The organism is Salinicola halimionae, assembly GCF_003206065.1.
In the GTDB taxonomy this organism is placed as follows: Bacteria; Pseudomonadota; Gammaproteobacteria; order Pseudomonadales; family Halomonadaceae; genus Salinicola; species Salinicola halimionae.
Genome location: NZ_PZJQ01000004.1, coordinates 57,672 through 115,342, shown reverse-complemented (window position 1 = coordinate 115,342; position 57,671 = coordinate 57,672). Strand labels below are relative to the sequence as shown.

50 protein-coding genes (2 of these 50 cut by a window edge) are annotated in these 57,671 nt (G+C 61.0%); 23 read left to right on the top strand and 27 right to left on the bottom strand.

Annotated features, from left to right (window positions below):
• A protein-coding gene (locus DOM27_RS06485; protein WP_110655256.1) for a TAXI family TRAP transporter solute-binding subunit crosses the window boundary here: on the bottom strand, positions 1–647 show its 5' portion. The gene continues 328 nt to the left of window position 1, outside the view; only the first 647 of its 975 coding nucleotides appear in the window; its start codon is at positions 645–647; the stop codon falls past the left edge of the window.
• 349 nt (positions 648–996) lie between these two features.
• A complete protein-coding gene (locus tag DOM27_RS06480; RefSeq protein ID WP_245392621.1) occupies positions 997–1,530 on the bottom strand; it encodes a DUF192 domain-containing protein in 534 nt (177 codons plus the stop codon).
• Between the two features lie 401 nt (positions 1,531–1,931).
• Between DOM27_RS06480 and DOM27_RS06475 the strand changes: the two genes are divergently transcribed.
• From DOM27_RS06475 to DOM27_RS06445, 7 genes are all read left to right on the top strand, one after another.
• Entirely contained in the window at positions 1,932–2,798 is an 867-nt protein-coding gene (locus DOM27_RS06475; RefSeq protein ID WP_110655254.1) for a DMT family transporter, read from the top strand.
• The gene (locus DOM27_RS06470; protein ID WP_223162300.1) at positions 2,798–3,256 is read left to right on the top strand and encodes a GNAT family N-acetyltransferase; all 459 of its coding nucleotides are present in this window, start codon (positions 2,798–2,800) and stop codon (positions 3,254–3,256) included. The genes DOM27_RS06475 and DOM27_RS06470 overlap by 1 nt, the downstream gene beginning before the upstream one ends.
• An 83-nt stretch (positions 3,257–3,339) precedes the next feature.
• On the top strand, positions 3,340–3,834 hold the full coding sequence (locus tag DOM27_RS06465; protein ID WP_110655253.1) for a putative pterin-binding protein: 495 nt from the start codon (positions 3,340–3,342) through the stop codon (positions 3,832–3,834).
• Positions 3,831–5,438, top strand: coding sequence for a GGDEF domain-containing protein (locus DOM27_RS06460; RefSeq protein ID WP_157956726.1), 1,608 nt, complete (start codon positions 3,831–3,833; stop codon positions 5,436–5,438). The genes DOM27_RS06465 and DOM27_RS06460 overlap by 4 nt, the downstream gene beginning before the upstream one ends.
• 219 nt (positions 5,439–5,657) lie before the next feature.
• Positions 5,658–5,876 carry a DUF1656 domain-containing protein gene (locus tag DOM27_RS06455; protein ID WP_110655251.1) on the top strand — a complete coding sequence of 73 codons (219 nt, stop codon included), beginning with the start codon at positions 5,658–5,660 and terminating at the stop codon, positions 5,874–5,876.
• A complete protein-coding gene (locus tag DOM27_RS06450) occupies positions 5,876–6,859 on the top strand; it encodes an efflux RND transporter periplasmic adaptor subunit (RefSeq protein ID WP_110655250.1) in 984 nt (327 codons plus the stop codon). The genes DOM27_RS06455 and DOM27_RS06450 overlap by 1 nt, the downstream gene beginning before the upstream one ends.
• 5 nt (positions 6,860–6,864) lie before the next feature.
• Complete coding sequence (locus DOM27_RS06445; protein WP_110655249.1) at positions 6,865–8,928, top strand: FUSC family protein; 2,064 nt, start codon at positions 6,865–6,867, stop codon at positions 8,926–8,928.
• Positions 8,929–8,947: 19 nt separating this feature from the next.
• Here DOM27_RS06445 and DOM27_RS06440 read toward each other — a convergent pair whose 3' ends face one another.
• The 9 genes from DOM27_RS06440 to DOM27_RS18095 all read right to left on the bottom strand — a co-directional run bounded on the left by DOM27_RS06440 (position 8,948) and on the right by DOM27_RS18095 (position 16,359).
• On the bottom strand, positions 8,948–9,982 hold the full coding sequence (locus DOM27_RS06440; protein WP_110655248.1) for a trans-3-hydroxy-L-proline dehydratase: 1,035 nt from the start codon (positions 9,980–9,982) through the stop codon (positions 8,948–8,950).
• 18 nt (positions 9,983–10,000) lie between these two features.
• Positions 10,001–10,786, bottom strand: coding sequence for an ABC transporter ATP-binding protein (locus DOM27_RS06435; RefSeq protein WP_110655247.1), 786 nt, complete (start codon positions 10,784–10,786; stop codon positions 10,001–10,003).
• Positions 10,783–11,559 (bottom strand): ABC transporter ATP-binding protein, encoded by a 777-nt coding sequence (locus DOM27_RS06430; protein ID WP_110655246.1) that lies wholly within the window; start codon positions 11,557–11,559, stop codon positions 10,783–10,785. Before DOM27_RS06430 ends, DOM27_RS06435 begins: the two co-directional genes overlap by 4 nt.
• Positions 11,560–11,568: 9 nt before the next feature.
• Positions 11,569–12,618 (bottom strand): branched-chain amino acid ABC transporter permease, encoded by a 1,050-nt coding sequence (locus DOM27_RS06425; RefSeq protein WP_245392620.1) that lies wholly within the window; start codon positions 12,616–12,618, stop codon positions 11,569–11,571.
• Between the two features lies 1 nt (position 12,619).
• Positions 12,620–13,534 carry a branched-chain amino acid ABC transporter permease gene (locus DOM27_RS06420; protein WP_110655245.1) on the bottom strand — a complete coding sequence of 305 codons (915 nt, stop codon included), beginning with the start codon at positions 13,532–13,534 and terminating at the stop codon, positions 12,620–12,622.
• A gap of 125 nt (positions 13,535–13,659) precedes the next feature.
• Positions 13,660–14,784: a branched-chain amino acid ABC transporter substrate-binding protein gene (locus tag DOM27_RS06415; protein ID WP_110655244.1), complete on the bottom strand. Its 1,125-nt coding sequence runs from the start codon at positions 14,782–14,784 to the stop codon at positions 13,660–13,662.
• Positions 14,785–15,081: 297 nt separating this feature from the next.
• Entirely contained in the window at positions 15,082–15,510 is a 429-nt protein-coding gene (locus tag DOM27_RS18105; RefSeq protein ID WP_245392619.1) for a hypothetical protein, read from the bottom strand.
• A 210-nt stretch (positions 15,511–15,720) separates the two neighbouring features.
• Positions 15,721–16,155 carry a hypothetical protein gene (locus tag DOM27_RS18100; RefSeq protein WP_245392618.1) on the bottom strand — a complete coding sequence of 145 codons (435 nt, stop codon included), beginning with the start codon at positions 16,153–16,155 and terminating at the stop codon, positions 15,721–15,723.
• A gap of 27 nt (positions 16,156–16,182) precedes the next feature.
• Positions 16,183–16,359: a hypothetical protein gene (locus tag DOM27_RS18095; protein WP_245392617.1), complete on the bottom strand. Its 177-nt coding sequence runs from the start codon at positions 16,357–16,359 to the stop codon at positions 16,183–16,185.
• A gap of 343 nt (positions 16,360–16,702) precedes the next feature.
• On the opposite strand from DOM27_RS18095, the gene DOM27_RS06405 reads away from it, so the two are divergent.
• The gene (locus tag DOM27_RS06405; RefSeq protein ID WP_223162299.1) at positions 16,703–19,297 is read left to right on the top strand and encodes a membrane-bound PQQ-dependent dehydrogenase, glucose/quinate/shikimate family; all 2,595 of its coding nucleotides are present in this window, start codon (positions 16,703–16,705) and stop codon (positions 19,295–19,297) included.
• Positions 19,298–19,829: 532 nt separating this feature from the next.
• Here DOM27_RS06405 and rpoH read toward each other — a convergent pair.
• The 4 genes from rpoH to ftsY all read right to left on the bottom strand — a co-directional run bounded on the left by rpoH (position 19,830) and on the right by ftsY (position 24,175).
• Entirely contained in the window at positions 19,830–20,696 is an 867-nt protein-coding gene (gene rpoH, locus DOM27_RS06400) for an RNA polymerase sigma factor RpoH (protein ID WP_110655243.1), read from the bottom strand.
• Between the two features lie 271 nt (positions 20,697–20,967).
• Positions 20,968–21,948 carry a permease-like cell division protein FtsX gene (gene ftsX / locus DOM27_RS06395; protein WP_110655242.1) on the bottom strand — a complete coding sequence of 327 codons (981 nt, stop codon included), beginning with the start codon at positions 21,946–21,948 and terminating at the stop codon, positions 20,968–20,970.
• Complete coding sequence (gene ftsE, locus DOM27_RS06390; RefSeq protein ID WP_110655241.1) at positions 21,945–22,613, bottom strand: cell division ATP-binding protein FtsE; 669 nt, start codon at positions 22,611–22,613, stop codon at positions 21,945–21,947. The genes ftsX and ftsE overlap by 4 nt, the downstream gene beginning before the upstream one ends.
• Entirely contained in the window at positions 22,610–24,175 is a 1,566-nt protein-coding gene (gene ftsY, locus DOM27_RS06385) for a signal recognition particle-docking protein FtsY (protein ID WP_110655240.1), read from the bottom strand. Before ftsY ends, ftsE begins: the two co-directional genes overlap by 4 nt.
• A 130-nt stretch (positions 24,176–24,305) precedes the next feature.
• Here ftsY and rsmD point away from each other — a divergent pair, with 130 nt between their 5' ends.
• Together rsmD and DOM27_RS06375 are read left to right on the top strand one after the other, a co-directional pair.
• Entirely contained in the window at positions 24,306–24,938 is a 633-nt protein-coding gene (gene rsmD, locus DOM27_RS06380) for a 16S rRNA (guanine(966)-N(2))-methyltransferase RsmD (protein ID WP_110655239.1), read from the top strand.
• Positions 24,939–25,049: 111 nt separating this feature from the next.
• Positions 25,050–25,259: a cell division protein ZapB gene (locus DOM27_RS06375; RefSeq protein WP_110655238.1), complete on the top strand. Its 210-nt coding sequence runs from the start codon at positions 25,050–25,052 to the stop codon at positions 25,257–25,259.
• 114 nt (positions 25,260–25,373) lie between these two features.
• Here the strand turns inward: DOM27_RS06375 and DOM27_RS06370 are convergent, their stop codons facing one another.
• From DOM27_RS06370 to prfB, 7 genes are all read right to left on the bottom strand, one after another.
• Positions 25,374–25,859, bottom strand: coding sequence for a GNAT family N-acetyltransferase (locus tag DOM27_RS06370; RefSeq protein WP_245392616.1), 486 nt, complete (start codon positions 25,857–25,859; stop codon positions 25,374–25,376).
• Between the two features lie 88 nt (positions 25,860–25,947).
• Entirely contained in the window at positions 25,948–26,790 is an 843-nt protein-coding gene (locus DOM27_RS06365; RefSeq protein WP_110655237.1) for a hypothetical protein, read from the bottom strand.
• Positions 26,787–27,098, bottom strand: a complete 312-nt coding sequence (locus tag DOM27_RS06360; RefSeq protein WP_110655236.1) for a BolA family protein — start codon at positions 27,096–27,098, stop codon at positions 26,787–26,789. The genes DOM27_RS06365 and DOM27_RS06360 overlap by 4 nt, the downstream gene beginning before the upstream one ends.
• 97 nt (positions 27,099–27,195) lie before the next feature.
• The gene (locus DOM27_RS06355) at positions 27,196–28,584 is read right to left on the bottom strand and encodes an MFS transporter (protein ID WP_110655235.1); all 1,389 of its coding nucleotides are present in this window, start codon (positions 28,582–28,584) and stop codon (positions 27,196–27,198) included.
• A gap of 43 nt (positions 28,585–28,627) precedes the next feature.
• Positions 28,628–29,017: a hypothetical protein gene (locus DOM27_RS06350; protein WP_110655234.1), complete on the bottom strand. Its 390-nt coding sequence runs from the start codon at positions 29,015–29,017 to the stop codon at positions 28,628–28,630.
• 319 nt (positions 29,018–29,336) lie between these two features.
• Positions 29,337–30,884: a lysine--tRNA ligase gene (gene lysS / locus DOM27_RS06345; RefSeq protein WP_110655233.1), complete on the bottom strand. Its 1,548-nt coding sequence runs from the start codon at positions 30,882–30,884 to the stop codon at positions 29,337–29,339.
• 53 nt (positions 30,885–30,937) lie between these two features.
• A protein-coding gene (gene prfB, locus DOM27_RS06340) for a peptide chain release factor 2 (protein ID WP_110655232.1) occupies positions 30,938–32,036 on the bottom strand; the annotation gives its coding sequence in 2 pieces (ribosomal slippage) (positions 30,938–31,960 and positions 31,962–32,036; 1,098 coding nt in all).
• A 275-nt stretch (positions 32,037–32,311) separates the two neighbouring features.
• Here prfB and DOM27_RS06335 point away from each other — a divergent pair.
• The 10 genes from DOM27_RS06335 to DOM27_RS06290 all read left to right on the top strand — a co-directional run bounded on the left by DOM27_RS06335 (position 32,312) and on the right by DOM27_RS06290 (position 45,377).
• A complete protein-coding gene (locus DOM27_RS06335; protein ID WP_110655231.1) occupies positions 32,312–33,889 on the top strand; it encodes a peptide ABC transporter substrate-binding protein in 1,578 nt (525 codons plus the stop codon).
• A gap of 283 nt (positions 33,890–34,172) precedes the next feature.
• Positions 34,173–35,771: a peptide ABC transporter substrate-binding protein gene (locus DOM27_RS06330; RefSeq protein WP_075560799.1), complete on the top strand. Its 1,599-nt coding sequence runs from the start codon at positions 34,173–34,175 to the stop codon at positions 35,769–35,771.
• 30 nt (positions 35,772–35,801) lie between these two features.
• Positions 35,802–36,725: a C40 family peptidase gene (locus DOM27_RS06325; RefSeq protein ID WP_110655230.1), complete on the top strand. Its 924-nt coding sequence runs from the start codon at positions 35,802–35,804 to the stop codon at positions 36,723–36,725.
• A 151-nt stretch (positions 36,726–36,876) separates the two neighbouring features.
• Positions 36,877–38,481: a peptide ABC transporter substrate-binding protein gene (locus DOM27_RS06320; RefSeq protein WP_110655229.1), complete on the top strand. Its 1,605-nt coding sequence runs from the start codon at positions 36,877–36,879 to the stop codon at positions 38,479–38,481.
• A gap of 97 nt (positions 38,482–38,578) precedes the next feature.
• The gene (locus DOM27_RS06315) at positions 38,579–40,162 is read left to right on the top strand and encodes a peptide ABC transporter substrate-binding protein (protein WP_110656357.1); all 1,584 of its coding nucleotides are present in this window, start codon (positions 38,579–38,581) and stop codon (positions 40,160–40,162) included.
• 43 nt (positions 40,163–40,205) lie between these two features.
• Positions 40,206–41,132 (top strand): oligopeptide ABC transporter permease OppB, encoded by a 927-nt coding sequence (gene oppB / locus DOM27_RS06310; RefSeq protein WP_110655228.1) that lies wholly within the window; start codon positions 40,206–40,208, stop codon positions 41,130–41,132.
• Positions 41,133–41,175: 43 nt separating this feature from the next.
• On the top strand, positions 41,176–42,135 hold the full coding sequence (locus tag DOM27_RS06305; RefSeq protein ID WP_110655227.1) for an ABC transporter permease: 960 nt from the start codon (positions 41,176–41,178) through the stop codon (positions 42,133–42,135).
• Positions 42,136–42,145: 10 nt separating this feature from the next.
• Positions 42,146–43,747: an ABC transporter ATP-binding protein gene (locus tag DOM27_RS06300; RefSeq protein WP_110655226.1), complete on the top strand. Its 1,602-nt coding sequence runs from the start codon at positions 42,146–42,148 to the stop codon at positions 43,745–43,747.
• A gap of 116 nt (positions 43,748–43,863) precedes the next feature.
• The gene (locus DOM27_RS06295; protein WP_157956725.1) at positions 43,864–44,169 is read left to right on the top strand and encodes an EF-hand domain-containing protein; all 306 of its coding nucleotides are present in this window, start codon (positions 43,864–43,866) and stop codon (positions 44,167–44,169) included.
• A gap of 89 nt (positions 44,170–44,258) precedes the next feature.
• Positions 44,259–45,377, top strand: coding sequence for a porin (locus DOM27_RS06290; protein WP_110655224.1), 1,119 nt, complete (start codon positions 44,259–44,261; stop codon positions 45,375–45,377).
• A 232-nt stretch (positions 45,378–45,609) separates the two neighbouring features.
• On the opposite strand, the gene DOM27_RS06285 is transcribed toward DOM27_RS06290, so the two are convergent.
• Together DOM27_RS06285 and DOM27_RS06280 are read right to left on the bottom strand one after the other, a co-directional pair.
• A complete protein-coding gene (locus DOM27_RS06285) occupies positions 45,610–48,813 on the bottom strand; it encodes a hypothetical protein (protein WP_110655223.1) in 3,204 nt (1,067 codons plus the stop codon).
• Between the two features lie 313 nt (positions 48,814–49,126).
• Positions 49,127–50,374, bottom strand: coding sequence for an OmpP1/FadL family transporter (locus DOM27_RS06280; RefSeq protein ID WP_110655222.1), 1,248 nt, complete (start codon positions 50,372–50,374; stop codon positions 49,127–49,129).
• 317 nt (positions 50,375–50,691) lie between these two features.
• Here DOM27_RS06280 and DOM27_RS06275 point away from each other — a divergent pair, with 317 nt between their 5' ends.
• The 3 genes from DOM27_RS06275 (at position 50,692) to DOM27_RS06265 (ending at position 54,490) form a co-directional block, all read left to right on the top strand.
• Complete coding sequence (locus DOM27_RS06275) at positions 50,692–51,135, top strand: MerR family transcriptional regulator (RefSeq protein WP_110655221.1); 444 nt, start codon at positions 50,692–50,694, stop codon at positions 51,133–51,135.
• On the top strand, positions 51,132–53,945 hold the full coding sequence (locus DOM27_RS06270; protein WP_425353284.1) for a heavy metal translocating P-type ATPase: 2,814 nt from the start codon (positions 51,132–51,134) through the stop codon (positions 53,943–53,945). Before DOM27_RS06275 ends, DOM27_RS06270 begins: the two co-directional genes overlap by 4 nt.
• A 110-nt stretch (positions 53,946–54,055) precedes the next feature.
• The gene (locus DOM27_RS06265) at positions 54,056–54,490 is read left to right on the top strand and encodes a VOC family protein (RefSeq protein ID WP_110655220.1); all 435 of its coding nucleotides are present in this window, start codon (positions 54,056–54,058) and stop codon (positions 54,488–54,490) included.
• Between the two features lie 39 nt (positions 54,491–54,529).
• On the opposite strand, the gene DOM27_RS06260 is transcribed toward DOM27_RS06265, so the two are convergent.
• The 3 genes from DOM27_RS06260 to DOM27_RS06250 form a co-directional block, all read right to left on the bottom strand.
• On the bottom strand, positions 54,530–55,141 hold the full coding sequence (locus DOM27_RS06260) for a YitT family protein (protein ID WP_110655219.1): 612 nt from the start codon (positions 55,139–55,141) through the stop codon (positions 54,530–54,532).
• Positions 55,142–55,322: 181 nt separating this feature from the next.
• A complete protein-coding gene (locus DOM27_RS06255) occupies positions 55,323–57,155 on the bottom strand; it encodes a single-stranded-DNA-specific exonuclease RecJ (protein ID WP_110655218.1) in 1,833 nt (610 codons plus the stop codon).
• A 7-nt stretch (positions 57,156–57,162) separates the two neighbouring features.
• Positions 57,163–57,671: the 3' portion of a glutathione S-transferase family protein gene (locus tag DOM27_RS06250; RefSeq protein ID WP_110655217.1), read on the bottom strand. Its footprint extends 112 nt past the window's final position; only the last 509 of its 621 coding nucleotides appear in the window; its start codon lies beyond the right edge, outside the window; it ends in the stop codon at positions 57,163–57,165.

Below are 57,671 nucleotides of genomic sequence, written 5' to 3'. Positions count from 1 at the left end.
TTGGACGCGACGGTCGTGGTCGCTTCCTGAATGGCACCGTTAGGGTGGCCCACGACATAAGCCATCGCATCGATGTTGTTGTCGGCCAGTGCAGAAGCCATCTCGGCCGCGCCCAGCTCGGAAGCCAGCGAGAACACGCTGGTGTCCCAACCCTCGGCATCCATCAGCACTTCCATGGTGGCACGCTGGCCCGAGCCCGGATTACCGATATTGACCCGCTTGCCCTTCAGATCCTGCACGGAGTGAATATTGGCGTCTTCACGTGCCAGAATAGTGAGCGGTTCGCCATGCAACGAGAACACCGAGCGCAGGTTCTCCATCGGCTGGTCGAACTGCGCCTCGCCGTTGTACGCATTGAACTGAACGTCCGACTGCGCGACGCCCATGTTCAGTTCACCGGACTTGATACCGTTGATGTTGGCCACGGAACCACCGGTCGACGGGGCATTACAGCGAATACCGCTCTCTTCGGCACTGCGGTTGACCATTCGGCAAACGGACTGGCCGACGACGTAGTAGACGCCGGTCTGACCGCCGGTACCAATGGTGATGTATTGCTGATCCTGCGCCATGGCCGGCGTCGAGACCGATGCGACGCCCATCAGGGCAGTAGAAAGTACGGCTGCGGTTAATGCGTGGCGTTTCATGCGCATACCTCGAATTTTCCCAATTATTGTGTTGATCGGCTGTCCGACCGCGAAGACAACAGGCTGACCGGCGTGCATCAGGGTGTGATTTACATCGCACCGTGCCCGTAGACTTATCCATTGCAACACAGGTGTCGCAAGATAGCTTAACCCGACGGCGCGCCATCATATAGCGTGTTCTGAACTGACAAAACCTCCGCCAGCGGCGTCGCATTCTCTCTACACCTGGAATGGCGCCATCGGTAGGCCTTTCATTACCGCTGCCCGGCCCCGGTTCATCAATACGGCTCTCTTTTCCGACGGCCAAGAAGACGTTATCGGCATGTCTCATGCGTGAAACGAATGCCTTTCAGGGCGCCTCCAGCCAGGGCGCGAGCTCGATGCGGTCGCCCACGGCGATGTCGTGGGCGGCAAAATAACCGGCATTCGTCTCCAGCGCCGCCCGGAACGGCGCGCCCGCCGGATATACCGGGCATTCCCGGGAGGACGTCGAGCGGCAAGGCGACATCGTTCTGAGCGAGCGAATGACGCCCTGGCTATCGATGAAGGCGATATCCAGCGGAATCCGTGTCTTGTACATCCAGTACGCGTTGCTTCCCGACTGTTCGCTATCGTAGACAAACAGCATGCCCGCCTCGGCAGGTAGCGCGTCGCGCTCCATCAGCCCCCGGGCACGTTGCGCTGCCGTCCGTGCGATTTCGACATGAAGCTCATGCTGTTGCTGGCCGTCGTCGAGAATCAGCGCCTGACGTACCGGTATTTCTGCCCAAGCTGACATCGTCAGCAATATCGACAGCAGCAACGTGCCTTGGATCACCGCTTTCGCCAACGTGTTCATCGTCGCCTGCCAACTGTTCGGATCGTCAAGTCTGGTTCTCTTCATCGGTTTCACGCGGGCGTTGGACGTTCTGCGCCATCGCCACCTGCCGCCAGACGGATTCATTATGTCCGTGCCGTTGATCGATATGGAAAAGCAGAAACAGCTGGGCAAAGAGAAAACAGGCGCAGAAGAGGATCCCTTTGAGCATGTCCTGGGCTCTCGAATGACAACGGTTTTGAGGTCGGCAAGGTTATGGCGATGTTTTGACGCATGGTAGCGCATTCGTTGCCAGAAGGAATGCCGAGATAGCGTGCCATCGCTATCGCTTCTCGCTCTGCCTTGGGGCGACGATCCGTAACGCCAACTCAAAATAATCTTGCTCTCGTCCGAGGCGCTGAGACAATGGGCTATTGGTGACATTCGGCGACGCCCTGAACGACGCTTTCCCACAACGAGTATCTCGCGTGCCCTTAAAGGATTTACTGATCGGCCTCGGCATCATTGCCATCTGGGCCTTCAATATCATCGTGATCAAAGTCGGGATCGAAGACCTGCCGCCACTGCTGGTGACGGTCCTTCGTTTCATGCTGGTCGCGGTTCTGGTGGTGCCGTTTACGCGGATTTCACGCCGGCAGCTTCCCTGGATTCTGCTGTTGGCCGTCACCTTCGGCGGGCTGCACTTCCCGCTGCTGTTTCTGGGGCTTCAGCAATCGGAAGCCGGTACCGGTGCCCTTCTGGTGCAGATGGGAACGCCGTTCGCGACCCTGCTGGCAGCGATATTTCTCAAGGAAAAACTTGGCTCGCGCCGGATCGTCGGCTTGATCCTCGCTTTTGGCGGGGTCGTCGTGCTGGCCGGCGGCCCGTCGTTGCCGCCACCGGCCTCCACCGCCCTATTGCTCGCCAGCGCCTTTTTCTGGGCCGTGTCGACCATGATCATCAAGCTTGCGCCCCCCATTCCGCCGCTGACGATGACCGGCTGGATATCGATGTTCGCGATTCCGTTGGTCTCGCTGGGCAGCTGGCTATTCGAGGATGATCAGTGGCAGGCAATTCACCAGGCTGGCTGGGCCGGCTGGGGTGCCGTGATCTACACCGCCCTGATGTCATCGATCGCGGCCTACGGGCTATGGTATCGACTGCTCCAGAAGCATCCCGTCAGCCGGGTGGTGCCACTGACTTTGCTGATGCCGGTCTTCGCCGTCATCCTCGGCGTCTGGCTGCTCGGCGACCCGCTGGGCTTCAACAAGGTTGCGGGTGGCGTCATGGTCATTGCCGGGCTGGCCGTCATCAATATTCGCTTCCGCCGTCAACGCAAGCCGAGTCCTGTCTAATGAGTCTCCAAAAGATACCCGATATTCTGCCGATGACCCCCGGCGATCATGCGGATTTCGCCGCGATGATGCGGCGCACGCCGGGTGTAGTCCTCAGAACCGCCGATGGCTACGCCGCCACGCAGCGCTATCTTGAGCGAAACCCGGGGTTGAGCTTCGTGGCACGCCCAGCCGATGGCGAAGGTATCGTGGGCTGTGCCATGGCCGGCCATGATGGCCGGCGCGGCTATCTACAACACGTCATGGTCGATCCGGACTACCGCCACCTGGGTCTCGCGCGGACCATGGTCGATCATTGCCTGGTGGCGTTGCTGGAAGCGGGTATCGAGAAGGTGCATCTCGATACACTGGCGACTAATCACGACGCTCATCGTTTCTGGCAGCATCTGGGGTGGGACGATCGCCGCAACGAGATCGTCAAGTTTTCACGCGTGCTGGTGGAAGATTCTAACGCCTGACACTCGACGCTGGACTCGATAATGCGGATGTCCAGAAAACCGCCGTTTCGCCGATAACATGAAAAAGCCAGGGAATAGACATCATGTTGCGACAACTCATCGTTGGGTTAGTGATCGCGCTGTCTCCTTTATCGGCATTGGCCGATGAACCGCCCTATCCCGAGGATATGGCGCTGCTCAGGATCGTTGATCCCCATGGGCAAGTATTGGCGATATTGACGTTATCGGATCTCGAGGGGTTACCCAAGCGCGAGATCGCGGGCTCGATCCCCGACACCGCGGATCCTGAAGCTCGCTGGTCGGGGGTCTCGATGAAAGTGTTGCTGGAAAGCCGAGCGATCGTGCTACCCGACAGAATGCGCGCCGTGGGCCTCGACGACTATAGCGATGTCATTCCCCGTTCGGATCTGGAGCAATATGATCCCGTGGTCGCCTACCGCCGCAATGGCCGCTATCTCTCGGTCGACGGCTATGGGCCGCTGGTGGTCATGTACCCCTACTCCGAGTACCCCGAGCTCCATGAGCGCACATACTACAGCCGAACCGTATGGCAACTGAGCGAGCTCCAGCTACAGTGACCGAGCAGGAAACGAACGAGGGCGGCACGAGTCGGCGCTGGCCGATCATTTTGCTGATCGCACTCGCCACCGCGATGATCGTCTCCGCGCTTGCCGGCCTCAAGTTGATCTCCGACAAAGGCGATGACTACGCCTCGCCCGGGCTGCATACCGAGGTGTGGCAAGGCTATCAGTTACGCTCGGAGATTCAGCGCCTACTCGCCACCGCCAGTGCCGTCGAGGAAGGACAGGAAGGCGCTACCGCACTGATGATGCGCCTGGGTGTCATGCGTAATACGCTCGACCCCTTCCGCCACACCCGCGTCTTCGACTATTTGCCGGTCCCCAGGCCGGAGGCAAGAGCCACGATCGAGCGCCTCGACTCACTTAGCGCGAACTGGATGCAGAAATTGGATTGGCGGGATGACGCAGGCGCCAGGCGCGTCGCTTCGGACATGCTGACCGTCTTGCCAAGGCAATTGCGCCCAGCACACGACCTGATCGTGATCTCCAACATCGCGGTCGCGGCACAGCTCGACAGCGAGCGGCAATCACTGCAGCTGACGTTCCACTGGTTGACCGGCACATTGATATTGATGGCCTGCGGCTGCCTCATCCTGGCCTTGCGCATCCTGAGCTCGCAACGTCGTTCTCGACGCCTTGCCAGAGAGCTCCAGATGCTCAACAACTCTCTCGAACGACGCGTTCAAAGTCGCACAGTGCTGCTCCATGAACGTGAAGCCTTGCTGCGGACGATTCTCGATTCGACACCGAGCGACGTCACTCTACTCAGTGCCGATCAGCGCCGGGTGTTCTACGTGAGCGACAACCTGCTGGCCCAGACAGGCACCCGACGCGCCGAAGACTTCCATCTCGAGACCCTGTTCGAGAACCAGGACGATTACCGGCTTATCACCGAACGACTGAAGCGCGGGGAAACGCTTCACCAGGTAGAAGCGCGACTTTGCCCGACCTCACCTTATTGGGCCCTGCTGACCGCGAGGCCGTTACGTATCCACGCACAATCCGCATGGCTGATCTGGTGTCTCGACATCACGCATCGCAAAGCGATGGAGCACAAGCTCCAACAATTGGCCGCTACCGACGCCTTGACGGGCCTCTATAATCGACGGGCGTTACTGCGCGCCGCCGTCAAGCAGCTGCGACGAGACCGAAGAGCATCCTTGAGCGTGCTGCTGATTGACATCGACCATTTCAAGCAGATCAACGACGAGTATGGTCATCCGGTGGGCGACCAGGCGCTGCGAGCCTTGGCCCAGCAACTCGGCGGCCTGATACGGGACGACGCCCTGCTGGGTCGTATCGGCGGAGAGGAGTTCGCCGTCGTGCTGCCGGGTAGGTCATGCGAGGCCGCGGGTCTCGTTGCCGAACGACTACGCGCCGCCATCGCCGATACACCGCTGAGAGTGAACGATGCCGTGACGCTGTCGATGACCTTGAGTATCGGCCTGAGTCAGCGCCACGAGGGGGACAGCCTCAAGAGCCTGATGACGCGAGCGGACCGCGCGCTCTATCAGGCCAAGGCGGAGGGCCGCAATCGCTGCTGTCAGATAGCCTTTGAAGCGCCGCCCGAACTCGTGGCCCCGGCTGTCGATGAGGCTTGAGATGCTGGCGGCGGTCCGAACGGGAATGCCACTCGGCTGGATCTGCCCCAAAACGGCCAGCTCTCAGGACGGCAGGAAGCGCCCGGATGGTGCGCCGATATTCCGGTTTCCAGCTAGACTAGGCTGCACTCTTTTGAAGTGACAGGCATCTGACAATAAAATAAATAGCGTGCTAACATTGACCGCTTATCGAATCACCTCACTGCCAACAGGATACGTATGGGTCTACAGGAAATCGCCGTTGGCGGAATCTTTTTCAGCCCACTGCTGCTTTATGCGATTTTCGGGTTCATCGCCACTATCGTCGTGCGTTCGCTGTTGCACTGGATGATCGGTCAGCGCGCGCTGTGGTATGAAGCCTGGTTCGACGTCTCGCTGTTCGTGCTATTCACTGCCGGCATCACCTTTCTGTTTTCCGTCCTGTTCGAGAGTACTTGATGCGCAATTCGCTACGTATCCTCCTGACCCTCGTCGTCGTCGCGATCGCCGTCGCCGCCGGCTTCTGGCTGTGGAACTACTACCTCTTCACCCCCTGGACACGGGACGCACGCGTGCGCGCGGAGGTCGTCACCATTGCGCCGGACGTGTCGGGATGGGTCCGCACCTTGAACGTCCACGATACCGATCTCGTCGCCAAGGGCGATACGCTGTTCGAGATTGACGACGCCCGCTATCAGGCGGCTCTGGAACAGGCACAGGCGACGGTGGAGAACCGTGAAGCCACCTTGCAGCTGCGCCAGACCGAAGCCAAGCGCCGCAGCCAGTTGAGCACCCGGTCGATCAGTGCCGAGGATCGGCAGATCGCACAGATCAACAGCCGTGTCGCCGCGGCCAATCTCAAACAGGCCCAGGCCGATCTGGCCAGCGCCAAGCTCGACCTGGAGCGCACTCAGGTCGTGGCGCCAGTCAGCGGTCATGTGCTCAATTTGCAGCTCGCCGCCGGCAACTACGTGACTCGCGGCACCTCGGTAATGGCGCTGGTGCAGTCGAACTCCTATTACGTCATGGGCTACTTCGAAGAGACCAAGATGCCGTCGATCCGGATCGGCGATCCGGCCGCGGTCACCCTGATGAATGGCGACACGCATCTGCGCGGCCATGTCGCCGGTATCGGCCGGGGCATCGCGGACGCCAACACCAGTCTCAACAATCAGTTGCTGCCGCAGGTCCAGCCCACGTTCAACTGGGTGCGGCTGGCGCAGCGGATCCCGGTACGGATCACTCTGGACGAAGTCCCGAAAGAAACACTGCTCAGCGCCGGCATGACAGCAACGGTAAGAATCGAAACAGCGGACGGAGATCACTCCGACGGCCGAGCGGCGAGGCCCGTGAGCACGACCAAACCTGAAAATGCCCCTGGCGATCGACGACCGACCGAGCAGGCCCAGCAGCCTGCCGATGCCACCGACGCCGCGCGGTGAGTCACATGCCACCGCTCGTCAAGACCTACCTGATGCCCGACGCGACGGCCGTCAAGTTTGCCATCAAGACCACCTTGGCGATGATGATCGCGCTCTATCTGGCACTGTGGTTCAACCTCGACCGTCCTTACTGGGCATTGATCTCGGCCGCCTTCCTGCAGATCCGGCCGATGAGTGGAATGGTCATCGAGAAGGGCATCTGCCAGATCAGCGGCACACTCATTGGGGCGACGGCGGGCATCATTATCATGGCGCTATTCGCCCAGGCGCGAGTGCCGGCGCTGATCACGCTGACACTCTGGATCATGTTGTGTACCTATGTCGGCTCGCTATGGCGCAACAACTACACCTACGGCTGCTTGATGGCCGCGGTCACCGCCATGCTGATCGTGGTGATTTCCAACGGCAGCACGCCGGGTGGGATCTTCGACATCGCGGTGGCACGCCTGTCGGAACTGGGTCTCGGCGCCATCTGCGCCACCCTGGTCAGCTCGCTGCTGTGGCCTTCTCGGGTCGGCAAGCACCTTTCCGACCAGGCCGACATGGTCATCAACGAAGCATTCGAGAATGCCGCGCTGCGCCTCGAAGCCAGCGACGATATTCCCGCCATGCAAAAGGCGCTGAGAGGCAGCCTCGTCCCGTTGACGATGCTGGAGACGGATAGCCAGGCGGCGCGCTTCGAGGGGCCGGAAGGGCCGGGCCGTATCCGCGCGACTCACGTCCTGACTCGACGCACACTGCGTTTTCTGGCCAATCTTCAGGCGTTGCATCAGATGCTGCATGATCATGCCGATAAACTGGATCCTCGCAGCATCGACATTGCGCGTCAGGTCGCCCAGGGCTTTCGCGAGGCGGAGCACGTCAAGGGGGTTCCCAAGGCGCGCCAGGAACTTCAAGACCTTCGCCACCTCGTGCACGAGAGCGACGAAGACGGCATGGCACCGCTGGACCGGCGTGCGCGCCTGGGGCTACGCGAATCGATCGGCCACGCCATGGTGATGCTGGATGCCCGTGAAGCAATTGCCTCACCCGGCACCCACAAGCTACGCTCGGCCTCCCTGGCCTGGCACCGCGATCACCTTGCCGCGGGTATCAATGCGCTTCGCTCGGGGCTCGTCTTCGGTACATTGGCCACCTTCTGGATTCTCACCGCCTGGAGCAGCGCCATGGTCGCTATGCTGCTGGGCACGCTTTTCTCGTCATTCTTTGCCAGCCGCGACAACCCGGTCGCGATCACCATGATGTTCTACAAGGGCATGCTCGCGGCCATCCCCAGCGCCTTCCTCTTCGGCCACGTGCTGCTGTCTCAAGCCCATGGTTTCCCGATGCTGGCGATGCTGTTCGGCACGCCGCTGTTCCTGGGCTTGATGGGGGCCACCAATCCGGCAACGATGGGTTATTGTCTGGCCTTCACGATCTTCAACATCCTGTTGACCATGCCCGGCAACAACATGGACTTCTCATTCGACAGCTTCGCCAACCGCGCGGTCGCCGTGATCATTGGCTTGACCTGCGTGGCGATGGGCTTCCGGCTACTGCCGGGGCTGGGCACGCGGTTACGCCGACGCCGTTTGATCAACGCCATTTCGAGAGACATTCATCACTTGCGGCGACGTTCGATACGCGATGCCGAAACCCGATTCAGCGGCCATATGGCGGATCGCATACTGCAGCTGGCCCAGCACGACGACATGCTGCCGGAGGATCAGCGCCATCTATTCATTCTTGGCCTGACGGGGCTGGACTTGGGTACGGCGACGCTACGTTTGCGCGATCGTCTCGACGATGCCCCACACCCGCTCATTCGACGTGCCCATCGCCAGTTGCTGCGCGCGCTGGCCAGCGGCTTCGAGGAGAGCGCTAACGGCCGTCAGCCGCAGGGGATTCGCGAGGCGGGCCAGCGCCTGGACGAGGCGATAGCTGCCCACGGCGACGTGCCCGCCGATCGCCGCGTACTGCTGGAAGGGTTGGTGGAGCGACTCGAGCTGGCACTGGAGCGTTTGGGTCGCATCATGGCTGAGCGCCCACAGATCAGGCCTGGCCGTCATTCCGACCCCGTGACCTCCTGATCGATCACCGACACGGCCTTCAGCGGCCGATGCGCGGCCAGGTATCGGCGAGACGGTAACCGGTCGGCCACGGATCATGCGGATCCAGAGTGTGCTGATGGGTGCCGGTGATAAACGCCCGTCCACGGATCAACGGCGTCACCGCCTCCTTGTCGCCAACGCGAGACATACCGTCTAGTCGACAGACAAAGCGCGAGTCGATGATCGATTCGCCGATGAAGGTCTCGTTCAAGCCGAGCCTGCCCTGAGCATGCAGCAGTGCCATGCGCGCCGAACACCCGGTGCCGGTAGGCGAACGATCGAGCTTGCCGGGCTGAATTGCCACCGTATTGCGCCCCAGCCAGGCATCGCCCTCCCGCGTCAGCGGGGCGGCGATCTGGCAGAACGAGACGTGCTGCCACTCTGGGTTGGCGGGATGATGGAAGCCAAACTGCTCGTTGACCGCGTTGGTGATGCGAATGCCGGCTTCGACCAGCTCTCGCGCCTCGTCTGGCACCAGTCGAAAGCCAAGGTCCTCGGCATCGACGATCACGAAGCTGTCGCCGCCGAATGCGGTGTCGACGCGCAGCGTCCCGAGTCCAGCCACTTCGAGCTGCAGGTTTCGCCGGTCGACGAAAGCCGGCAGGTTACGCACGGTGACATCCAGCACCCGACCATTCTCGCAACGCGCTACGATCTCGATCACCCCGCCCGGCGCTTCCAGCACCAGCTGCGTTTCCGGCTCCTGCATCGGCAGAATGCCGGTTTCAAGCAGCACGGTTGCGACACACAGGCTATTGGAACCGGACATCGGTGGCGTGTCTTCCGGCTCCATGATGATCCAGCCCATCTGCGCCCGCGGATCCTTGGGCGGTACCAGCAGATTCACGTGCCGGAAGACGCCGCCACGAGGCTCGTTGAGCATGAAATGACGCAGCGTCTGGTCGCGCGCGATCCAGCGCGACTGCTCCCATAGCGTGTCGCCAGGCGGCGGCGCCACGCCACCGACGATGACGTCCCCGACCTCGCCCTCGGCATGGCAGCTGACGCTATGAATTACACGACTGGTCTGCATTCGATTCTCCCAAGCCTGCTATTCGCCAACGCCCAGGTAAGCCTTCACGATCGACTCGTCTTCACGCAGCTCGGCGGCCGCGCCCTGCATCCGGATCTCGCCGTTCTCGATCACGTAGGCGTAATGCGCCAGCCGCAGCGCCAGCCGCGCATTCTGCTCGACCAGCAGAATGGTGGTACCGGCCTCGTTGAGCCGCTTGATGATGCGCATGATGTCGGTCACCAGCTTGGGGGCCAGCCCCATCGAGGGCTCATCGAGCAGCATAACGCTAGGACCATGCATCAGTGCGCGCCCCATCGCCAGCATCTGCTGCTGTCCGCCGGAGAGCAGCGAACCATCCTGGTGCCGACGCTCGTGCAGGATCGGAAACAGCTCATAGACCTCGTCGAGCCGTTGGCGACGCAGCGCACTGTCCTTGACCGTGAACGAACCGAGTTCCAGGTTCTCCTTGACCGTCAGACCACGCAGGATGCGTCGACCTTCCGGCACGTGAACCACGCCGCGGCGGGCGATCTCGTGGGCCGCCAGCTTGGCGATCGATTCGCCTTCGAGCTGAACGTCGCCTCGATGCGCCCTCACCAATCCGGAAATGGTCTTGAGCGTGGTCGACTTGCCGGCACCGTTGCTGCCCAGCAGGGTTACGATCTCGCCCTCGTGAACATCCAGCGTCACGCCTCGCAGGGCCTGGATCTTACCGTAGAAGGCTTCGACGTCGCGGATGCTCAGACGCACGTTGCCAAGCCGCTCGGTGGTGGCCGATACCTCGGGTCGCGCTGCCTCGTGTGGTGTAGTGGTGTCCGTCACAGTGCAAGCTCCTCGTCGTCCTGCCCGAGATAGGCCTCGATCACCTTGGGATCGTTCTGCACCGTCTGCGGATCACCCTCGGTAATCAGGCTGCCGTGATCGAGCACGCTGATACGCTCGGAGACATTCATCACCAGGCTCATGTCGTGTTCGATCAACAGCACGGCCACGCCGCGTTCATCTCGGATACGTCGGATCAGTTCAATCAATGCCTGCTTCTCGTGACTATTGAGTCCCGCCGCGGGTTCATCGAGCAGCAACAGCTTGGGCTCCGTCGCCAGCGCTCGAGCGATCTCGACGCGGCGTTGATGACCATAGGCCAGATTGGTTGCCAGCCGGTCCTGATGACCCAGCAGGTCGACGAAATCGAGACACTCGAGACTGGTCTCCAAAATCCGGCGCTCTTCGGCGCGCTGACTCGGCAGACGCAGTATCGCCGCCAGCGCACCGGCTCGCGTCCGGCAGTGCTGGCCTGCCATGACGTTCTCGAGCACCGACATCTCGCGGAAGAGGCGCACGTTCTGGAACGTGCGAGCAATGCCCAACCGGGTCACGGCGTGGGGCTTGCGCTTGACGATGCGCTCGCCGTCCAGAGTGATATCGCCCTGTTGAGGGCGGTAGAATCCGGTGATCACGTTGAACATCGACGTCTTGCCGGCACCGTTGGGGCCGATCAGGCTATGAATACGCCCCGCGTCGACGCCGAAGTTGACGTCATGCAGTACGGTGTTGCCGGCGAAGCTCAGCGACACCTGTTTCAGTTGCAGCAGCATCGCGTCCCCCTAGGACCGTTTTTCGGGCCAGATACCGCTCGGCCGGAACAGCATGATCAACAGCAACAGCACAGCGAATATCAGCAGTCGCAAGGTGCCGAAGTCGCGCAGCAATTCAGGGCCGAGGACGACGATGAAAGCGCCCAGAATGACACCCGGTATCTTGCCCATGCCCCCTAGTACGACGGCCAACAGAATCAGCACGGACTGCTGGAAACTGAAGCTCTCCGGCGAGATGGCTCCCAGATTCACCGAGAAGAAGATGCCGCCGATGGCGCCGAAGATGGCGCCAATGACATACGCGGTCAGTTTGGTCGCAACGCGGTTGATCCCCATCGCTTCGGCGGCATCCTCGTCGTGACGCACGTACAGCCAAGCTCGCCCCAGGCGGGAGTCGAACAGCCGCTGACTGGCGATGTAAGCGAGCACGGCAAGCACCACGAAGACATAGTAGAAGTCGATCGAACTATCGATGTGCCAGCCGAACAGTGACGGCTCCGGAATGTGCGACAACCCACTGGCACCGCCGGTGATCTCCAGGTTGCGCGCCGTGAATCGCACGATTTCGCCGAAGCCGAGGGTCACGATCGCCAGATAGTCGCTGCGAAGCCGAAGCGTGGGACCGCCGATGATCACGCCAGCGAGTGCTGCGGCCATCAGAGAAAACGGAATCGCCGCCCAGAAATTCACGCCGAACTGCTGGGTCAGAATGCTGACGGTGTAGGCACCGACGGCAAAAAAGGCAGCGTATCCGAGATCGAGCAGACCTGCATAGCCGACCACGATGTTCAAACCCAAACACAGTACGACGTAGAGCAGCGCATTGGTCAGGATGACCGTGGTGTATTGACTGGAGATCCATGGTGTGACGATCAGAATGGCCAGAATGGCCACATGTAGCGCGCGCCTTCGCCCCGGCGATTCGAACGCCGCGTAGAGACGTTGAAAGAGATTGCGCGGCCCAGGCTCGTGAACATCGGTTTCGTGAGAGTCGTGCTTGTGGAGTTCAGGCTCGTCGACATGGGAAACAGGTGTCGGTTTGGGTTCGGATTTGGCCATATCACATTCTCTCCACTTCGGATTTCCCGAGTAACCCGGTGGGCTTGAACACCAGCACCAGGATCAGGATCGAGAAGGTGAAAACATCCTTCCACTCGCTGCCGATGAAAGGAATGTGCGTACCGAAGGACTCCAGCAACCCCAGGATCAGACCACCCAGCATCGCGCCGGTGATGCTGCCGATCCCGCCGATCACCGCGGCGGTAAAGGCTTTAAGCCCGATCAGAAAACCCATGAAGTACCAGATGCTGCCGTAGTACGCGCCTGCCATGGTGCCGGCGGCGGCCGCCAGCCCCGAACCGATGAAGAACGTTACCGCAATCACCGCGGAGACGTTGATCCCCATCATCCGGCACATGTCCTTGTCGATAGACACCGCCCGCATGGCACGCCCGTACAGTGTCTTGGAGACGAAAAGCTCGAGCGCGATCATCAATATCGCAGCGGTCGCGACCAGCACGATCTGGTTGTAGGAGAGATACAGGTTGCCCAGGTTGAAGCCATCGAATCCGAGATCGGTACGAAACGCGGTGTACTGACCGCCGGTCATTGCCAGCGCTGCGTTCTGCAGTACCAGCGAGACCGCCAGTGCAGTAATCAGGATCGATAGCCTCGGCGCACCGAGCATGGGATGGTAGGCCACGCGCTCGATCACCACGCCGAGACAGCCGACGGCAAGCATCGCCAGCAGCATGGCGATGAAGATGCCGAGCCAGCCGGTGCCGACGAATCCGGAGATCAGGGAAAGTCCACCGAAGCCCGCAAAGGCACCGGTCATGTAAAGATCGCCGTGGGCGAAGTTGAGCAGTTTGATGACCCCGAACACCATGGTGTAACCGAGCGCCACCAAGGCATAGAAGGATCCCAGCACCAGCCCGTCGACGAGCTGCTGCAGAAAAGAGTCGTACCAGGTCATGGGCATGCGTCTCTGGACAGCGAAAATCGAAAGGAGTGTGCCGGAAGCGCCGGGAGCAACATCGTGCCCGCAGCGCTTGTCGACACCATCGGCTCAAGCGGTAGCTCGAGCCACAGCGCTACCCGTCATTTTTTCTCGTAACGGGTCCACTTGCCGCCCTGCCCTTCGAGCACCACGAAGTTGCTGCGCGCCAGCGTATGCTGGGATGTGAAGGAGATCGGGCCAGCCAGCCATTCCTGACCATCGGCACTGTTCAATGCTTTGACGATGGCATCGGCGTCCGTCGAACCGGCCTTGTCGATAGCCCAGGCCATCAGCTGTAGCCCGTCATAGGCGAGCGGCGCATACGGCCCCGGCGCATTGTCGAACTTGGACTGATAGTCGCTGACGAACTGCTTGGCAGCCGGCAGGAAATCGGCGGTCGGGTTGGAGAACGCATACACGCCCTCGGCAGCCTGGCCGGCAATGTTGAACAGTTCCGGCGAGTTGGAGCCATCACCCACCGCAATGGTGCCCTGGAAGCCTCGTTGACGGAGCTGGCGAATCAACAAACCGCCATCGGCGTAGTAGGCCGTCCAGAAAACCGCTTCGGCGCCGGATCCGCGGATCTTGTTGACCAGGGCCGAGAAGTCCTGCTCGCCCTTGTTGATGTACTCGAATGCGGAGACGGTATGGCCTGCACCTGTCCAGGCATCGCGGGTCAGGTTGGCCAGATCCTGAGAGTAGGCGTCCCCCTGATTGACGATGGCCAGTTTTTCGATGCCCTTGCCCTCGAAGAAATCGAGTGCCGTCTTGGCCTGATCGTCGCCTGTGGAGTTGATCATCACCGCGTTGCCCGGATTGGCCGGGATCAGCTGCGTCGAGTTGGCGGCCACGATCACGAACGGGATATTGGCATCACCGTAGGTCTTAAGCGTGGGCTGGGTGGCGCCGGAGCAATATCCACCGACGACACCGACGACTTCCCGCGAGGCCAGACGGCTAGCGGCATTGACCGATTGCTGCGGATCGCAGGCCGTATCGCCGGTCACCAGTTCGATCTGTCGACCGCCCAGCAACCCACCGTTGGCGTTGATCTCGTCGGCTGCCAGGGACATGGCATTGAACATATCCTTGCCGTAGGTCGCTTCGGAGCCGGTCGTCGGCACCTGAACACCCAGTGTGATAGGGCCATCCTGGGCCATGGCGAGAGAACCGGCGGCGAGATTGATGACGGCCGCGGAGGCGATCAATTTGAGGAATTTACCCATACAGCAACACTCCCTTCAGCGCTTATTGTTTGTTCAGACTTGTTTGTTCGTACTGCAAAGGGGTCGGGCATTACACCCTTCCGTGCTTGGACCGCGTCGGCCGCGGCGTGGCTTCATCCTGCCATGGAAAGTTACATTCTGACACTGTGTCTTTCGTAGACACTAGGCTTTTCGTATAAAATATACAAGAAGCCCAAAGCCACATGCCGACGACTCAAAAGTCCACGCCTGCGACGCCCCGCGAGAAAACGCCCGGCAGATTTGCCGGGCGTTGGTTTCATGCGATCTGGCCGAGATTCAGCAAGTCAGGCCGAAGCGGGACTGAACACTGGTATGCCATCCATCATCGACGGGGGAACCGACGTAGTTCAGGCCATTTTTGTTGATGACGACATCGAACCAGGCGTAATAACGGCCTGCGGTCAATTTGATGCCAATGTCGTTGAGCATCGGATCGTCCATATTGCCATAGCTGCTGTTGATGGCGGAGAAGGCCCCGTCGGGGTCGATATAGCTGAAATCGTTGAAGAAGTAGACGTTTTCAACCGGCCCCCAGTCGACATCCATGCTATAAGCCAGACTCGCCGAATACATCTCGCCCTCGGCCGGAATCAGATAGTTGAAGCCGAACGCACCGATCTGAATGACGTTGTCGGAAATGCCGGAAACCGATTCGGCAGGATTCTCTGCATTGAACTCGTAGGTCGTGGCCTGCAGTTGCGTCATCCAGTTGCCGTAGCTGCCGTCCATCCCCAACGCTATGGCCCAGCTGTCTCCGCTCTTGTGGGTATTGTTGTTATAGAGCTGACCGCCCTTGGCAGAGAGATTGACCTGGGTGGTGTAATTGCTGCCCTGGTTGAAGGTGTAAGCCAGACGCCCGGCCAGCTGATTTTCTTCGCTGTTGCCCTGCTCGCCGCTACCGATAGCATTGGCATCTTAATGCTCATTGCCGTCACCTAACTGGTCACTCTTGAAGAATGCCAGGCTGGCATCCCAGGCGCCCCGGGTATGATCCCACTTGATGCCGGCATTCTGGTTATCGTTGAAGCCCGCCAGATATGGGAGGCTGCCGTACCAGCCCAGATAGCCGTAATCCATATTGCCGAACGGCGTCTGGACCAGACCGAGTTTGATGTTGTCATTGTCGCCGAACTGATAGCCGGCCCAAGCATGGTGCAGGAAGCAGTAACCGTCGTAGAGACGGTACTGGAAAAAATAGGAGAGCGGGCCTTCGCCACCATCCATACCGAGAATGAACTTGCCGAAATCGAGATATCCAGCCGTATCCTGGCTAGTCTCGTCCCAATCATTGAAGGTGTAACCCAGCTCCACCGTGCCGCTGAACTGAGGGTCCCCTACATCATCCAACATGGACCGGCGCGTCTGCGTCGCTTTCGCCTACTGGCTCTCCCGCTGTTCGGCCAGTTGTTGCTGTAACTGCTGAACCTGTTGCTGTAGTGCATCGAGCCGACGCTGAATAGCATCGTTATCCTGTGGAGTCTGCGCCAGCGCCACAGGCACGCAAACCATCACCCCTGCGGCAAGGCCGAGGGATTTAATCATCTGAGAAGCCAAGTTGTCCTTCCTCTAGTACAGTTTTTAGTACGATTTCAAGGACGGTTCTAAATAAGGGTTAAATTCCAGGATTTTCCGAAAAAGTCGCTGAAAACGCTTGCCAGCTATTTCACACTTCCCGTAACAAAACAGTTACTCACCTTAAACATCTGTCCGACAAAAGGGGTGGCATCAACGACTATCAAAAAAGACAGACTTACCGGGAGTTTCGGGCCTGAAATCATCGCTACCCTGCGATACCATGACTATCCTTACCCCATGTGACGGCATGTCGCATTGAGTATCTGGCACATCGGAGCATGTGCCCGAATAACCATTAGAGTTTGATTCAAGGGAGAATTCCGTGGCCACTTCGACTTCTTCCGGCAGCGCTGGCGCAGTAATCGCCAAGCTCGTCGGAATCATCGTTGCACTTGTCGGTCTGGCACTAGGAGCCGGTGGCGCTTACTTAGCGACACTTGGTGGTTCCTGGTATTACCTGATCGCCGGGATATTGATGCTGATTGCCGGCATACAGCTGTTTCGCGGCCGAATGTCTGGTGCCGGTATTTATGGAATCGTCTTCATCGGCACGTTCCTTTGGGCGGCCTGGGAATCGGGACTGAATTACTGGCGTTGGATTCCTCGCCTGGATGTCGTCCTGATTCTCGCCATTCTGGTCGCACTCGTCACTCCCGCGCTCAAGAACGGGCCATCACGCAAGGCCGGATTTTCACTGGCGGGCGTTCTGTTTCTAGGTCTGATCGTAGCCGGGGCGCTGGCATTCATTCCCGGCCGCGGTTACGAGCATCCTGGCGACGTTCCGGCACTCGCCAAAGAGTCGCTGTCCACCGATGTCGGAAGCGCACAACCGGCTGATGTCCCCGCGGACGAGGACTGGGCCGCCTATGGCCGGGATTCGGCAGCCACGCGATATTCGCCTGCCGATCAAATTACGCCGGACAACGTTGGCGATCTCGAAGTTGCCTGGCAGTACCGTACTGGCGACATTCTCGATCATCGCTGGGGCGCAGAAACCACGCCGCTGAAAATCGGCGATGACGTTTTCCTGTGTACGTCGCGCAATATTCTGATTTCGTTGAATGCCGCGACGGGTGAAGAGAACTGGCGCTACGATCCGCAGGTTTCCGAAGACGCCATTCCCTACACCGCTGCGTGCCGCGGCGTTACGTATTACAAGACGCCGGAAGATTCATCGTCGAGCGCCGATCAGTCGACGGACCGAAACGGTTCCACGACAGCCGGCGGTGACCAGAACGGCGACAGCCCGCAGACCGCCGGCAATGAACAAGGTGGTAGTCAGAACGGTGACGATAACCCGGCGCCGACAGCCGCAGCCGGCCAGGACGCGGTCGCGTCGAACGACGATCAATCCTGCCAGGCGCGCATCATCTCTGGCACGCTGGATGGCCGCCTGATCGAAGTCGACGCCGCCACCGGTGAACCCTGCACAGGTTTCGGCGACAACGGTCAGGTCGACATCAAGCGCAACATGGGCGAGACCCCGGATGGCTACGTCTCCATCAACTCTGCACCGGTCGTGGTACGCAACGTGCTCATCACCGGCCACCAGGTGCTGGATGGCCAGCGTCGCTATCCGCCCTCCGGCGTGATCAAAGGCTATGATGTCGAAACCGGCGAGTTACTATGGGCCTGGGATGCGGGCCGTCCCGACCAGAGTGAACCGTTGACGGGCGATGATACCTACGTACGTGGCTCTCCCAACATGTGGACCACCGCCGTGGGCGACAGCAAGCTCGGCATGATCTATCTGCCGATGGCCAACAGCGCCGGCGATTACTGGAGCAGCTCGCGCACACCGGAAGAGAACGAGTGGGCCGCCTCGATAGTGGCGATTGACGTCGAGACCGGCCTGCCGAAGTGGCACTTCCAGACCTCGCATAAGGATGTCTGGGATTATGATCCCGGTTCGCAGCCGACGCTGATCAACTTCCCCACCGATAACGGCAAGGTTCCGGCACTGATCATGCCGACCAAACAGGGCGAGATCTACGTCTTCAACCGCGAGACCGGCGAGTTGCTGGGTGGCGGTGCCGAGGAACGACCGGTCCCCCAAGGCGGTGCCGAACCGGATCAGCGCAGCGAGACTCAGCCGTTTTCGCTCTATGCCACGCTGCGTCAGCCGGATATCACCGAAAAAGACATGTGGGGCATGACGCCGTTCGATCAATTGTTCTGCCGCATCCAGTATCATCAGGCGAGCTGGAAAGGCATGTACACGCCGCCGACTACTGAACAGCCGTGGGTCCAGTACACCGGCTACAACGGGGGTTCCGACTGGGGCAGCGTGGCTATCGATCCTCATCGGGGCGTGATCGTCGCCAATTACAACGACATGCCTAACTACAACGAGCTGGTGCCGCGTGACGTCGCCAACAAGCTCGGCTGGGTGCCGCGCGAGGAGCAGAAAGAAGACGGCGGCGGTGCCGAAGGCGCCGGTGATCCTCAGGCCAATACGCCGTATGCGATCAACGTCAACGCTGGCTGGCGCGTGCCGTATACCGGCATGCTCTGCAAGCAGCCGCCGTACGGGCACATTCGCGCCATCGATCTGGCGAGTGGCGATACTCTGTGGGACCGCCCGCTGGGCACGGCTCGCGCCAACGGCCCGTGGGGCATTCGGTCGGGTCTGCCGATCGATATCGGTACGCCCAACAACGGTGGCTCCGCAGTGACTGCAGGCGGCCTGATCTTCATCGCTGCGGCGACCGACGATCTCATTCGCGCTATCGACATCGAAAGCGGTGAAACCGTGTGGCAGGCCCCACTACCGGCGGGCGGACAGGCCAACCCGATGGTCTATGAAGCGGACGGACGTCAGTATCTGGTCATCGTGGCGACCGGGCACCACTTCATGGAAACTCCCACTGGTGACTATGTGATCGCCTACGCATTGCCGAAGGACGACGAAAAATAATCGTCAGCGTAATGGATGGAGCCCCATCCAGAAAAAACTGCCTGATGGGGCGTGTAGCTGAAAAGTGTTGTTGATGCGATCGAGCGGCGGTGTCACTGACACCGCCGCTTTTTTGCGCTCGACATAATTCGGTTATCTTCTCCATCTACCGCAAACTGCCGTGACCCGATACGCCGGTAGAGCGGTACCGTTCAAGGAGCGATGCAGAGAGAAGAAATGCGCAGAGAGGAGAACGGTGCAGCGCAGAGGAGATGAGAGGAAGAGCATGACAAACCGACGGCACCGGTGAAACTAGCGAGAATCGTGAGTTCTGCCAGTCACGGACAAACCACGTCATGACGCGTGTCGATCTGATGACAACAGGTAGACACGAAAAAGCCCGAGCCCCCGTCAATGACAGAACTCAGGCTTTGGATAACGCTAACGGCAAGTTCTCACCGGGGAACCGGGGAAGAGCTCATTGAGCGGCGTATAGACGTCTATCGACTTCACCCGCCAAGCCGCGCGTCAAATGCCGCGGAACACCGACTGATTAGGCAGCAATCGTGTCGCCAAGCTGCTGCTTGATCTTCTTCATGGCATTCTTTTCGAGCTGACGAATTCGTTCTGCGGAAACACCATAGACGTCAGCCAGCTCATGCAATGTGGACTTGTGGTCGGAGAGCCAGCGGCGCTGCAGAATATCCCGCGAGCGATCGTCCAGTTCACCCAGGGCGTCGCGCAGCCGACGAGTGTAGTCGGCTTCCCAATCGTCCGCTTCGAGCTTGGCCGCAGGGTCGAAACTATGATCCTGGAGATACTGCGCCGGTGCTTGATAACTCTGATCTTCCTCTTCGCCGGGGCTGGCATCGAAACCCGCATCATAGGATGACAAGCGGCCTTCCATTTCCCGCACGACCTTCGGCTTGACGTCGAGATCCTTGGCAATCGCGTCGACTTCGTCGTTGTTCAACCAGGCGAGACGCTTCTTGGCGCTACGCAGGTTGAAGAACAGCTTGCGCTGGGCCTTGGTGGTCGCGATCTTGACGATGCGCCAGTTACGCAGCACGTACTCATGGATCTCCGCTTTGATCCAGTGAACTGCGAACGACACCAGACGCACGCCCTGATAGGGATCGAAGCGCTTGACCGCCTTCATCAGCCCGACGTTGCCTTCCTGGATCAGATCGGCCTGCGGCAACCCGTAGCCGGAGTAGCTACGCGCGATATGAACGACGAAACGCAAGTGCGACATGATCAGACGACGAGCCGACTCGAGGTCGTCTTCTTCGTATAGACACACGCCCAGATCGTGTTCTTCGTCAGCCGTCAGTACGGGAATGCCGTTGACCGCTTGAATGTAGCCGTTGAGATCGTGACCCGGGGAAAGGTTCCCAATGGATTGAAGACTGGTGCTCATCTGCGTTGTCTCCATGCTGGGCGGCGTGTCGAAGCGAAGAGCCGATTGACTCGATCCACTCGGATACACGTCGCAACAGGTTGTTCTGCCTGCCTACGAGGATACCTTATGAGACCCTCGACTTAGACAAAAGTTCAATGTTCTCGTCGGCCTCGATGGTACTGAAACTGGGCTTGGCCGAGTGTTGACCGATGATGGTACGGATAACGCTGAATGACTTTCTTACCGTATCTCGGCGCCGTTGACCAGCACACCGAGCCCTTCACGAACGCTAGCGCGGTTTGATGTCCGCCAGATGACGGCCCACTGCAAGCCACGCGCCCAGCCAGCCGAGTATTGTACTAAAAAGCAGCAGAAAAGCCGAATTCCCGATGCCCAGCGAGGGCAACGCAAAGTGAGCGCCGTAGCTTTCCGCCAGCGCCGCGACCGGGGAAGCCAGCCAGTTGCCGCCGAGCGCCAGGATGATCAATGACAGCGCCCCGCCTCCCAGGCCGTACCAGGCGCCGCTATAGAGGAACGGTCGGCGAACGAAGGCGTGGGTCGCCCCGATCAGCGTGACGACCTCGATTTCCTGGCGCCGGCTCTCTACCGCCAACCGAATGGTATTGCCGACCACCAGTAGCACGCCCAGGCCGAACAGCAGCGCCAGCGCCAGGGCCACGCGCTGGCCGAGTGCCGCCAACTGTTGCAGACGATCGAGCCAGGCCAGATCCAGACGCACTTCGTCGACCCCGTCGAACGCCTGCAGCCGTTGACTCAACGCCTGAACTGCAGCGGGCGCCGTCACGTCGGGAGTGACCACGACACTCGCCGGCAGGGGATTGGTCTCGAGCTGCGCAAGCGCATCGTCCACGCCCAGCGTCTGCTGGAAATCCGCCAGCCCTTCGGCGGCAGTCACCAGCCGCGTGCCGGCCACACCGGGCTGCTCGCCGACTTCGGCGGCCAGATCCATGGCGCGAGACTCCCCCACATCGGCGGCGAAATAGACCGTCAACGTGGCGCTCTCGTCGAGTTCGGCGTCCAGCAGTCGCGCGCTGTCCAGTGCCAACCACAATCCCGCCGGCAGGATCAGCGCGATGGCGATCGCCAACATCGTCAACAGCGTCGCTATCGGCCGTTTGACCAGTCGCAATGCGCTGTCGCTCATCATCGCCCGATGATGCCGCAGCCAGGCGCGCCCGCCGCCGGAAGCGCGACGCTGGGGCTTTTGCGCGCCGCGAGGTCGCGCCCCCGAAGGTTGGCGCTCGCTCATGCCACCTCCCCGTCGCCGACCAGTCGGCCATCTCGCAGCTTCAGCACGCGATGTCGCAGCCGCGCGATCAAGGCCAGGTCATGGCTCGCTACCAGGACCGTGGTACCGATACGGTTGAAATCCTCGAATAGCCGCATGATGTCGGCTGACAGTTGCGGATCGAGATTGCCGGTCGGCTCATCGGCGAGCAGCAATGCCGGCTTGTTCACCACCGCACGAGCGATCCCCACCCGCTGCTGCTCGCCGGTGGATAGTTCGATCGGTAGTGCCCGCTCGCGATGCAGCAGCCCGACCTTGTCGAGGGCAGCGCGCACGCGGCGCGCAGCATCGGCCGGATCGACTCCCTGAATCGTCAGCGGTAGCGCCACATTGGCAAAGATATCGCGATCGAGCAGTAGCTGGTGGTCCTGAAAGACCACCCCGATCTGGCGTCGATAGTAGGGAACCTGACTGATGTGCAGGCGATCGAGGTCGTGACCGGCAACCAGCACTCGACCCCGCGAGGGCCGCTCTAGACGCATGACCAACCGCAGCAGAGAGCTCTTTCCGGCACCAGAGTGGCCGGTCAAGAAGAGCATTTCGCCACGCTCGACGCGGAAATTGATATCGGCGAGCGCTTCGAAACGCCCACCGTAGCGCTTGCCGACATGCTCGAAAGCAATCATGAATCCGCGTCGCCATCCTGGCCGGCGTCTCGATCGAAGAGCGCCTTGACGAAGGTCTGGGCATCGAACGGTCGCAGATCCTCGAGCGACTCACCGACGCCGATGAAACGGATGGGGATGCCCGTTTTCTTGGCCAGGGCAAAGATGATGCCACCCTTGGCGGTGCCATCGAGCTTGGTCAAGGTGATACCGGTGACCGGAATCGCTTCGTCGAAGGTGGTCGCCTGAGAAATCGCGTTCTGGCCGGTGCCCGCATCGAGTACCAACATTACTTCGTGCGGTGCCGTGGCGTCGAGCTTGGCCATCACCCGCTGCACCTTCTTGAGCTCTTCCATCAGATGGCTCTTGTTGTGCAGGCGGCCGGCAGTGTCGGCGATCAATACGTCGACCTTACGCGCCTTGGCCGCGGCGACGGCGTCGTAGATCACCGAGGCGCTGTCGGCGCCGGTATGCTGGGCGATCACAGGCACGCGGTTGCGCTCTCCCCAGACCTTGAGCTGCTCGACGGCAGCGGCTCGGAAGGTATCGCCGGCCGCCAGCATCACGCTGCGCCCTTCGTTCTGGAAACGCTGGGTCAACTTGCCGATGGTCGTGGTCTTGCCGACACCATTGACGCCGACCATCAGGATCACGAACGGGCCTTCGCCCTTCGGCGGCAGCTGCAGCGGCTGGGTGACCGGTTCGAGCAGCGCCGCCAGTTCTTCCTGCAGCGCGCGGTAGAGCGCGTCGGCGTCGGCGAGCTCCTTGCGCGAGACACGCCCGGTCAGGCGCTCGATGATTTCGCTGGTCGCCTCAATGCCCACATCCGCCAGCAGCAGCTGCGTCTCGAGATCCTCCATCAGATCGTCGTCGATCTGCTTCTTGCCCAGCAGCAGATCGGCGACGCCATCGGTCAGGTTGGCACGTGTACGCCCCAGGCCGGCCCGCACGCGCGAAAGCCAGCCGCCCTTGGGTTTCTCCTTCGGCGCGGGCGCCGATGAATTCGCCCCGGGTGCAGGGGCAGAGGGTTCGGCCAACGAAGAAGATGCCGTAGGCGTCACGTCAGTTGCCAGATCCGTCGCGCGCGTTCCCGTCGCCGGCGTCTCCTCTAGCGCCGACTGCGGCGACTCCTGCGGCAATGGCTCACTTAGCGCTTGCTTGGCAGCCGTCTCCTCAAGTGCAGAAGGCGCATAATCCACGCTTGCCGAACGTCCGGGATCCTCGGCCTGCACCCCCGGTTCGGCATCAGGCGTAACGGTCTCGACCGTCGGATTGGCAGGCTCTTTTTTTTGATCAACGGAATCTCTGGCCTGAACAACCGGATCTTCGGCTTGAACCACAGATTTATCGTCTCGAACCAGAGGGTTCTCAGTCGAGGGAGATCCACTCTCGGCATTCGCGCTTTTCGCGCCATCGCCTTGCGAGCCCTCTCCCGTGGAGCCGTCAACTTCGACACTCTCGCCGTCGGAAACGCCTTCCTCCGCGTTTCCTTCTACCGCCGCTGCTTCGGCTTCTTCCGCCTCGCGCCGACGAGCTTCCTCTTCCTGCTGCTGTTTCTTGCGACTCTTGAATAGTCCGAACATGGATGGCTTCACTGCTGAAAAAGCCGCGCTGGCGCCGCTGAATCAGCGTCGATCATCACGACTTCGGAGAATATCGATATCGAGGCTTCATCCTATCACCGCGAGGGTTGCGGGGGTACAATTGCGCGCCATGAATCGACGTCGCCCACGCAAGGCTTTCAACGGTATCCGTTCCGGCCACAACGACCATGCGTCGTCACATCGGGGGCGCGGTCAGCTGCGTCTGATCGGTGGCGAATTCCGGCGCCGCAAGCTGGCGATTCCGGAGAGCCCCGGCTTGCGTCCAACCCCCGACCGCGTGCGCGAAACCCTGTTCAACTGGCTGGCGTTCGATGTCGCGGGCAAGCAGACTCTGGATCTCTATGCGGGCACCGGTGCGCTGGGCCTGGAGGCGCTTTCACGGGGCGCGACACAGGCGATCTTCATCGAATCCAGCGCCATCGTGGCCGACGCCCTGGAGGCGAATATCGAGCTGTTGGGAGCCAACGGTCGAGTTCATCGAAGCGATGTACAGCAATTTCTCGTCGGCAGGCCCGCCGAGTTCGACCTGGTCTTTCTCGACCCGCCCTTCCGACTGGGGCTTGCGGCTCAAACCTGTGGGCGCCTCGAAGCCGATGGCTGGCTGGCAGCCCGAGCGATGATCTACGTCGAGACGGAACACGAGCTGGATTGGCAGCCTCCGGATCTCTGGCAGCTCCATCGGGAAATCGTCGCCGGAGACAGCCATGGGCGGCTGTTCCGACGCACCCCGACCGCGGATTGACGTCGCCAGTTCGAGACGCTTGTCGTCGGCCTCGGCGCCACGTAGGCTGGCGCCCACTAGGTCAACAGTTGTTTTCCATTAGACAGTCATGAGCTTTCAAGGAGCGTACCAATGAACGGGGAAATCTTCGCCAAACTGGAGCAGAAGATTCAGGATGCCGTCGACAGCATCGAGATGCTGAAGATGGAAAACGAAGAGCTCAAGGCGGAAAACGCGCGCTTCCAGCAGGAGCGCGACGAGTGGGAACAGCGCCTCGGCGGTCTGCTCGACAAGCTGCAGTCGCTGGATACTCAGACGAGCAGCAACGACAGCGACAGCTGAATCGGCCCAAGGGGTGGCCGATTCCGAGCCACCCTGTCGACTTCTCTGCCCTCTCCCTCGGCCAGGTTCGAAACACGCCACCTTTTCCTTCCCTTGGCGGTATCCGTCCTCGACTCAATTAAGCTCCCGCGACATCAGCAGCGCATCCTCGCCGCGCCCATCTTCTCGCCGATAATAACCCTGACGTTGACCGTCAATGACGAACCCGGCTTGCTCGTAGAGTCTCCGGGCCGCCAGATTGGATTCTCGAAGCTCGAGCAACAACCTCTCCGCGCCGCGCGCACTCGCGCCCCGTAAAATCCAGGCGAGCAGCCCTCTCGCCAAGCCGTGACGTCGCTCGTCCGGCAGTACGCAGATCGACTGCAGCTCGGCGTCGAAAGGCAGGTGGGCAAGAACGGCCGTCGCCCGCAGTCTGGCGCCGTCGGTCGACCAGACCCCCCAGACATCGTAATTCCTGTCGATCAGCGCCGCCTGCAACAATGGCTCAGACCAGGCATCGTCGTTGGCCAGTCGCTCGAACGTCATCAGAGCCGGCAGATCGACTACCCCGAGCCGAGCTGGAGCCAGATCGTACGGGAAAGCGTCGGTAAGAGATGTCACGTCGCGTTGTCCGGGAAGTATTGGAAAGGGTCAGCGTCGGGAAAGATCAAAATCGGCAGGCGCCGGAATCGACAGCCAACAGGGCCAGTCATTCCTGCTGACTAGCGCCCTGCTGCCAGGCGTGTGCCAACGACTGCAGCCGTGTCCAGCATTCCCGCTTGGCGTCGGCGGAGGCCAGTAGATCGTCGGGATGGGGAAGCGAGTGACAGGCCCAATCGGCGTTGTCCTCGGCCTCGCTCAACAACGGCGCCCAACTGTCATCGCCAACGACGATGGCGCCATCGATCGTCAGGCCATGGCGCTGCGCCTGCCCGGCGCAGAACACCTGAATGCCCTCGCGCGCCTCGGCGGAGGGATCACTCGCCGGCAAACTCATCAGCGGCCATGAGAGGCTGGACAGCGCGGACCAGTTGGCCGGAACACCGATACTTTTCAGCATCTGCCCTAGTAGCGTCTGACCGGCTTCCGACAGCGGCCGGCCACCGGGTAGCATCAGCCACCAGCGGTCGCCGATCACCGAGAGCGACAAAGTGAAGCGAAGCGGATCGGCGAGCGCCGGCCGTTCGACAGGCTCTTCGGCACGATCCACTGGCGCAGGGGTCGACGGAGATACCGGGCGAGACGTGGGCACCGAGGGAGCAATATTCGCCGACGATACGCCTTCGAGCAGCGCTCTAGCCCGTGCCGGTGGCGTCGAGGCTTCTACTGGATCTGACGGAACATCGACCACGGGCTGGTGACGCTCGACCGGCGCTGACGGTGATTCCAGCAACGCCTGCAGGCGTTGTCCCGGCGCCGGCTTTGCCGGGGCGGCCGCTACTTCCCATTCGCCCTGTTCGGTAGGCCTGGCATTGACGAATCGATACCGCGAAGTCCAGGCGGCAATGCCCATCGCTTCGAGGTACTGGAGACGTTGAGGGTCGCCGATCACTGGCCGCCCCCACCGCGGCAGTTGGGCGAATCCGGGCGAGCTTGGCCCCGCGCCGACCACTGTTGCGGCGTGTAGAGGTGCAACGCCAGCGCATGAACGGGACCGGCGAGCTCGTCGGCCAGCAAGCTGTAGATCAACTGATGGCGCTTGACCGGCATCAGACCTTCGAACTGCTCGGAGACCAGCGTCACCTTGAAGTGAGTTTCCGAGTCCGGTGGCACATGATGCATGTGACTCTCGTTCTCGACCGTCACTTTGACCGGCTCGAGCGTCTCGAGCTTTTCTTCGATACGTGCCTGAACACTCATGACAGCTCCTCCTTTGCCAACCGAATCATTGTAACGTCTCAGCCGCCCGCGGGGCGACGGCTCGACAACATGGAGTAGAGCCCCCGCGATAGCGCCATCAGCGCCGAAGGCCTTTGGCAGCCATCGGCGTACGATAGAGACTCAACGCCAGCGCAATCGTCACCGAGGCGCATCCCAACCATAGCGCCAGCGTCAGTGAACCGAACGAAAGCCCGAGAATCAGTCCCACCAGTGCCGTCCCCAACGACTGGCCGAAGGTGCGCACCGAGGCCAGCACGCCGGACGCATTGGCGCTCAGCTCCACCGATACGCTACCGATCATCTCGCGATTGTTGGGTGCCTGGAACAGCCCGTAACCGACGCCGCAAAGCGCGGTTCGCCAGATCACGTCGAGGTAGCTCGAGTCGGCATTCAAGCCAGTCAGCGCCAGCATGCCTAGCAGAAACAGACCCAGCCCGGTCGAGCTGATCAGTGCCGGGTTGCCCTTGTCCGCCAGCCGACCGGCCAGCGGTCCGATGATCATGATCACCAGCGGCCAGGGCGTGAACAGTACCGCCGACATGATCGGCGACACGCCCATCACGGTCTGGTAAAGGAACGGCAGACCGACGAAGGCCACGCCCTGAGCCAGGAAAGCAAACATCGATACGATCGCCGCGAACGAGAAGCGCGGCTCGGCGAACAGCGCCAAAGGCACCAGTGGTCTGGCAACGTGTCGTTGGCGATAGATGAACCCGACCAGGCAGATCACGCTGAGTGCCAATGTCATCGACGCGAGCGTGCCACCATTGCCATGACCAAGCTGATCCAGGGCAAAGACGCTGCCGCTGAGCATGACGATCGACATCAGTGCGCCCCAGACGTCGATTTTCCCGGGAATGGGCTTTTCTCGTGGCAGCGCACGCACCCCCAGAAACAGCGCCAGCAGACCGATCGGCACATTGATGGCGAATAGCCATGGCCAGCTCGCCACGTGCAGGATCAAGCCACCCAGCGACGGCCCCGCGGCGATGCCGAAGGCTACCGTCAGCGCACTGAGCCCGATGGCCGATCCCAGCAGACGCGTGGGAAAAATGATGCGATAGAGCGATGGTCCGATGCTCAGCATCGCCGCAGCACCGATCGCCTGCAGACCTCGCATCGCCAGCAGGAATTCGAACGAGCGTGCCAGCGCGCAGCCCAGCGAGGCCACCGTAAAGAATATCAATCCGCCAATATAGAGCCGATGACGACCAATGCGCCGACTCACCGCGGCAAAGGTCAGCAGTAATGCCGCGGTGACCAGTTGGTAGACGTTGGCGATCCAGATGGACTCGGAGCCGCTGATCGATAATTCCTGCGCCAGCGTGGGCAGCGCGATGTTGACGATGCCGTTGTCCAGCACCGCCATCTGGGTACCGGTGATCATCGCCAGCAGCGCCAGTTTGCGCTCATGCCCGGGCAAACCATCGTCGCCCGGGCGTTCCTCGAACAGACGCTTCAGCATAGCTTCGGGAAGCGGCGAGTACCGCTCTCAGAGGACACCCGAGTCATCGGTCTTCGTCAGTCTCCATCAACAGTTCGTCGTCGACTTCGGAAGTTTCCAGTTCGGCCTCGTCGTCGAGATCGACGGCCAGATAGCTGTGCTCGAGCGTCAGAAACTCCTCGAACAGCGCCCAGTTGAGGCTCTCCGGCCATTGGCGTTCGTCCTCCTCCCAAGCCCGCAGCTCGGTATCGAGAATGTCGCTATAGCGCTCCTCGACATAGGCGAGCAGGGCTTCCGGCGTATCCATCTCGGGAATCAGATAAACCGTATTTTCGCCGGCGATGTCCTCGAGCGTCAGATCGTCTTCACCGACGGTCGGCTCCAACGAGTTGACCCAGTCGACGAACGCCTGGGTCGGCTTGACGCTCAGCGCGGAACGGTTGAGCAGCTTCATCGGTGTCACCTCTTTTTGGGAACCGCTCGGAGTCGGCGGAAATCGAACCGCAGCCATTATGGGCGCTAGCCGCGCCCCTGACCAACAACGTCTGACGAAAACCGTTCACAGAATGCCAATGGGTCGCCCTTAAGTGAATGAGGACGAGACAATCTGCGAGCTCGAAACTACTTTCAACGCCGAGGAAGGCGGCAAGCTAGCGCAGGGCTGAATTCCATGAATCAGGCGCGCGACGGGAGATCGGCGCAGTGGACGTGGTTGTCCATGAGCAAGATGTCCCGTCGCGCAACGAAGTACTGCCGACGCGCAGCCCCTTCGATCACTCAGGGCGCATCGCCGGGAACAACAACACATCTCTAATCGAAGGGCTATCGGTCAGCAGCATCACCAAACGGTCGATGCCGATGCCTTCACCGGCGGTCGGCGGCATGCCGTACTCCAACGCGCGAACGTAGTCGGCATCGTAGTACATCGCCTCCAGATCACCGGCGTCCTTCTCTTCGACCTGGGCCGCAAAGCGCTCGGCCTGATCTTCGGCGTCGTTGAGCTCGGAAAAGCCGTTGGCGATTTCACGCCCGCCAACGAAGAACTCGAAGCGGTCGGTGACATGCGGGTTGGTATCGTTACGCCGCGCCAGCGGACTGACCTCGGCCGGGTACTCGGTAATGAAGGTCGGCTGATCGAGCTTGTGCTCGGCGACTTCCTCGAATATCTCGGTTTGCAGCTTGCCCAGACCCCAGCTCGGCTTGATCTGAATGCCGAGACGCTGACAGGTTGCCGTCGCCCCATCGATCGTATCGATCTCCGCCTCGCCGATATCCTGCTCGGCACCGTATTCGAGAATCGACTGACGCAGGGTCAGGCGGCGAAACGACTGTCCAAGCTCGTAGTCAGTGCCCTGGTAGGTGACGGTGGTCGTACCCAACACCTGCTCGGCCGCATCCCGAACCATCGCCTCGGTCAGATCGAGCAGATCGCGATAATCGGCGTAGGCCCAGTAGAACTCGAGCATGGTGAATTCGGGATTATGGCGCGTCGACAAGCCTTCGTTGCGGAAGTTGCGGTTGATCTCGAACACTCGCTCGAACCCGCCAACGACCAGACGCTTGAGGTAGAGTTCAGGCGCAATACGCAGATACATGTCGATATCCAGCGCATTGTGATGGGTCGTGAACGGGCGCGCCGTGGCACCGCCGGGAATCGGCTGCAGCATCGGCGTTTCGACTTCCATGAAACCGCGCTCGACCATGAAGCGTCGGATCGCGGCGATGACGCCGGAACGCACTTCGAACACGCGCCGCGACTGCGGATTCATGATCAGGTCGACGTAGCGCTGACGATAGCGAGCTTCGAGATCGGTCAGGCCGTGGAACTTGTCCGGCAGCGGACGCAAGCTCTTGGTCAGAAGCTTGGCCTCGACCAGCATGACATAGAGATCGCCCTTGCCGGATTTGTGGACCGGGCCGCGACCGGCGACGATATCGCCGATATCCCAACTCTGGATATCTTCCAGCAGCTCGGCGGGCAGCCCCTTCTTGTCGACGTAGAACTGGATCTGTCCGGAGACGTCCTGAATCACCACGAACGGGCCGCGCTTGCGCATGATGCGCCCGGCCACCGCCGCATGGCGATCGAGTGACTCGAGCTCGGGCTTGTCCTTGTCGCCCAGCTCCGCCTGGAGATCCGCCGCCAGACTATCGCGCCGAAAGTCGTTGGGAAACGCACTACCGCCCTGCTCGGCGGCCTGCTCACGGCGCGCCGCCAACTTGGCACGGCGCTCCGAAATCAGCCGGTTCTCTTCCTGAGCCGCCGCCTGCGCGTCAGGTTGTGCACCGGAGGGAGATTGCGGATTGTCTTGGTTCGCCATGTCATCGCCTGTCGAAAATTCTAGAGTTGGGTAAGCCGTAAGCCGAACGCTTTTTAGAGGCCTTGTTTAAGGCTCGCCTCTATGAACTGATCCAGATCCCCATCGAGCACCTTGTCGCAGTTGCTGCTCTGCACGCCGGTCCGCAGATCCTTGATGCGCTGATCGTCGAGTACATAGGAGCGAATCTGACTGCCCCAGCCGATATCGGCCTTGCTGTCCTCGGCCTGCTGCTTGGCCTCGTTGCGTTTCTGCATCTCGTGCTCCCACAGCCTCGCCTTCAACTGCTTCATGGCGAAGTCGCGGTTGGCGTGCTGGCTGCGCTGACTCTGACACGCCACCACGATACCCGTCGGCTCGTGGGTGATACGCACCGCGGAGTCGGTGGTATTGACGTGCTGACCGCCGGCGCCGCTCGAGCGATAGGTATCCGTGCGCAGATCTGCCGGATTGATCTCGACCTCGAACTTGTCGTCCACCTCGGGGGAGAGAAACACGGAGGCAAATGAGGTGTGGCGGCGACCGCCCGAGTCGAACGGGCTCTTGCGCACCAGACGATGAACGCCGGTTTCCGTTCTGAGCCAGCCGAAGGCGTACTCGCCCTGAACGTGGATGGTGGCAGACTTGATCCCGGCCACTTCGCCCGCCGACACTTCAGTCAATTCGGCCTTGAAACCGTGATGCTCGGCCCAGCGCAGATACATGCGCAACAGCATGTTGGCCCAGTCCTGGGCCTCGGTACCGCCGGAGCCGGCCTGAATATCGAGATAGGCGTTGTTCTCGTCCATCTCGCCGGAAAACATGCGCCGAAATTCCAGCTTGTCGAGCTGACCTTCGAGGTACGACAGCTCCTTGCGGACCTCGTCGATCGTCGCATCGTCCTCTTCCATCACCGCCAGCTCGAGCAACTCGCGATTGTCAATCAGGCCGCTATCGAGGGTATCGATGGTCTCGACCACGGCTTCCAGCGATGCCCGCTCCTTACCCAGCTTCTGGGCATAGTCGGGATCGCTCCACACATCCGGGTTTTCCAGCTCGCGGGAGACTTCTTCTAGCCGATCTTTCTTCTCGGCATAGTCAAAGATACCCCCTCAGGACATCTGTCCGTTCGGACAGGTCCTTGATGAGGTTGTTGATCGGGTTGATCTCTTGCATGGGACTCCTGCCAACGTCGCCGCAGGCGTGACGAACGATCCCGTTGCACGGAAACGATCGACTCGCCGAAAAAAGGAGGCCTATTGTAGCCAAACCCCGCCATAGCGTCATCCCGCACGGTGCGGGCGATCTCGAGGCGCCCTCTCAAAGCGCTATTCCAGAGTGCCATCTCAAAGCACTGTGCAGTGGAGCACGATGCGCTAAGGTAAAAAAATCACCAGTTGCCCATTCACGATCGCTCGACCATCGACCATCATTCAAGGGATGACGTACTCATGCTACCGACCCGACTTGCGGCCGCCATCGGCTTCGCTGCCAGCCTGACCGCCTTGCCTCTTCAGGCCGCGACGCTCCAGGTGGGCATCTCCGGCGATCCCGCGTCGCTGAGCCCGGCCAGGATCACTGGCGGCGTGTGGGAAGAAGACGTTCTGCGGGACATCTTCGAAGGCCCGATCGCCATCGATGCCGCCGGCCAGATCATCCCCGGTGCCGCCGAGAGCTGGGAGATCTCCGACGATGGCAAGACCTACACCTTTCATCTGCGAGACGGCCTCGAATGGTCCGACGGAGAGCCCCTGACCGCCGATGACTTCGTTTACGCCTATCGCCATCAGGTCGACCCCGAAACCGCGTCCAACTATGCCCATCGCCTCTACCCGGTAGTCAACGCGCAGGCGATCAACGCCGGCGACAAACCGCTCGACTCGCTCGGCGTGGAATCTCTGGACGACGGCAAGACGCTCAAGATCACGCTGAATTCACCGACCGTCTATTTTCTGAAAACGCTGGTGCTACCGTTCGCCTATCCGATTCCCAAACATCTCGTGGACGAATTCGGTGACGACTGGAGCGATCCATCCCACATCGCGGTCAACGGCGCGTTCAAACCGGTAAAATGGGTGTCCAACACCGAACTGGATACGGTCAAGAACGATCGTTTCCACGACGCCGACAACGTCGGCCTCGACGGTGTCGACTACTATCCGCTGGAAGACAAGAACTCGGGCATTCAGCGCTTCCGCGCCGGGGAGCTGGATATCCTGCGCGACTACCCGGCGGCGCAGTATCCACGCTTGTCGGAAAACCTGCCTGACGCCACTCATCTGTTCCCGTCGCTAGGCACTTACTACTATGTTTTCAACCTGCGCGACGGTTCGCCGGTCGCCGACAAGCGCGTGCGTGAAGCGCTGAGCCTGGCGATTCGGCGCGACGTGATCGCCAAGCAGCTGCTGAAAGGCGGTGTCGAGCCGGCGACAACCCTGGTGCCGCCGGGCACCAGCGATTACGACGCGCAGTCTCAGCCGGGGCTCGACGACGAGATGGACAGCCGTCTGGCCAAGGCCAAATCGCTGATGCAGAAGGCCGGCTACGGTCCGGACAAGCCACTCGACCTGACGCTGCGGTTCAACAGCGGCGACGAGCATCGCCAGATCGCGGTGGCCGTAGCGGCGATGTGGAAACCACTTGGCGTCAATGTGGAACTGCGCAATACCGAAGCCAACGTCCACTATGCCGATCTGATGGAAGGTGATTTTCAGGTCGCTCGAGCCGCCTGGATCTCCAGCTACGATGACCCTCAGAATTTTCTCCAGTTGCTGTCGGCGGAAACCAACAACTATGGCGGCTACGAGGACGCCGACTACAACCGGCTGGTCGGCCAGTCGGACGCCGAACAGGATCCGGCCCAGCGTGCGAAGCTCATGGAGCAGGCCGAAGCACTGGCACTCGCCGACTATCCGCTGACGCCGATCTATACTTACAGCTCGCGCAACCTGGTCAATCCCGAGATCGAAGGCTGGAACGACAACGCGCTGGATATGCATGCCTCACGTTGGGTGCATTTGCCAGAGTAAGGGCACATGCGTCGGCACTAATTCGACTAACGTCTATCCCTGACGAAAAGCACCGCGAAGGCGGCGTCACCGCCGCCTTCGCGACACTCTATGCGCGAAATGAAACGAACCATCGAGCATTTGTATTAGACGCTTCATGCGGTTCGCGCGAAGGTACCGCATCGACCCTCGCGGGCACGTCGTCCGCCAATCCGGAGCGCATTCGAAACGAATGCCTACCGAGCGTCTCACAACGAAGGTTTCACCACTCAAGTTCCACAACAACAAGTCGGAGTTCTCACAGATGTCGAAACTGCAACTTCCCCGCACCCTGTTTCCCCTGAGCGCCCTGGCGCTGGCCACCTCCCTGATGGCCTCGCCGGCGCTGGCCGAAACGCTCAACATCGGCGTCCAGGGCGAGCTTGCCTCGTTCGACACCTCACAGGTCTCCGGTGGCGTGTGGGAATCCCAGGTGTTGATGGACGTCTACGAAGGCCTGCTGAAGGAGTCTCCCGACGGCGAGCTGCTGCCAGGCATGGCAACCAAGTGGGAAGTCTCCGACGACGGCAAGACCTATACTTTTCATATGCGTGACGACGCCGAGTGGTCAGACGGCAAGCCGGTGACCGCCGAGGACTTCGTGTTCGGCTGGCAGCATCTGCTGGCGCCGGAAAACGCCTCCAAGTACGCCTACATGCTCTATCCGGTCGTCAACGCCGAGGCGGTCAATACGGGTGACAAACCGCTCGATGCGCTGGGCGTCGAGTCACTGGACGACGGCAAGACGTTCAAGGTTCACTTGGACCACCCCACGCCTTACTTCCTGCAGCTGCTGATCCACTACACCACCTATCCCGCGCCGAAACACCTGGTCGACAAGTACGGCAAGGATTGGGTCAAATTCGACCACATCGCCACCAACGGGGCGTTCAAGCCGGTGGACTGGGTGTCGCAGTCGAAGATCAGCGTCGAGAAAAGCCCGACCTATTATGACGCCAAAGACGTCTCCCTGGACGGCGTCAACTATTTCACGGTGGAAGACCGCAATTCCGGCATCTCTCGCTTTCGTGCCGGCGAGCTGGATGTACTGACGGACTATCCTTCCAGCCGTTATCAGTGGTTGACCGACAATCTGCCCGATGCCACCCACATGAGTCCGTATCTCGGCTCCTATTACTACGTGCTCAACAATCGCGACGGCAGCCCCACCGCCGACAAGCGCGTGCGCGAGGCGCTCAACCTGGCGGTTCGTCGCGAGGTGCTCTCCAAGCAGATCATGGCCGGCAGCTTCAAGGCTTCGACCGCCATGGTGCCGCCAGGCGTCAGCCACTACGACACCCAGCACATGGATCTCGGCAGCGACGACATGGACGATCGCATGGCCCGCGCCAAGAAACTGCTGAAGGAAGCCGGCTACGGTCCCGATCATCCGCTCGACCTGCGTTTGCGCTACAACACCAGTGACGAGCACAAGAAGATCGCCATCGCCGTGGCTGCCATGTGGAAACCGCTGGGCGTCAACGTGCAGATGATCAATTCCGAAGCCACCGTTCACTACCAGACCATTCAGCAGGGCGACTTCGATGTGGCGCGTGCCGGCTGGATCGCCGACTACAACGATGCCGAGAATTTCCTCACCCTGCTGCATACCGGTGTCGGCAACAACTACGGCGCCTATTCCAATCCCGAGTACGACAAGCTGATGGATCAGGCGGCGCAGACCCAGGATCTCGATGAGCGCGAGAACGTGCTGGAGAAGGCGGAGAACGTGGCACTCGACGATTATGCGTTCATTCCCATGCTGACCTACGTCACCCGCAATCTGGTGAGCCCGAAACTCGAAGGCTGGGAAGACAACGTCAAAGACAACCATCCGTCGCGCTGGGTCCACTTCTCGGAGTAATGGCTTGAACTGTCGACCCGGAACCTTGGCATGAGCTGCGTCGCCGTCGCCGTCGCCGGAATGTGGGCCTCCCCCGAAGCGCCGCGGGCGATCGATGCCCCGGCGCTGGCCAATCCAGTTCTGCTCGAGCGCTGGTTGGCGGCACTGGATGACGACACGCGCCTCGCCCTGTGCCAGGAAAAGCGGCTCGCCACCCAAGTGCTGCTGGACACGCCGGTCGAGATCCTCGAGCGAACGGTCGATAGCCAGGGCCTCGAATGGTGCCGCGTGGTGGTGCCGAGCCAGGCCTCCTCGCTCGACGACCGCGGCTATCCCGGTTGGCTGCCGGCGCGACAATTACACGATGACCCCGGCTGCCGGCCTGATCACGTCGACAGCGCTTGCGTCATTGCGCCAATCACCTGGTTGAGAGGTTTGCCGTCGGGCGAGTCGCTGAAGTTGAGCTTTCTGACGCGGCTGCGCCTGGCCACGTCTCCCGACGGTAAAGACCCCTCCCGCGTCTGGGTGGAGACGTCGCTCGGCCGCGGCTGGTTGCCACGCGACAGCGTCCATCTGCCGGGCGAGGGTTTCCCGGCGACTGCCGCGACGCTGGAGACGCTGGGGCGGCGCTTCGACGGCCTGCGCTATCTGTGGGCCGGCAACTCGAGCTTCGGCTACGACTGCTCGGGACTGGTTCACAGCCTGTTCGCCGCCGTGGGTATCGCATTGCCACGCGATGCTCACGATCAGGTCAAGGCGGGTCAGCCGGTCGAGCCAGGCGAGCGATGTGCGGGCGATCTGCTGTTTTTCGAGAAGCCCAACGACGAAGGCCGGCTGGTGGTCGATCACGTCGCGCTCTATCTCGGCGAGGACCGCATGCTGCATTCGCCGACCAACAACGCGCGGATCGAATGTCGTCGCCTCGGCGGCAGCGATTATGCAAGACAGTTGTGCGCCGTGCGCCGCTATTTTTGACGGGCGCTGTCTTAGACGGGCGATGTCTGACGAGAAAATCGGCGGCAGACGCAGGGTAGCGCTAGTATCGAGTCGGGAGCGGTTTTCCCAGTACGACCATCGACGACAACAAATCGGCGACAACAATCGACGACAACGGACGAACTCGATCATGCCCGAATTCCATTACCGCGCCGTACGCCGGCGCCGCCTGTGGCTACCCCTGCTGCTGGGGACGCTCGCATTTGCCAACACCGCCCTGGCCGCAACCCTGGAGATCGGCATCCAGGGCGAGCCGGCCTCGCTGGATACCGCGCGGATCGGCGGCACCACCTGGGAAAACGACGTCCTGGGAGATCTCTTCGAGGGCCTGGTCACGTTGGACCCGGGCGGTGACTACATTCCCGGCGCGGCCAGCAGTTGGGACGTCAGTGACGACGGCACCGTTTATACCTTCAAGCTCCGCGACGATGCCAACTGGTCGGACGGTAAACCCGTGGTCACCAAGGACTTCGTGCTCGCTTTCCAGCGCCTGTTCGATCCGGCCAATGGCGCGGTCTACGCCAGCCTGTTCTACCCGATTCGCGGCGCCGAAGCGCACACCAAGGGTGAAAAAGACGCCCCGGCTCTCGGCGTCGAAGCCGTCGACGCCAAGACGCTGAAGATCACGCTCGATCAACCGACGCCCTACTTCCCGACGCTGCTGGCACATATCGCCGCGTCTCCGGTGCCTTCCCATCTGGTCGAGCAATTCGGCAACGACTGGACCCAGATGGATCATATCGCCACCAATGGCGCCTTTACCCCGACCAGCTGGGTTTCCCACGATCACATCGCCGCGCGCAAGAACCCCGAGTTCCATGCCGCCGGCGACGTCGCTCTCGACGGCGTCGACTACTATCCGGTCGAGGATCGCAGCGCCGGCCTCCAGCGCTTCCGCGCCGGCGGTCTGGATATCGTCCGCGACTTCTCGCCGGATCGATACCAGTGGTTGCAACAAAACCTGTCCGACGCCGTTCATCTCGCGCCGCAGCTGGCCAACTACTACTTCGCGCTCAACCAGCGCGATGGCCACCCGACTGCCGACAAGCGCGTGCGCGAAGCGCTCAACCTGGCCATCCGCCGCGATGTCATCGCCAATCAGATCATGGGTGGCGTCGTTTCCCCCGCCAGCGGTTTCGTACCCGACGGCGTCAGCCATTTCGAGGCCCAGACCATGCCTGGCCTGGATCAGTCGATGGACGACCGGGTCGCCAAGGCCAAGGGCCTGCTCGAGGACGCCGGCTACGACGCCGACCATCCGCTGGAACTGACCCTGCGCTACTCCACCACCGAGGCCAACAAGCGCATCGCCGTGGCGCTGGCCGCGATGTGGCAGCCGCTGGGCGTCGAGACGCAGCTGATCAACGCCGAAGGCGCGGTCCACTACGCCGAGCTTGCCGCCGGCAACTTCGATGTCGGCCGCGGCAGCTGGGTCGCCGATTTCGACGATGCCAGCAACTTCCTCGGCATTCTGCAGAGCGATTCGCCCAAGAACTACGGCGGCTACCAAAGCGATGCCTTCGATCAGTTGATGGATCAGGCCAGCCGCGAAACCGACATGGATGCGCGTCAACGACTGCTCGAGCAGGCCGAGCGCCAGGCGCTCTCCGACTATGCGGTGGCGCCGATCTACGTCGACGTCTCGCGCAATCTGGTCAATCCGAAGCTAGCCGGGTGGAAAGACAACGCGCTCAATCGACACCTGTCGCGCTGGTTCTCGCTCGAGGCCGATTGACGACATAACAACTCGAATCACCAGTCCGTCGAATCGCACAATGGCTGCGATCGGCGGCCGGGGGACGCATTACACGATGACTTCGAAACACCACAAGATGATTTCACCTCGAACATTGGCCGCGCTGGGAAGCCTCACGCTGGGCGCTTTGGCCGGCCCAGCACAGGCCTTTTCGGTCGATATCGCCAACGGCGCCGAGCCGGGCTCCCTCGATCCGCAGAAGACCAACGGCGTCTGGGAAACCCGTATCACCCGGGCGCTGTTCGAACGGCTGGTCAGCTACGCCGCCGATGGCAGCCTCGAGCCTGGCCTTGCCGAAAGCTGGGAGATCAGCGACGACGGCAAGACCTACACTTTCCATCTCCGCGATGCCGAATGGTCGGATGGCGAGCCGATCACCGCGGACGACGCCGTGTTCGCGCTGCGCCGTGTGCTGGAACCGACGATCGCCAACCAGAACGCCAATCTCTATTACCCCATCGTCAACGCCCGAGCGATCAACACCGGCGAGAAGGACGGCAGCGCGCTCGGCGTCGAGGCCGTCGACACCCATACGCTGCGTATTCACCTCACCCAGCCTACCGCCTGGTTCCTGCAGGCGCTGGCGATGACCGAAGCGTCACCGCTGCCCGAGCACGTGTTGGCCAAGGCCGGCGATGGCTGGGTCGAACCGGGCAACACCGTCTCCAGCGGCGCCTTTACGCTGAGCCAGTGGCAGCCGCAGTCGCAGATCGTGGTGACCAGTAATTCGCGCTACTACGACGCCGACGAGGTCGCCGTCGACAAGGTCGTGTTCTATCCGATCGACGACGCCAACGCCGCACTGAATCGCTTCCGTACCGGGGAGATGGACATCGCCTATTCGAGCGTGCCCGCCTCGCGTTTCGACTGGGCTCGGGAGAACCTGGGCGAGGCGCTTCGGGTCGGGCCGCTGACCGCCGAATATTTCTACATGTTCAACCTCCACGACGGCCAGCCGCTGGCAGATAAACGCGTCCGCGAAGCCCTCAACCTAGCCGTCCGCCGCGACGTCATCACCGACCAGATTCTGGGTCAGGGCCAGACACCCTCGTTCTGGTACGTGCCGCGCAACACCGCCAACACCCCCCAGGGCGAGTTCGATTTCGCCAACCTGTCGATGGACGAGCGAATGAAACGCGCCACGGCGTTGATGCGGGAAGCGGGCTACAGCCCCGCTCACCCGCTTCATCTACGCCTCAACTACAACACGCTCGAGGATCACAAGAAGATCGCGGTGGCCGTGGCCGCGATGTGGAAGCCGCTGGGCGTGGAGGTGGAACTGATCAACGCCGAAGCCGCGGTGCACTACGCCACGATTCGAGAAGGCAACTTCGAAGTCGCGCGCTACGGGATGGTGGCGACCATCAACGATCCGTTCGATTTTCTCAATGCCTACGCCGACAACGGCTCGGCCAGCCAGAGCAGCGGCTATCACGATGCGGAGTACGACGCGCTGGTCGCCGCCAGCACAGCGGAGCTCGATCCGCAGAAACGCCGCCAGTTGATGACCCGTGCCCAGCAGCGACTGCTGGACGACTACGCACTGCTGCCACTCTACGACTACGTCTCCGTTCATCTGGTCTCCCCTCGAATTCAGGGCTGGGAGAGCAATCCGATGGACGTTCACCCGCTGCGCTATCTCCAGGAGAGCGAGCAATGATTCTCTCGAAGACGCCGCCACGTTCAGGCTCAGGTGATTCCGCATGCTGATCTACACCCTCAAGCGCCTGCTGCAGGCGATTCCCACTCTGCTGATCGTGATCACGATCTCGTTCTTCCTGATGCGGGTGGCGCCGGGCGGCCCGTTCGACGGCGAGCGCCAGCTGCCGCCGGAGATCGAAGCCAACCTGATGGCGGCGTATCACCTCGACGAGCCGCTGCCGATGCAGTATCTGCGCTACATGGGCAACCTGCTGCAGGGCGATTTCGGGCCGTCGTTCAAGTACAAGGATTTCTCGGTCACCGAGCTGATCATGCAGGGGTTCCCGGTCAGTCTGGAAATCGGGGGGCTGGCGATTCTACTCGCGCTGCTTGTCGGGCTGCCGCTGGGCATTGCGGCGGCGATCAAGCGCAACTCGACCGTGGATTACGTGGTCATGGGGACGGCATTGACCGGTATCGCAGTGCCCAACTTCGTGCTCGCCCCGATCTTCGCGCTGGTATTCGGCGTTTTGTTGGGCTGGCTGCCTGCCGGTGGCTGGAACGGCGGCGCCCTGCCCAACCTGGTGCTGCCGGTAGTGGCGCTGTCGATTCAGCAGATCGCCTATATCGCCCGGATGATGCGGGCCAGCATGATCGAGGTGCTGGGCAGCCACTTCATCCGCACCGCCCGCGCCAAGGGGCTCAATGAAGGCGAAGTGATCTGGCGTCACGCCATCCGCCCCGCTCTGTTGCCAGTGATGTCCTATCTCGGGCCGGCCATCGCCGGGATCATCACGGGTTCCGTCGTGATCGAACAGATCTTCGGTATCCCCGGTATCGGCCGCTACTTCGTTCAGGGGGCACTCAACCGTGACTACACCCTGGTGATGGGCACCGTGGTCTTCTACGGCGTGCTGATCGTGTTGATGAACCTGATCGTCGACCTGCTTTACTCGGCGCTCGACCCGCAAATCCGCTACGACGACTAATTCATGACAAAAACCAATCCGCAACAACGTCGGGAGGCCGCTAATGACGACTGAATCCACGCCCTACAGCGGCGAACAAACCCACGGTGCGCCGTTACCTGCCGGCGGGCCCAATCCGCCCAAGGCCCCTGACCCGGCGATCGAAGGTGCGCCGGCGGGCGAAAGCCTGGCCAAGGATGCCTGGCGGCGGCTCTCTCAAAACCGGGCTGCCATGCTCAGTCTCGGTCTGCTGATCGCCATCATCGTGGTGTGTATCGTCGGCCCGTGGCTGCTGCCATGGGGACTCGCCGAGGTCGACTGGAATGCTTTCGGCACGGGCCCCACGCTGGAAAACGCCCATTATCTGGGCACCGATGCCAACGGTCGCGATCTGCTCACTCGCGTGCTCTACGGCGGACGCGTCTCGCTATCGGTGGCGCTGGTCGCGTCGTTCGTCAGTCTGGTGATCGGCGTGCTATATGGCGCGATCTCGGGCTATCTGGGCGGCCGCGTCGACAACTACATGATGCGCTTCGTCGACATCATGTATTCGCTGCCGTTCATGTTCCTGGTGATCCTGTTGATGGTTGTGTTCGGACGCAACATCTTCCTGATCTACGCCGCCATCGGAGCCGTGGAGTGGCTCGACATGGCACGTATCGTGCGCGGCCAGACGCTGGCACTGAAACGGCGCGAGTTCATCGAGGCCGCCCATGCGCTGGGCGTGCGCGACACCAAGATCGTCACCCGCCATCTGATTCCCAACGCCATCGGCCCGGTGATCATCTACGTCACCCTGACCGTGCCCAAGGTGATCCTGCTCGAGAGCTTCCTGTCGTTCCTGGGCCTCGGCGTGCAGGAACCGCTGACCAGCTGGGGCGTACTGATCTCCGAAGGCGTCGACATGATGGAGAGTGCGCCGTGGATGCTGCTGGTACCGTCGATCTTCCTCGCGCTCACGCTTTTCTGTCTCAACTTCCTGGGCGATGGGCTGCGAGATGCCCTCGACCCCCGCACGCGCTGAGGAAAACTCGATGACTCAATCTCTGCTCGAAATCGACAAGCTCAGCGTCACTTTCCAGCTGCCCAATGGCCCGGTGACGGCGGTCAAGGACGTGAGCTTCTCCATCGCCGAAGGCGAGACGCTGGCCCTGGTCGGCGAATCCGGCTCCGGCAAGTCGGTGACCTCGACCGCCGCCATGCGCCTGCTACCGGAGCTCGCCGAGACCACCGGTGCGATCCGCTTCAACGGCGAGAACCTGCTGGAGGTCACGCCCAAGCGCATGCGCCGGGTTCGCGGCAACGACATCTCGATGATCTTCCAGGAGCCGATGACCTCGCTCAACCCGCTGCATCGCATCGGCCGCCAGATCGGCGAAGTGCTGATCCGGCACAAGCAGCTCAAGGGCAAGGCCAACCGTCAGCGCGTGCTCGAGCTGTTGAACCAGGTCGGCATTCCCGAGCCGGAACGACGCATCGACAGCTACCCCTACGAGCTTTCCGGCGGTCAGCGCCAACGCGTGATGATCGCCATGGCCCTGGCCGGCGAGCCCAAGCTGTTGATCGCCGACGAGCCGACCACGGCGCTGGACGTCACCGTGCAGGCGCAGATTCTCGAGCTGCTCAAGTCGCTGCAGGCAAAATACGGCATGGCGATTCTGTTCATCACCCATGACTTGAGCATCGTTCGGCACTTCGCCGATCACGTCGCGGTGATGCGCTACGGCGAAGTGGTCGAAAGCGGACGTACGCTCGATGTCTTCGACAACCCTCAGCACGACTATACCCGCATGCTGCTGGACGCGATTCCGCGCGGACGCAAGGAGCCCGCGCCGGCGGATTCGCCGGTACTGCTGAGCGGGCAAGACGTCAAGGTGCGCTTCGCGCTCAAGAAGCGTCTGTTCGGCAAGAACGAGTACTTCGAGGCCGTGCGGGGTATCGACCTGTCGATTCGCCGCGGGCAGACGTTGGGCATCGTCGGCGAGTCCGGCTCCGGCAAGTCCACGCTCGGCCGCGCCCTGCTGCGGCTACTGAAATCCGAAGGTGAAATCCGCTTCGAAGAGGCCGACATCTCCGGGCTCGACAAATCCGGGATGCGCCCGCTGCGCTCGCGCCTGCAGGTGGTGTTCCAGGATCCGTTCGGCTCGCTCTCTCCGCGCATGACGGTGGGCGACATCATCAGCGAAGGCTTGAAGGTTCACCATCCCGAGCTGAACCGCCGTCAACGTGAGGCCGAGGTCATCGCGGCACTCGAGGAAGTCGCGCTGGATCCGTCGATGCGCAATCGCTATCCGCACGAATTCTCCGGCGGCCAGCGCCAGCGCATCGCCATCGCCCGCGCGCTGATTCTCAAACCCGAGCTGCTGCTGCTCGACGAGCCAACCTCGGCGCTGGATCGTTCGGTGCAGGTGCGCGTCATCGATCTGCTGCGGGATCTGCAGAAGAAGCACGGCCTGACCTATCTGTTCATCAGCCACGATCTGTCGGTCGTTCGCGCGCTCTCCGACGACGTGCTGGTGATGAAGGAAGGTCGCGTCATCGAACAGGGCTCGACAGAGATGATCTTCAGTCAGCCCAAAGAGGCCTATACCCAGGCGCTGCTCAAGGCGGCGTTTCTCGAAAGCGAAGCGGCCTAGCGCCCACCACGATCCAATAACAACAGATTTGGCCGCAGGCGCNNGCGCCTGCGGCCAAAAAGCGGGGGATAGCCCCAAAACCCACTCCTGCAAGGGAGCTCAAGATGTTCTTGAACATGAAGTCCATAACAACAGGACTCTTCACCACCGCCGCCGTCGTGGTATTGGCAGGTTGCCAGAACTACACCCCGGCGGGTGACGGCGCTGGCAGTTTCGAGCGTGGAAAGCTGGAAATGAGTGTATCGCCAGCGGTCGTCGAGCAATTCAACACGCTCGACAGCAACGGTGATGGCGTCATCGACGTCAGCGAAGCACGCTCGGATTCCGATCTCATGGGCGCCTTCGGTACCGCCGATGTCGACAGTGACCGCCAGCTTTCGCTCGAAGAGTTCGTGGATAGCCAAGCCGTCAATAACAACTGATCGCCTACGCGACCATTGTCATCGAAGCAGTGACCGCACTCTCGAAAACGAGTGAACACTTTTTATAAAAACAGCTAGTAAGAGTCATCATGATGAATAAAACTTTTGTGGCGACCCTCATCGCTACCGGGACGCTTTTGGCCAGTCAATCCGCATTGGCCGTGACGCTTTACGAGACGACGCAGGACAAACTGACCTTCAGCGGCCGTATTGCCGCGGGAAGCAGCTTCGTCGACAACGTGCACGACGATCACGATCCCAAGAATGCGGGGTCACGCGTCCGTCTGATTCACGAGCACAACTTCGAGGGCGGCTGGTCATCGATCGCTCGCGCGGAGTGGGGGTTCGATCCATTCTTCGAGGACGGCACCGACAACCACTACAAGCGTTTGCTCTATGCTGGCGCCAGTCACGACGACTACGGCACCATTCTGGTCGGCAAGCAGTATTCGTTGTGGTACGACATGGTCGCCTACTGGACGGACTGGTTCTGGTACAACGGGGCAACGGCGCAGGGCTCATTCAACGGCGCTTCCAGTGATGGCGGATTTGACGGTAACGGCCGGCCCGACAATGCCATTTCCTACAAGAACAGCTGGGGGGATTGGACACTCGGCGTGCTCTATCAGACCTCCAGAGACGACGTCCCCAGCTCCGTCGGCTATAGCGGCAATCTCACCGGCCTGGACCGGAAATATACAGCCCAAGGCGCGGCGGTCTACCAGCCGACGGAAGAGTGGTCGTTCGGCTTTACCTATACCCATAGTGATATCGACGGCGAACTCAGCAATGGCGACAAGACCGACGAGAATGTCGATTCCGGGCTGCTGGCCGCGCGGTGGACGCCGGGCAACTGGTACTTCGCCCTGACCGCCGGGGAGTATCACAACCTGGTTCGTGACGGTGACTTCAGCGGGGTCGAAAGCGGCGACGGAATCGTCGATGAGGCACGGGGCTACGAAGGCGTCGCGCTCTACAACGTCAAGGGCCAGGTTCCCGGCACGGTGCAGCTCTACACGGGGCTCAACCGGCTCGAGGATCGAGACTCCGACGCACGTAACGCGTTCTATCTCGCTGGCGCGGCGTGGCTTTTGTTCGACGACAATCTGATTCTCGCGGTCGAACAGAAGTTCGACGACTCGCGGAACATCGACGATAGCGACTACGGTAACGACGAGACCGACCTGCTGGTGCGCTACAACTTCTGATCTCGTTTCAGGGTGGTACCCCGGCCATCGCCGGGGTACCCCTGCCTTCGAAGGCGATATGAATGCGTCGCAAGCGAGCATTCGCTTGGACGCCGTTCCTTGACGATCGATTGCCGCTGCCTGTGCAGCGGCTTTTTTATAGGTTGCAAGAAAGGCTCTGGCCGGTAGGACTACAGTCGGACCTTGTCATTTTGATGCTCCAGCAAGGTGACTGATTCCCTCGCCGGTCTATTCAGGCGATATCGAGAAACTCCTTGAGATCGTCGAGATCGTTGTAATCGTCGGTACTCCCGAACACTTCATCGATCTGCGCCGCGAGGCGCTTGTTCAGCACCCCATCGTCGTGGGTGATGTCGTAGAGTTCCTCGAGATAGCCGGTGAATTTATCGAACTCACCGTCGATCTTGCTGTTGGCATTCGGCGTGAGCACATACCAGGTGCCCGACTTCTTGAAATAGACCTGGCCATCGTCGAACACGCGGATCGAGGCCACATCGACCTTGTCCATATCCTCCTTGAAGTCTCCGAAGCTGCCCGGACTGCCACTGTCCCCAAAGATATCAACCGTATCCGGATTCTCGTCCCAAGCGGCGGGGTCGTCCGCCTCGATGTAATTGCCGATGGCATCGACGTCGTTGTAACGGTCGGTCTGAGCGAATACGCTCTCCATCTCGTCGATACGTTGCTGACTTTTTTCCCCGTCCGGATGGGCGAGACCGTAAAGCCCCTTGAGGTAGTCGATGATCTCGGTTCGAGTGTCCTTGTCGGAATGGCTGTCCCCGGCCTTCGGATCGATGATCTGCTTGACGCCATCTTTCACGAAGACGACGCGGCCATCGTCTGCCAACTCGATGGAGCCGATATCGACACGGTCGATATCTTCTCTAAAATCGCTGAAGGTGCCCGCACCGCCACTATCTCCATAACGTGGCAAACCAGATTCATCTGCAGGGTCCAGTATTTCCGTATCCGTGTCGCCCCAGGGACGCCAATCATCGGTTTTGTAGTAGCTGTCCTTGCCATTCTGTCGCGTGGTACCGCCATCCAGATGCTTTTCCCAAAGATTTTTCTCATCAGGGTCGCCATCTTCATGCAGATGGGGCGCCAAACGCGGCAACGAACTGCCATTCTCGCCTTCGGTGTTTTGGAAGTGCTCCCACTCGTCGGCCTGATATTCGAAGATCGACTGATCGTCCGGCGAGTCGCGACCGCCATACATATAGGATTCGTACCGGGCAAACTCGAGCTTGTCGCCCCAGTCGTCCTCGGTCACGCCGTACTCGGAGAGATCCTTGAAGAACTCGCCCTGGGAATCGGTCAACTTCTGCAGCTTCTTATGGTTGATCGCCTCGGCAATCAGCGTCCCGGCGATACCAAAAATGGTGCCGACGACACCCAGCACCGGTCCAGCCACGCGAGCCCCCATGAACACACCGCTCATCACGCGGGTGCCGATCCCACCGATGTTGGCGGCCAGATTGCTCCCGCTGGGCGCGAACATCGAAACCGTATTGGCGATCGCCATGCCGGTACCCGAGGCGCCGAGACCAATCTGAAGGCCGGCCCCGGCCCTTTCCAAGGCGTTGTCGGCATCCTTCAACTTCTTGACGCCACTGACGAGATCCATGACGCCACCGGTGATATCCAAGCCCGCGCCCCCCATGAAGCGAAGGAACGAACGCCCGGCATTCTTGGCGATATCTCCACCGGAGGTTCGAGACCCCGTGTCGATCATCTGGTTGCCCAGGTTTTCCGCCAGCTTTTCGAAGTTCTTGCGCCCGTTCTCGTCAAGATCGTCCAGCGGAATACCTTGATTGCCCAGGTTCTCGGAGGCCTTGTTGACTCGGGTACTGATTGCCTCGGAGAACAGGTCGGCCTTGACGTCGGCCCCCGTTCTCCAGATATCCGGGAAGTTGTCGCCCAAAAGCCCCAGCCATGAGGTCGCCTGCGCTCGTGGGATGCCACCCTCGACGCCGGGAACATCGACCTTGCCCGATAGCGTTTCGATGAGGTTCGAACCGAACCGGGCGAAATCGTTGCCGAAACTCAGTGCCCCGACCAGATCCCTGACGGCCGCAACCCGCTCGTCGGTGGACATGTCGTCCCAGCCGCCATTGGATATCTGCATGCCGCCGCTGATCAGGCTCATCGTGCCACTCATCGCGCCCAACGTGCCGGTGGAACTCGCCGAGTCGAGCAGCTTCTTGAAGGCCCCTCTTTCCGCCTCGGGCAGCGATTTCAGGTTGTCGTTGATGACCGACTGGAACAGTTTGTTCTTCTCGTTTTGGGTGATCCCAGGACGATTGGTGATCTCGGTTGCCAACTGCAGTGCCTTGGCCAGCTTCTTGTGACCCTCCGGCGACAGGCTGGGCAATGACTGCTTGAAGGACTCCAGATCCTTGTTCAGTGTCTGATAGGCGTTATAAGACTTGTCGGACTTGTCGAGGCTCTGAAGCGTGCTGTTGACCCCGGCCTGCACGATATCGATCGTGTCCCGCAGGCCAGTGCTGACGTTTTCGGCATCCACCGAATCGGGGTTCTCCATATAGGAGTCCAACTGGTGCGTCATCATGTTCTGATCGAAAGTCTGCTTCCGATCCTTGTAGCTATCCGGCTCCAGCGCCTGTAGCGCTTCGAAGTAGTTGTCGACCTCATCCTGGAGCTTGTCTGACAGCTCTTCATCGTCCGTTGCCTCCGCCTTTTCCTTCATGGCGATGACGTAGTCTTCGAAGCCCAGATTGGGATCCTTCCCGTCGGGCTCGAATAGCGCCTTGTCCACCTTGTCGGCGATATCCGCTTTCGTCTCTTTGGGTATGCTCTCGATTGCCCCTTGCAGGGCATCGTCGTAACGCTTGCTGATACCTTCCTTCTGCATCAGATCGGAAATCTGTTTGGCCAACTCATCTTCATCGATGATCGCCTTGGCATCGTCGCCGGTAAGATGAGTCGGGTCCGTCTGCGTCTGACGATAGGTCGAGCCGCCGGACTCCATCAGTTCAACGTAGCCGTAGAGATCGTAGCCATTCTCGGTGGCGCCCTGGGCATCGATCAGGTCAACCAGTTTCGCTTCATCCGAATCCTCATCGAGCTTCCCGCTCTCGACGTCATCACGGATACCGTTGATGAAGTCCGCTGCCGCTTTCTCGCCTACGGTAGTGTCATCACCGACCTTGACCTCCATAAGACCATCTTCGGAAAAGTCGGGAACATCGTATTTCTCTCGGATGTCGTCGGGACTGAGATCGGTTTCCTCAGACACGTCATCGGTGGCGTCGCCCGTTCCATCAGCCTCGTCGACTTCAATGCCTTCCTGGCTTTCCGACTTTCCTGCCGCAGCGGCTTTCACCAGAGTGGCAAGCCATTCGGCGACGCCAGCATTGGAATCCGCCTTTTCCAGCGACTTTACATCCTGGTCTGAGTTCACGGGCAATGCCATCGATAGCCTCCTGAGCCATGGAACTGACGAATCGGAAAGACAAGAGAGCCAAGATCGCCCTCAAAGTCGATTGAGTATCTCACCTCCTCATTCTTCAGGGAGCGCTGCCGAGTGACTTATTATTTTATTATGTAGTGATTTTGAAACAGCTACCGGCATTTGTGCATCTTCGTCGCGGTTCGCCACTTATTGATTCCTGTCGACCCATCACGCGCCAATGAACCGAGCATTAATTCACAAGCTGATTCTGAAAGTTTCATGGACGAAAAACCCCGGCCTGAGCCGGGGTCGATTGACTGCTATGGGCAGGAAATCAGAAACGATAGGTCGCCTGCAGGCCAAACAGGCTAAGCGAGTTGTCATAATCGGCGCTGTAAGTGGTGCCGGGGAATTGTCCGCTGGTCTGATCGACCTCAGCATCGGACTCCTGAATGTAGGTGTAGGCTACGTCGAACGTTAAATCGGGAGTTGGCGTCCAGCCGGCACCCAGTGAAAATAGCGTGCGATCGGCCGAGGGCACGCGGACCGTACGCGTGCTGTCGCTGATCGGCGATTCGTCATAGGCTATCCCCGTGCGCAGCAGCCATTGAGGATTGACACGATACGAGAGCCCCAAGGCGTATTGCCATGAATCTTTATAATCCTGCTTCTCGGTAATGGGGCTGATATCGTTTTCTACATTCAATTCATCGAAGCGGCTCCAGCGGATATAGGTTGCCGCCGCCATGACGGTCCAACGGTCGTTGAATTCATGTGTAATTGAAAAATCGATAGTTTCCGGCAACGTGATGTCCAACGAAGCATCGCTGGTCACGTCTCCCGGCGCGACAACATTAGTGAACGTCACATCCCCATCCAGAGAGTAATCAACTTTCGAACGGTACGTCAGACCCAGTGTGGTGGACTCTACCGGTCGGTAGATCAGACCCACGTTGTAACCCCAGGCTTCGTCGTCACCATCGACATTGATCGTACCATCCCCAGGGGCCGTCGGGGCCTTGCTCTCGAGTTCGCCCTTGATGGTGTTGTAGGTGAGACCTACGCCAACGGAAAATTTATCGTTGAAACGATAGGAGAGTGTTGGCTGCGCAGTGATGACTTCGACTTCACTATAATTACCGAAGTAGCGTCCCTTGAAATCATCGTTGTAATCGGTGATCAATCCGAAAGGGGCATAAACACCGAGACCAAAACTCCAACGGTCATTGATCGGCTGCACGTAATAGCCGAAAGGAATGGCCTTGTGGGGAATCATGTCACCATCAGTGCTGCCACCTGAGGGTGCGCCCAATGTGGTGGCATTGTCGTCACTGATGTCGCTGCTGGCGTCAATGTAATGCACACCACCAGTCAACTGCGCCCTGTCCAAAAAAGACATTCCCGCCGGGTTGCCGAAAACGACAGTGGCATCCTGAACATTGGAAGCCCGTCCCGCCCACGAATTACCCTGACCGCTGACGCTTTGCTCCTGCAACTGAAACGCCCCCGCCATGGCTTGTCCCGATGCTGCAACCCCCGCTAAGGCAATAGCCAACGACAGGCGATGATAACGAGTAATCATGATTAGTTCCCCTGGTCCCAGGAAGCCGCCGCGGCGTCTTGCACGTCGTTAATGCGGTCGGTGATTCCGTTATTCTCTAAGCCATTCCCCGACATGAGAAGACTCGACTTTTCGATATCCGTTTTGACGGAATGGCGGTTTAGCGTCAATGCGCAAACGATCGTTTTAATCGCTTTTTAGAGATTTCTTTAGTCGTAAGACCAACCGCTATGTCGGCGCATCAGGGATTCATATCGGCAGCGGAGCCCCTTGACCTTTGTGCAACACCTGGGTTTTAGACTTGGGTTATTCGTCGATCAGTATCGTAGAGGTGGAGGATGAAAGTAACGGAACTCGCCAGGGCCGCCGGGGTCACGGCAGAAACGGTGCGCCACTACACACGTCAGGCGCTGCTGAAACCGCATCGTGATCCGGACAACGGCTATCAACTGTTCGATCAGCAGGATCTCGATCGGCTGCGCTTCATCCAGCGCGCCAGAACGCTGGGTTTCAGTCTCAAGGAGATCGCCGACATTCTCGCGCAGGCAGATCAGGGTGACTCCCCCTGCCCGCTGGTGCGTGACCTGCTGGCCGCTCGTTTGCCACAGATCCATGCCCGCATCCGCGAGCTCCAGGCTCTGGCGGATCGCATGGAGCGAGCGATGGAAGACTGGTCACACCTGCCGGACGGCACGCCCGACGGCCATAGTATCTGTCGCCTGATCGAGCAGACGCCCGAGAAAGATGACGACTGCTGCGCGTCGGCAAGGAGGAGTTCATGACCCGCTACCCCTATCGCGTCGACGCCATGCACTGCCAGGGCTGCGTCAAACGAATGCGTACCGCCATTCAGGCCGAGGATGACCAGGCCGAGGTCAGCGGCGAACCGGACAGACATCTTCTGCAGGTCGCCAGCTCGCTGCCACGGGATCGGATCGCCCGACTGCTGACCGAAGCCGGCTATCCGCCAGTCATGGAAGACGGGCATTTCGGGACCAACGACTTCACCATACCGGCGATGCACTGCCAGGGCTGCGTCAAAAGGATGCGTACCGCCATTCAGGCCGAAGACGATCAGGCCGAGGTCAACGGCAAGCCGGACAAGCATCTTCTGCAGGTCGCCAGCTCGCTGCCGCCGGCTCGCCTCGCCCAACTCCTGATCGAAGCGGGATATCCACCCGCCGCCGAAGCGCGCGAAGGAAAAGTGCATGATGGAAAGTCGCGCGAAGAAAAGCGTTCGGCGGTGTTAGCGTCCACCACGACTCCGACCGAGACCGCATCCGATTCCGATTCCGACATCAGTGAGCACGAACGGCGCGAGATGGATTCGGATAACGGCCAGCTGCAACGCCTGTCGATCAGCGGCATGACCTGCGCCGGCTGCGTCAATGCGGTGCAGAAGGCGCTTTCCAGAATATCTGGCGTGCAGCATGCCCAGGTCAACTTCGCCAGCGAGACAGCGCAGGTCAGTGGCAACGTGAGCACCGCCGATCTGATCGCCGCGGTCAAAAGCGCCGGCTATGGCGCCTCGCCGATCGAAGATCTACGCGAGGCCGCCGAAAAGCGCCAGCAAAACTCAGTTCGACAGGCCCGCCGTCATGGTATCGAATCGGCCATCAGCCTAGCGCTGGGCATACCGATGATGCTGGCGATGTTCTTCCATACGCCGCAGATTGCGGGTGGCGAACGCTGGCTGTGGTTGGCCCTGGGGATCGCCACGCTGGGCGTGCTGGCCACCGCAGGTCGCCGCTTCTTCGACGGTGCCTGGAAGGCGTTCCGCCATCATCAGGCCAATATGGATACCCTGATCGCCTTGGGCAGCGCCGCCGCCTGGCTCTATTCGATGGCCGTGCTGCTGGTACCCACGGCCATTCCCGATGGCTCCCGTCACCTCTATTTCGAAGCCTCGCTGATGATCATCGGTCTGATCGGCATCGGCCAGACACTCGAGCTCAGAGCGCGGGGCCGCACCAGTCAGGCGCTGTCTCGACTGCTCGATCTGCAGAGCAGGACGGCCCGGGTGATCCGTGACGGCCAAGAGCGCGATATCGAGATCGAGCAGGTTCGGGTGGACGATCGGATCCGGGTGCGGCCCGGCGAGCGTCTACCGGTCGACGGCGACGTCGAGGAAGGAGAAAGCTTCATCGACGAGTCGATGCTCACCGGCGAGCCGGCACCGATCCACAAGGCCCCGGGAGAGCGGGTCAGCGCCGGGACCGTCAATGGCAAGGGCAGCCTGATTTACCGCACGAGCCATGTCGGTGACGACACGCGTTTGGGCCGTATCGTCGACCAGGTCTCCCGCGCTCAGGAGTCGCGGCCACCAATCGGTGCACTGGCGGACAAGGTCTCGGCGATCTTCGTGCCTAGCGTGATGATCGCCGCTGTCGTCACGGCGCTGATCTGGTTCAACGTTGGGCCGGCGCCCCAGCTCGTGCACATGCTAGTGGCGGCGACCACCGTGCTGATCATCGCCTGTCCCTGTGCGCTGGGTCTGGCAACGCCGATTTCGACCATGATCGGCATCGGCAAGGCCGCCGAGTACGGCATTCTGATTCGCGACGGGGAAGCGCTGCAGACCGCCAGCCAGTTGACGACTCTGGTGGTCGACAAGACCGGCACGTTGACCGAAGGCAAACCACGCGTTACCGACAGCCGCTACTGGCAGCAGGAAGCGCGTATCCATGCCATGGTGGCTGCCCTGGAACGCGGGTCGGAACATCCGCTGGCCGACGCCTTAATGGCGCATGTCGGCGAGACGACGAACCGTCTTTCGATCCATGATTTCCAAAGCCTTACCGGTCGTGGCGTCAGTGCGGCGCTGGATGACGGCAGTCAGGTGTTGCTGGGAAATGCCGCGCTGATGGGGGAGCACGACGTCGACACTGCCCCCGCCGCATCCGATGCCGAAAATTGGCAAGCGCAGGCGACCAGCGTGATCTATTTCGCCATCGGGGGGAAACTGGCGGCGCTATTCGGAGTTCGCGATGCGCTGCGCTCTGACAGTCGCGCGGCGATCTCGCGCCTGCAGGCCGAGGGCCTAAAAGTCGTGATGCTGAGCGGCGACAATTTAGCCGCCGCCAAAGCCATCGCGCGAGAAGCGGGCATCGACGACGTCCGCGCCGAATTGATGCCCGGTGACAAGCAGCAGGCCATTGCCGAGCTGCAGCAACGCGGTGAACGCGTCGGCATGGTTGGCGACGGAATCAACGACGCGCCGGCGCTGGCCCAGGCTGACGTCGGCTTCGCTATCGGTCAGGGCACCGATATCGCTATCGAGAGTGCCGGGATGACGCTGATGCGCAACTCGCTGCAGGGGGTCGGTGACGCCATCGCGATCAGCCGTGCCACGCTTTCCAATATCAAGCAGAATCTATGGGGAGCCTTTGGCTATAACGCGCTGGGTATCCCGATTGCCGCCGGGATACTTTACCCGTTCACTGGCATGCTGCTGTCGCCGATGATCGCGGCCTTGGCGATGTCGCTGTCCTCGGTCACGGTGGTCAGCAATGCCAACCGATTGCGCCTGTTTCGGCCCGACCGCAGTCAACATCCAAAACCCGAGAGTCAAACAGAGGAAGCACCGGCATGACACTCCTGCTCAACACCCTGGGCATCGCCGTGATTTTGTTCATCGTCTGGTGGTTCTGGCTGCGCGGCTGATCGAAACGGACGAGAGCGTCAGACCGGCAAGGAGAAACGATGGCATCACCACACCAAGCGCCCCCACTGGGCAGCATCATCGAAAGCGTTCTCTATACTCAGGACATGGCCCGGGCTCGCGAGTTTTTCGCTCGCGTGCTGGGCCTGACCGCCGATCTCGAAGACGAACGTTTCACGGCATACCCTACCGGCAACACCATGCTGCTGGTATTTCAGCAGGGCCAGACTGGCGAAACGGTGCAGTTGCCCCACGACATGGGCACGATCCCGCCCCATGACGGCGCCGGTCGCCAGCACCTGGCGCTGGCGATTCCGGCCGGTAGTCTCGAAGCCTGGGAGGCGCATCTCGCCGGTCAGGGCATCGAGATCGAGGGCCGGACCCGCTGGCCGAAAGACAGCGTAAGCCTCTACTTTCGCGACCCGGATGGCCATCTTCTCGAACTGGTCACGCCGGGTTTATGGCCCTGCTATTGAACCGCGGCGCCGGCTAACGGTGTTCTCACAGCTGACTTCTCAGCTCTGACTGATGCCGGCGTAGAGCCCCGGCCGGTGATTGATGGTGAGAATCGCGCCCAGCACGACGGTGCCGATGATCGAATAGACCACGTTGGTTACCGGCAGGACGAAAAACGCCGCCAGCATGATCAACCCGTCCAGCCCCATCTGGACCTTCCCCGCCGGCCAGCCGTAACGATCCTGCAGATAGACGACGAGAATATTGAAGCCGCCGAGGCTGCCTCGATGACGAAATAGAAACAGCACGCCCAGGCCGATCAGACTGCCCCCCGCCAGCGCCGCAAACAATGGATCGACTTCGCCGATCTCCAGCCAGCTCGGGAGCATCCAGGAAATCCACGACAGCAATGCCACCGCACCGAAGGTCTTGAACGTGAAGTGATGGCCGACGCGCCGCCAGGCGAGCCAGTAGAACGGTAGATTGATGACGAAGAAGACTGGCCCGAAACTCCAGCCGGTGACATAGGTCACCAATAGCGCAATGCCGGCCGTACTGCCGATCAGGATCTCGGCATGGTGATAAAGCGCCAGGCCAAGGGCAGCACAGGACGATCCCAGTAAGATGGCCAGTACGTCCTCATAGGACCGGTGGCGTTGTGTCGCTTCCATCGGGAAATCCTTGTTGTCGTATCATTGCCGGATAGGCAGCCGAATTCAGAGGCGGCGCTTGTGACGCCGCGGCGAATTATATCGTCAACGCCACCCATAAGAGAGCGTCGTCATCACGGGGAAGCGATGAGATCGGCGCGGCAGGAATGCGGGGCAGGAACTGGGGCGACAAGCCAGTGGCTCAAGGGTTCAGGGCGTCAGGCGTTCGGCGTTCGGCGTGCTCGACCATCAACTGCAGCGACTCGCGACCCTTCCAGCGATTGCGAGACAGTTTGAATGCGCAGCGTACCCGGTCGCCCAGCGAGATCGGCGCGGCTTCACCCGGGTTGAGCGCGCGGAACCAGATCGCTCGACTCACCACGGCATCGCAGGAGAGCTCGAGCATCAGGTGGTTGCCTTCGGCGCCCACCGGCCGCAACTGCTCGACCAGAAATTCGGCTTCGAACAGCGGGGCATCGAATTCGCGACCGTAGGGCGCCAGCGTGTCGAGCTCATCCAACGTTGCCAGGCTCAGCTGCGAAGCCGCCAGCGCACCGTCGGTCCACACCACTGGAAACAGCTCGCGTTCACCAAGCTGCTCTTTTACCGCTTGCAGAAAGGTGCGGCGGAACGCTTCCAGCTCGGCAGCGGGAACGCCAACACCGGCAGCGCCTCGGTGGCCACCGAAACGCGGTAGACTCGATGGCGAAAGGTCATGAGCACGCTGCAGCGCATCACGCAGGTGAAGCGCCTCGATCGAGCGCCCGGAACCGGTCAACATGTCCGGCGTGGTGGCCGGTGTCAGCACCAGCGCGGGACGACCGTAGGACTGGACCAGCCGGGAGGCAACGATGCCCTGCACGCCGGCGTGCCCTTCCGGCAGATGAATCACCAGTGCCGGAAGATCGTCGGCCAACTGTGGCTGGGCCAAGCTACGCGCCCTCTCGACCATGTCGGCCTCGAGCGCCTTGCGCGCCTGGTTGTCGTCGTCGAGCACCTGAAGATGCTGACGCGCAACGCCGTCGTCCGCCGCCAGCATGTAGTGCAACGCGGCGTAGGGATCATCCAGACGCGAGCGCGCGTTGATACGCGGCCCCATCTGAAAGGCCAGCGTCTCGGCGTCGAACGGCATACTGTCGGCGCCCAGACGCTCTGCCATCACCCGCCAGCACGCAGCTTCCATTCGATTGATCAGCTTCAGCCCGTAGGTCACTACGGCGCGGTTGGCGGCACTCGCCCCCAGCGAAACGCAGTCGGCCACTGTCCCCAATGCCACATAGGAGAGCCATGGCGAGAGCTTGGGTGTCGACGCCGCCAGCACGCCCTGCTCGATCAGCACCGACCGAGTCAGCGACATCATCAGCCACGCCACCATGCAGCCAGCGATGGTCTTGTCCGGATAGGCGCAGTCCTCGCGCGTGGGGTTGATCGTGGCGTAGGCCGAAACTGGCGGCCCCTCGATCGGCAGCGCATGGTGGTCGGTGACGACCACGTCGATCCCCGCCTCGCGCAGCCGCGCAATGCGAGGCTCATCGGAGGAACCACAGTCGGCGGTGATCACCAGGCTGGGGAGCGGCTTCAGCGCCAGGGTGCGCTCGACCAACGGCAGGCTGATGCCGTAGCCGTCGTTGATGCGGTGGCCGATCAGACTGTGCAGGCGGGTGGCGGGCACGCCGAACAGCTCGGTCATCGCACGCAGCATCACCACGTGGGAGGTGATGCCGTCGACATCGTAGTCGGTGAGAATGCCGATGTGCTCGCCTTCGCTGACCGCTCGCGCGATGCGCTCGGCACCGCGACGGGCATCGCAAAGCTGCTCGGGATGGCTGAGGTAGCGTAGCGCCGGAGCGGTCAGCGCTTCCAGCGGGCCTTCGTGGCCCGGCAGCCGGCCGGCGAGAATTCGCGCCTGGAGTTCACTCAGCCCACCGGCCAATCCGCGTCGATAGACGTCCTCGTCGCGAGGACGAGGTTGAATTCGGCAGCGGGAGTGGTTCCGAGAAGCCTCGGCGGCAGGAGAAAGAGAAGAAGTAGGCATCCAGAGCTCAGGTGAGTGCGGTCATCACGTGCTGGCGAAACGCCGGACGCGTCTCGAGCCGCGCATGCCAGTCGGTCAGATTCAACAACGTCGGCCGTTCGATATCCATCGCGAACCAGGTATGAACGAAACATCCCATGGGAATGTCACCCATGCCGAAGGCGTCTCCCGATAGCCACTCCTGACGCGCAAGCGCGCTGTCGACGATAGCCAATCGTTCGGCCACGAGCGCCTGACCACGCGCCATCGCTTCACCGTCGAATTGCGCGGGAGTGGCACGCACGCGATTGAAGAACAGATCGCGGAACGGCGCGGCCAGCATTGACAGTACCCAGTCCATCCACTGATCGCAGATGGCTCGCTGGATGGGAGAGCGGCTCTGCAGCTCTCCATTGCCGTAGGCAGCGACCAGGTAGCGAACGATGGCGTTGGACTCCCATACGCTGCTTTCGCCGTCGATCAGACACGGAATCAGACCATTGGGATTGAGCTTGCGATACTCGTCACTATCCAGGC

Excerpts from the sequence above, each read along its gene's own strand:
- DOM27_RS06480 (WP_245392621.1), bottom strand. The coding sequence starts at position 1,530 with ATGAAGAGAACCAGACTTGACGATCCGAACAGTTGGCAGGCGACGATG.
- DOM27_RS06470 (WP_223162300.1), top strand. The coding sequence starts at position 2,798 with ATGAGTCTCCAAAAGATACCCGATATTCTGCCGATGACCCCCGGCGAT.
- DOM27_RS06465 (WP_110655253.1), top strand. The coding sequence starts at position 3,340 with ATGTTGCGACAACTCATCGTTGGGTTAGTGATCGCGCTGTCTCCTTTA.
- DOM27_RS06455 (WP_110655251.1), top strand. The coding sequence starts at position 5,658 with ATGGGTCTACAGGAAATCGCCGTTGGCGGAATCTTTTTCAGCCCACTG.
- DOM27_RS06450 (WP_110655250.1), top strand. The coding sequence starts at position 5,876 with ATGCGCAATTCGCTACGTATCCTCCTGACCCTCGTCGTCGTCGCGATC.
- DOM27_RS06445 (WP_110655249.1), top strand. The coding sequence starts at position 6,865 with ATGCCACCGCTCGTCAAGACCTACCTGATGCCCGACGCGACGGCCGTC.
- DOM27_RS06440 (WP_110655248.1), bottom strand. The coding sequence starts at position 9,982 with ATGCAGACCAGTCGTGTAATTCATAGCGTCAGCTGCCATGCCGAGGGC.
- DOM27_RS06430 (WP_110655246.1), bottom strand. The coding sequence starts at position 11,559 with ATGCTGCTGCAACTGAAACAGGTGTCGCTGAGCTTCGCCGGCAACACC.
- DOM27_RS06425 (WP_245392620.1), bottom strand. The coding sequence starts at position 12,618 with ATGGCCAAATCCGAACCCAAACCGACACCTGTTTCCCATGTCGACGAG.
- DOM27_RS06420 (WP_110655245.1), bottom strand. The coding sequence starts at position 13,534 with ATGACCTGGTACGACTCTTTTCTGCAGCAGCTCGTCGACGGGCTGGTG.
- DOM27_RS06415 (WP_110655244.1), bottom strand. The coding sequence starts at position 14,784 with ATGGGTAAATTCCTCAAATTGATCGCCTCCGCGGCCGTCATCAATCTC.
- DOM27_RS18105 (WP_245392619.1), bottom strand. The coding sequence starts at position 15,510 with ATGACGCAACTGCAGGCCACGACCTACGAGTTCAATGCAGAGAATCCT.
- DOM27_RS18100 (WP_245392618.1), bottom strand. The coding sequence starts at position 16,155 with ATGTTGGATGATGTAGGGGACCCTCAGTTCAGCGGCACGGTGGAGCTG.
- rpoH (WP_110655243.1), bottom strand. The coding sequence starts at position 20,696 with ATGAGCACCAGTCTTCAATCCATTGGGAACCTTTCCCCGGGTCACGAT.
- ftsX (WP_110655242.1), bottom strand. The coding sequence starts at position 21,948 with ATGAGCGAGCGCCAACCTTCGGGGGCGCGACCTCGCGGCGCGCAAAAG.
- ftsE (WP_110655241.1), bottom strand. The coding sequence starts at position 22,613 with ATGATTGCTTTCGAGCATGTCGGCAAGCGCTACGGTGGGCGTTTCGAA.
- ftsY (WP_110655240.1), bottom strand. The coding sequence starts at position 24,175 with ATGTTCGGACTATTCAAGAGTCGCAAGAAACAGCAGCAGGAAGAGGAA.
- rsmD (WP_110655239.1), top strand. The coding sequence starts at position 24,306 with ATGAATCGACGTCGCCCACGCAAGGCTTTCAACGGTATCCGTTCCGGC.
- DOM27_RS06375 (WP_110655238.1), top strand. The coding sequence starts at position 25,050 with ATGAACGGGGAAATCTTCGCCAAACTGGAGCAGAAGATTCAGGATGCC.
- DOM27_RS06360 (WP_110655236.1), bottom strand. The coding sequence starts at position 27,098 with ATGAGTGTTCAGGCACGTATCGAAGAAAAGCTCGAGACGCTCGAGCCG.
- DOM27_RS06355 (WP_110655235.1), bottom strand. The coding sequence starts at position 28,584 with ATGCTGAAGCGTCTGTTCGAGGAACGCCCGGGCGACGATGGTTTGCCC.
- DOM27_RS06350 (WP_110655234.1), bottom strand. The coding sequence starts at position 29,017 with ATGAAGCTGCTCAACCGTTCCGCGCTGAGCGTCAAGCCGACCCAGGCG.
- lysS (WP_110655233.1), bottom strand. The coding sequence starts at position 30,884 with ATGGCGAACCAAGACAATCCGCAATCTCCCTCCGGTGCACAACCTGAC.
- DOM27_RS06335 (WP_110655231.1), top strand. The coding sequence starts at position 32,312 with ATGCTACCGACCCGACTTGCGGCCGCCATCGGCTTCGCTGCCAGCCTG.
- DOM27_RS06330 (WP_075560799.1), top strand. The coding sequence starts at position 34,173 with ATGTCGAAACTGCAACTTCCCCGCACCCTGTTTCCCCTGAGCGCCCTG.
- DOM27_RS06325 (WP_110655230.1), top strand. The coding sequence starts at position 35,802 with ATGAGCTGCGTCGCCGTCGCCGTCGCCGGAATGTGGGCCTCCCCCGAA.
- DOM27_RS06320 (WP_110655229.1), top strand. The coding sequence starts at position 36,877 with ATGCCCGAATTCCATTACCGCGCCGTACGCCGGCGCCGCCTGTGGCTA.
- DOM27_RS06315 (WP_110656357.1), top strand. The coding sequence starts at position 38,579 with ATGATTTCACCTCGAACATTGGCCGCGCTGGGAAGCCTCACGCTGGGC.
- oppB (WP_110655228.1), top strand. The coding sequence starts at position 40,206 with ATGCTGATCTACACCCTCAAGCGCCTGCTGCAGGCGATTCCCACTCTG.
- DOM27_RS06305 (WP_110655227.1), top strand. The coding sequence starts at position 41,176 with ATGACGACTGAATCCACGCCCTACAGCGGCGAACAAACCCACGGTGCG.
- DOM27_RS06300 (WP_110655226.1), top strand. The coding sequence starts at position 42,146 with ATGACTCAATCTCTGCTCGAAATCGACAAGCTCAGCGTCACTTTCCAG.
- DOM27_RS06295 (WP_157956725.1), top strand. The coding sequence starts at position 43,864 with ATGAAGTCCATAACAACAGGACTCTTCACCACCGCCGCCGTCGTGGTA.
- DOM27_RS06290 (WP_110655224.1), top strand. The coding sequence starts at position 44,259 with ATGATGAATAAAACTTTTGTGGCGACCCTCATCGCTACCGGGACGCTT.
- DOM27_RS06285 (WP_110655223.1), bottom strand. The coding sequence starts at position 48,813 with ATGGCATTGCCCGTGAACTCAGACCAGGATGTAAAGTCGCTGGAAAAG.
- DOM27_RS06280 (WP_110655222.1), bottom strand. The coding sequence starts at position 50,374 with ATGATTACTCGTTATCATCGCCTGTCGTTGGCTATTGCCTTAGCGGGG.
- DOM27_RS06275 (WP_110655221.1), top strand. The coding sequence starts at position 50,692 with ATGAAAGTAACGGAACTCGCCAGGGCCGCCGGGGTCACGGCAGAAACG.
- DOM27_RS06270 (WP_425353284.1), top strand. The coding sequence starts at position 51,132 with ATGACCCGCTACCCCTATCGCGTCGACGCCATGCACTGCCAGGGCTGC.
- DOM27_RS06265 (WP_110655220.1), top strand. The coding sequence starts at position 54,056 with ATGGCATCACCACACCAAGCGCCCCCACTGGGCAGCATCATCGAAAGC.
- DOM27_RS06260 (WP_110655219.1), bottom strand. The coding sequence starts at position 55,141 with ATGGAAGCGACACAACGCCACCGGTCCTATGAGGACGTACTGGCCATC.
- DOM27_RS06255 (WP_110655218.1), bottom strand. The coding sequence starts at position 57,155 with ATGCCTACTTCTTCTCTTTCTCCTGCCGCCGAGGCTTCTCGGAACCAC.